The following is a 57,671-nucleotide window of genomic DNA, read 5'->3' as shown; positions in this document are numbered from 1 at the left end:
CGCGCCCTTCTGGAACAGCACGCCAAAGCGCCGTTCCACCAGGGAACGCTCATGTTCCGGCAGGCTCGGCAGGTTTTTGCCGAACACCCGCACTTCGCCTTCGCTGGGCCGGCGCAGGCCGACGATGCTGCGCAGCAGCACCGACTTGCCGCTGCCGGACCCGCCGACCACGGCGAGGATCTCGCCCTTGTACAAATCCAGGTCGAGGTTCTCGTGCACGCTCTGGCTGCCAAAGCGATTGCACAGGCCACGCACCTCAATGACCGCCTCAGTGGGCGCACGGTGTAGACGACTCACCAGCCCATCTCCATAAAGAACAGCGCCGCGACCGCATCCAGCACGATGACCACAAAGATCGATTGCACCACGCTGGAAGTGGTGTGGGCGCCCACCGACTCGGCACTGCCGCTGACCTTGAAGCCTTCCAGGCAGCCGATGGCCGCAATCAGGAACGCGAAGATCGGCGCTTTCACCATGCCCACCAGGAAGTGCTGCACGCCAATGTCCGATTGCAGCAGCGAGAGGAACATCGCCGGCGAAATATCCAGCGCCACCGCGCAGACCACGCCACCGCCGACAATCCCCGACAGCATCGCCAGGAAGGTCAGCATCGGCAGCGCCACCAGCAGCGCCAGCACGCGCGGCAATACCAGCAATTCCATCGGGTCCAGGCCCAGGGTGCGGATCGCGTCGATTTCTTCGTTGGCCTTCATCGAACCGATTTGGGCGGTAAAGGCACTGGCGGTGCGACCGGCGATCAAAATTGCCGTCAGTAACACGCCGAATTCCCGCAAGAAAGAGAACGCCACCAGGTCGACGGTGAAAATAGTCGCGCCAAAACTCTTGAGGACAGTGGCGCCGAGGAACGCCACTACCGCGCCGACCAGAAAGGTCAGCAGGGCCACGATGGGCGCGGCGTCGAGGCCGACCTGTTCCAGGTGCGCGACCATAGGGGTCAGGCGCCAGCGCTTGGGGCGCAAAATGCCACGGGCAAAGGTTTCGAGAATCAGGCCGATAAAGCCCAGCAGCTTCTTGCTGTCCTGCCAGACGGTGTCCACCGCTCGACCGATGCGGGCCAGCACCTGAATGCCGGCGGCTTCTTCCGGTGCCTTGTCCGGTACGCAAAAATCATTCAGGGAGCGGTAGACGGTCTTGAGCAGGGCGCGGTCGGCGGCAGACAAGCTGCAGTCAGTCTGCTCCGCAGATTGCTCGATGCGGGTCGGCCCCAGCAGCTCCACCAACAGCGAGGCGCCGGCAGTATCGAGGGCGCCGAGGCCGTTGAGGTCGATGCGCGCGCCGGCGTCGTATTGGCCGTCGAGCTTGTCCGACAGCCTCTTCAGGCCCGCATAGTGGGCAAGCGTCCAGTCCCCCGTAATCCTCAGTTGTGGCGGGGTGGTGGACGTATCGAGGTGGGCTGCGCCGGCCGTCGTAGGGGTGGTCATAAGCTCCGAGCTTGTTTGGCTATCCACAATTCCTACGTAATAGCACGAACCTGCCTACTTTGGGTTGTCCGTTTGTGCTGCGTCCGTCACTTTGAAGCGCAGCACACCGATCACCTGCCCGTCTTCGGTCAACACCCTGACCTGCCAGCGGCCCACAGCGTCGCCGGGGAAGTTCTGCTTGTGGGTCCAGGCGCGATAGCCCTCTTTGCGCCCGCCGTGAATATCCAGGGCGATGCGGTCGACCTCTTTGCCGTTGAATTGCCACACATGGTAGATCCGCTCATCCAGCCCGCGCGGTGCGTTAATGGCGGTGTAGGCGTACAGCCCGCCGCTGCGCAGTTGGGCGGCGGTGACTTCCTTGAGGTCGTCGCCCGGCGTGCGGTCTTGCAGTTGGGTGCTGATCGCCACTTCAGTCATCCACAGGGTGGCCGGCGGCACCCAGCTGCGCAGGAACCAGCCGGCGCAGCCAATCGCGGCCGTAACCCCAAGCAGCATCGCCCAGCCCTTGAGGCTGCGCAGCGGTAGGCTCACGGCCAGGCTTGGGATCGACAACGCCATGGCCACGCCGAGGGCCAATTTGTAACTCTCGGCGGTGGTCAGGTGCAGGATGATCGGCAGCGCGGTGAGCAGCGCGGCGAACAGTGTGAAGGTGTGCAGCGCGAGGAACAGTGAACGTTTGGGCGCCAGCCATTTGTAGTACAGCGGGTCGGTGATCGACACCAGTGCTGCCGCGCCGAGCAGGCCGGTAAAAATCGATTGGCCGCTGTTCCAGGCGGTGGTGATGAAAAAGAACGGCAGCACAAAAAACAGACTTTCCTGGTGGATCATCTGGGTTGCATAGCGCAGCAGCGGTTCGGGGATTTCGCGCTTGAAGACCTTGGTGAACAGCTGGGTGAAGCTGTTCTCCAGCATCAGCCACAGCCAGCTCACCAGCATGATCACCGCGATCCAACTGGCCATGCCCTGTTGGCGGTCCACCAGGATGAAGCTGCCCACACCCGAGATGAAGCCGCCGAGTGCAATCACCCCTGGGTAGCGCTTCATCAGCTCGAGAATGCGCTGGATTACGTGGGTCAGGTTTGGCATCTGGCGGTTCGCAGTCTTTGTAGGAAAAAATCCTAGACAGAATAACGTCTTAGCCCGTCGTCCGTTGCCTCATTACGCGATCCGTTTGCGATAAAGCCGCACGCCGATCAACACAAAGGCGATCAGCCCGAGGGCACCGGCGCCGATCCAGCTCAGCAGGTCATAACTGAGCAGCGGCTTCTCAATACGCCAGTAGCCGGGTTGCTTGAACACTTGGCGCATGGCCTGGTTGGTCTGGTCCAGACTCACGGCCTTGATGCGTTTGACCGGGTCGCTGAAGTGGCCGTTGTCGTAATCGCCGGAAGCGCTCCAGTAATAGTCGGCCAGTGCGCTGTTGCCCTGCACGGCCCAGGCCTGACGGGCGATGGCGGCGTGCTGCAAGCGGGCGAAGACCGCCGGGTCGAGACCGTCTTTGAGCAACTGCGCCCTGAGGTCCTGCAAGACCTGTTCGGCTTCGGGGAGGTTTTCCCGCTCAAGGTCGGCATTCAGGCTGAGGAAGCCAACGCCGCCGAGCACTTCGCGTTCGCTCCACGGGCCGTAGGACAAACCGTGCTTGAGGCGCAGTTGACGGTACAGCGCCCAGTCGAGGTAGTCCTTGAGCAGGTCGTAGGTTTCGTCATGCCCGTCGTCCAGTACTGGCTCAGGGAACAGCCAGTGCAGTTTGGCGTTGTCGCCGACCCAGCCGTGGATCAGTTCGCGATGGGCAGCGGCGGCGTGCTGGATTTCCGGGAGTGCCAGGTGTTCCGTAGGTTCGACCGGGTCGAGCTGGCCGTAGGTTCGTTCCAGATAGGCTGGCAGCAGTTTGTCGAGGTCACCGACGATGATCAGGGTCATGTTGTTAGGCGCGTACCAGTGTTTGCGCAGGTTTTCCAACTGCTCGCGGGTCAGGTGGTCGACCTCGGCGCGTTCGGCGCATTTGAGGCCCAGCTCGACGGCCAGTTGATTGCTGGCGGTGTGGCCCAAGTCCTGGCGGTCCAGTAGGCGTTGCAGGTGTGAGTAGTGGCCGCCGTCTTCGCGCTCCACCACCCGCTTGGCGGCGTCGATATTAGCGTCGGTCAGTTCGGTGCGGGTGATGATCGCCAGCAGCAGGTCGAGCACCTTGCGCTGGTTCTGCGCGGGCGCCTCGATCACGAAGGTGGTGTCGGCGTTGCTGGTGTAGGCGTTCCACTCGCCGCCCAGGGCTTGCATGCGGTCTTCCAGCTCACTTTCGCCGCCACCGTCGATGCCGCTGAACAGCAGGTGTTCAAGCAGGTGTGGCAACTCCTTGTCTTCGCAATGGAAGTCATCCAGGCCCACGCCCACCACCAGGCGTATCGCCACATGCCCGCGCTCAGTGCCCGGTTTAAGCAGCAATTGCAGGCCATTGGGCAAGGTGTAACCCTCGACTTGCAGGCGGTCAAAGGCGAAGACGTGGGCAGAACCCATGAGCAGGCAAGCGAACAACAGGCGACGCATAACAAGCTTCCTGGCGAGTGAGGTCAGTTTTAACTGACTTCACGGGCCATCGTACGTTCAGGGCGAATGTGTGATGTCGGCAATATCTTCGGCCGAGAGTGCGCCGGTGTCGGACGTTTCCAACACCACATAGGCACTGCTGCAAAACAACGAATTCAAGCGCTTCATGTCGGCGATCAGCTCCAGGTGCAGGGAGCTGGTCTCCAGGCTCTGCACGATTTTGCGCTGCAGTCGGCTGACGTGGGCGTGGGCCAGGCGGCGTTCCTGGGCGCGGAAGCGGCGCTTCTCGCGCAGCAATTGGCGCGCGCTTTCCGGGTCGGCGCTGAGGAACACCGACAGCCCAAGGCGCAGGTTGGCGATCAATTGGCTGTGCAGCCCCGTGAGTTCTTCCAGGCCGACTTCCGAGAACTGGCGACGCTGGGAAGTTTTCTGCTGCTGGACTTTGCGCAGCATGCGTTCGATCAGGTCGCCAGCCAGCTTGAGGTTGATCGACAGCTCGATGATTTCGGCCCAGCGCCGGCTGTCTTGCTCGCTGAGGTCTTCGCGGGGCATTTGCGCCAGGTAGAGTTTGATCGCGCTGTAGAGCGACTCGACATCGTCGCTGAGGCTGCGCATTTCCTGGGTGATGGCCGTCTGTTTGCCGCGCAGTACTTCCTGCATCGCGGTGAGCATGTTGTCGATCAGGTCGCCCAGGCGCAGGGTTTCCCGCGCGGCGTTGGCCAGTGCCAGGCTTGGCGTGGTGAGCGCGGCCAAGTCCAGGTGGCGGGGTTTGGCCTTGCCGTTGGTTTCTTCGCGCTCGGGCAGCAGCCAGGCGCACAGCCGCGCCATTGGCCCAATGGTGGGCAGCAGGATCAGGCACCGCGTGACGTTGTAAAGCAGGTGGAAGGTGATGACCATGCCTTGGGCGCTGTAGTCCAGGCCATCCATCCACAGCACCAGCGGGTCGAGTACCGGGATGATCAGCAGCAGGCCGATCAACTTGTACAGCAAGCTGCCCAGCGCAACCTGGCGACCGGCGGCGTTCTGCATGCTGGTGCTGAGGAAGGCCAGCACACCGCTGCCGATATTGGCACCGATCACCAGGCCGATGGCCACGTGCAAGCCGATCACGCCGGCGCCGGCCAGGGTGGCGGTGAGCAGGACGGCGGCCAGGCTGGAGTAGGAAATCATCGCGAACAAGGCGCCGACCAAGGCGTCGAGCAGGATGTCGCCGGTCAATGAAGCGAACAGTACCTTGACGCCCTGGGCGTGGGTGATGGGCCCGGCGGCTTCGACGATGAGTTGCAGTGCGAGGATGATCAGCCCAAGGCCGATCCCGACCCGGCCCAACTGCCCTGCCCGCGTCTGTTTGCGTGACAGGAAGAAAATCACCCCGAGAAAGATCAGCAGCGGCGACAGCCACGACAGGTCAAACGTCAGTACCCGCGCCATCAGCGCGGTACCCACGTCTGCACCGAGCATGGTTGCCAGGGCGGGCATCAGCCCCATCAGGCCCTGGCCGACAAAGGACGTCACCAGCATCGCCGTGGCGTTGCTGCTCTGCACCATGGCGGTCACCAGGATACCGGCGATAAACGCCAGCCAGCGCTTGGACATGTTCTGCCCGATGACTTGGCGCAAGTTCGAGCCGTAGACCCGCAGGATGCCGGTACGGACGATGTGCGTGCCCCAGATAAGCAGGGTCACGGCGGAAAGCAGATTGAGCAAGGTCAGCATGCTCGGCCCCCCGTGTGGGTGCGCTCCAACAGGAGCGAAGGAAAGTTGCCGCGTGCCGTTCTACGTCTTGTAGTTAAGCTGTAGTTGGCGAATGGGCTCTGCGCCAGCATCGCATAGCTAAAGTGGGGATTGAAACAAAACTGTCATGAAATCAGCTTTTTGCGGATAAAAAAAAGGGGCTTATAAAAGCCCCTTTTTGTCTGGCTCGGGTTTATTGACCCGGAATGTCTTTGCGCAGTTTCACAGGATCCTGCTGTTTTTTCTTTTTCGCGATGGCGGTGCGCATCTTGATGTTCACCGCTTCCACTGCCAGCGAGAACGCCATGGCAAAGTAGACGTAGCCTTTTGGCACGTGCACATCGAAGGATTCGGCGATCAGCACGGTACCCACTACCAGCAGGAACGACAGTGCCAGCATCTTCAGCGACGGGTGCTTGTCGATGAATTCGCTGATGGTGCCCGCCGCCAGCATCATCACCAGTACGGCCACGACAATCGCTGCGACCATCACCGGTACGTGCGAGACCATGCCCACAGCGGTGATCACCGAGTCCAGGGAGAACACGATGTCGATGATCGCGATCTGGATGATGGTGTAGATGAACTTGCCACCCGCGCCCTTCGGCTCGTCGTGGGTTTCGTCTTCGCCTTCCAGCGCGTGGTACATCTCTTGGGAGCTTTTCCACAGAAGGAACAGGCCACCGAAGAACAGGATCAGGTCGCGACCGGAAATACCCTGGCCGAAGACCACGAACAGGTCGGCGGTCAGTTGCATCACCCAGGTGATCGACAGCAGCAACAGGATGCGCGTGACCATGGCCAACGCCAGGCCGAAGATCCGGGTGCGCGCCTGCATATGCTTGGGCATGCGGCTGACCAGGATCGAAATCATGATGATGTTATCGATGCCCAGGACGATCTCGAGGGCCGTCAGGGTGAAGAAGGCAATCCAGATTTCCGGATTGGTCAGCCATTCCATGTGTATTCCTTTGAGCAAGTGTTAAACCGCGCAAGCTGCAGCGCCGCGCGGTGAGTGAGTCGGTACGATTATAGAGTGCTGAACAGCGGAAAAATCCCCATCAGCAATGCGGCGAACATTATGCACAGGCACACCAGCACTGCCCACTTAAGGGTGAAGCGCTGGTGATCACCAAATTCGATACCGGCCAGTGCCACCAACAGGTAGGTCGACGGTACCAGTGGGCTGAGCAAGTGCACAGGCTGGCCAACGATAGAGGCGCGGGCCATTTCCACGGCGGTGATGCCGTAGTGGCTGGCGGCTTCGGCGAGGACGGGCAGCACGCCGTAGTAGAACGCGTCGTTGGACATGAAGAAAGTGAACGGCATGCTCACCAGTGCGGTGATCACGGCCAGGTACGGGCCCATGGCCTCCGGGATCACTGCCAGCAGGCTCTTGGACATGGCGTCGACCATGCCGGTACCGGACAGAATGCCGGTGAAGATACCCGCAGCGAAGATCAACCCGACGACCGCCAATACGCTGCCGGCGTGGGCGGCGACGCGATCTTTCTGCTGTTGCAGGCACGGGTAGTTGACGATCATCGCGATACTGAACGCCACCATGAACAGCACCGGCAGCGGCAACAGACCGGCGATCAGTGTGCACATCAGGGCCAGGGTCAGCGCGCCGTTGAACCAGATCAGCTTCGGACGACGAGCGTCAGGGTATTGCGACACGCTGATCTCGCTGTGGTCAATTTCATCGCCTTGCAGGTGCAGTTCACCCAGGCGTGCACGTTCGCGTTTGCCATACATGTAGGCAATCACCAGGATCGCCACCACGCCGGCGGCCATCGCCGGGATCATCGGTACGAAAATATCCGAGGGGTCGACGTGCAGCGCACTGGCGGCGCGGGCAGTCGGGCCACCCCAGGGGGTCATGTTCATCACGCCACCGGCGAGGATGATCAGGCCCGCCATGATCCGTGGGCTCATGCCGATGCGCTTGTACAACGGCAGCATGGCGGCCACGCAGATCATGTAAGTGGTGGCGCCGTCACCGTCGAGGGACACGACCAGGGCCAGCACGGCGGTACCGACGGAAACCTTCAGTGGGTCGCCCTTGACCATCTTGAGGATCTTGCGCACGGCCGGGTCGAACAGGCCGGAATCAATCATCAGGGCAAAGTAGAGAATGGCGAACATCAACATCACGCCGGTCGGCGCGAGTTTGGTGATGCCTTCGAGCATCATCGGGCCGATCTTCGGTGCGAAACCGCCGAACAGCGCGAACAGGATCGGCACGATGATCAGAGCGATCAGCGCGGACAGGCGCTTGGTCATGATCAGGAACATGAACGTGATGACCATGGCAAAGCCAAGGAAAGTCAGCATAGGAATACTCCAGGCGTAGCGCGGCTAGGGAATGGCGGACCGGGTTGGGGTCAGCGCAAAACGAACGGCACGAGGCGTACGGGTGGAGTTGGGGCGAACAGGCGGGTAGGAGCGGACATCGGGAATCACCATTGTTGTTGTTAACAGCCGGTCTATTGCCGGCAGTGGTGGCGATCCTAGACGGGTAAGCTTTCAGCCAGCTTTCGCTGCGCAAACAGCTGATGGAGGGCAGGCATACGGTCTTCAGGTTTGCACAGACCAAATGTGTGTGGCTTGCCTGCGATTGCATCACCTCGGTTCAACTGAACGACGGAGGTGTCTGCATCGCCGGCAAGCCGGCTCCTACAGATTCTGCGGCGAGGTTTCAGGGCAGTTCCAGGCCGCCTGCCGCCTTGTGCAAGGCCCGCAAATGCTCGCCCACCAGCTTCAGGTTGGCTTCACAGGCGGCAATTTCGGCGGAACGGGAAGGCTCCAGCAGCGCCCTCACCTCTTTGTCCAGTTCGCCGGTAAGCGACTGCAGTTGCTTCTGGCGTTCGGCGCTTTCCGATTCCAGGCGTGTGGCCTCTGAAGGTTGCGGCAGGCCATAACCGCCACTGCCCAGCAGTTCCGCCGGGCGGCTGAGGAAGCCGCTGTTGGCGAGGATTTGTTGCAGCGTGGCGTTGGCTTTCTCCATGCCACCGTTTTTCAGCTCGCGGGCGCCGAGGTAGCGTTGTTTAACTTCGTCCTGGGCCAGCATCAACTGTTTGCGAAAGCTTGCCTGCTCCAGCAGCAACAATGCGGCACTGGTGCGCAGGTCGGCCTGGCCGAACCACTGTCGGCGTTCCTCGGCACTGAGAGACAACCAGTCTTCGACCTGGGTCTGTTTGATCGGCAGGTGCTTGCGCAGTACATCGAACATCGCCTGGTAGCGTTCGCGGAAGGAGTCGAAGTGATACCCCAGGCGCAACGCCCTGCGTTTGTCATCCAGCACGCTGGTATCGGCCAAGCGGCGGGCGCTCAGGACTTCGAGCAAACCGTTGGGGGTGATGTTGTCCAGGCCGGTCAGTTGCGGGTTGGCGCTGCCGCTGCGTAGCAGTTTCAGGCTCTCCACCGCGCAGTTGTTGGAGATGAAGAAGTAGTTGCCGTCGTAGCTCCAATGCATTTCGGCGGCATGTTCGACGGTGTCGTTGATTTCCTGGCGGGTCAGTTTCAGCGGTACAGAGGCCAGGCCACGCAGTTCGGTCTTGGTGTATTCGTCGATCACTTGCGCCAGCGGCAATACAAACAAGCGCGATGGGTACTTGCCGACCAGGCCGTCCCAGCTCGACAGCTGTACGTCACCGACAAACGCGCGGTAGGACAAGACCAGATGCTGGTCCAGGTCCAGCCGGCAATCCGGCCCACGCGGGCGGCCCGGCGCACAGATCACCAGGCGCAACATGCTGTGGCCCCAGCGGCTGACCAGGTTCTGGTTGGCTTCGGCCAGCAGGTAGTCGATTTCGTAGACGCGTTCCGGGTCCACATGACCCAGCGGCGTCTTGGCGAAATCATTACCGGCGTTCAGGAAGGCGTAGGTGCTGGCGCAGGTGTCCTGCTCCGGCGGGGCCCAGCCAAAGTGCTCCTGGTAATAGCGGAACAATGCCGGGCGCCGGCAGGCGTAGCTTGGGTCTAACAGGAAGTACTCCATATTGACCGCCACGAACTCCAGCGGGCTGGTGGTTTCGTAGATGTCCGGGCTGCGCGCAACTTGATGGTTGTGCTGCTCGCGCTCGCCGCGACGGCCTACGTACTGCGGCCAGCCGGCAAGGTCCAGCAGGCGTGGGTCATCGCTGAGGGTAAAGCGTCGGCCATTCTGGCCGCGGCATTGATCAGGCAGGCCGATCAGGCCGGTGAGGTTGTTCTGCCGGCTGCAACGATTGATCAGCGCGCGATCGTCCTTGGACCACAGGCGTGCACGGTCATAGATGTGGGTCAGTTCATGCAGCACCGTGGCGAGCATTTCGCGGCGCACAGTGCCGTGGGGGCGATTGGTTTTCTGGGTGGCGGCGCTGCCGTCGGTCAGGCTGGCCAGCAGATTGCGGTTGAGGTCCAGCTCGGACACCAGGGAGGCTTGCCCGTAGGCGTTCTCGGGCATCTTGTCGGTCCAGCCGACATCGATGCGCCGGTCCAACTGTTCGATGAAGCGCGGCGGTAAAGAGCGCATGGCTTCGTCGAGCAGCGCCTGGCTGGCCTGCTGTTCAGCCGGGCTCAGACCCTCGGTCTTGAGCCGCAGTTGCAGGCTGGCCTGGGCTGCGCTGGCACACAGCAGCACAGTCCCGGCCAGGAGCCAGGCGGCAATGCGCCTCACAGTGCGAGGATGGCTTCGGCGAGGGTCTGGTCACTGGCGTCGCGGGCTTCCGGCAGACGTGTACGCAGGGTGTCGAAGGCCGCTTCCAAGTGCGCGCCACGGATTTCACCGTTGGTTGCGACGAAGCTGGCGGCGTCGTCGTGGGCTTCGCGTACCACTTTGGAGTCGCGGATCGAGGTGGTGGTGTCCGAGGTGAAATCAATGGTGCGGCCAGAGGCGCGAACAATGATGTTACTGGTGGCCACCAGGGTATGCGCCTGGGCAACGTCGGCCAATAACAGCAGGCCAAGGGTGGCGGCGATCAGCGGGCTACGCATGGGATAACTCCAATACAAATAAGGAATACAAAGATGATTATTGGACGAGAATTGCTTGCGCCAGTTCAAGGTCGCTGGCGTTAAGTTTTGGCTGGCTGCGGCGCAGATAATCCAGCGCTGACTCCAGCCATGCCCCCCGCCATTGGCCGTCAGTGGCGATAAACGCGGCAGCGTCATCCTGGGCGGCCATTATCACTTTTCTGTCGAAGGGCGCGGAGGTCACTTTGCTGGTGGCGTACGCGCTCACGACGGTGCTCTGGGTGGTGAGGTCAAAGGCCGAAGCCAATGGGGACCAGCCGCAGGAAAACAATACAGGGACTACTAAAAGGCGGTATGAAAAAGCCATGGGATTCGACAACTGAAAACGAGCGCCAAGGCTAGCGTAATGCCCGGGCGAGAGCCAGCGCCCAGGCATCACGGCTGTCTTCAGATGGCCAGGATGGCCTGGGCCAGTTGCGCGTCAGTCGCGGTGTTCAGTTGCGGCGCTTGCTGGCGGATCTGTGCCAGGGCGCTTTCCAGTTTCACACCACGGATGGCGCCTTCACTGGCGACAAAACTGGCGGCGTCGTCACGCGCGGCGCGCACGACCTTATTGTCGCGCAGGGACGAGGTGGCATCGGAGCTGGCGTCGGAGGTGGCTTTTAGTGCGCCGACAATGGAGTCGGTGGTGACAATGAAACTGGTCGCATTGGCGTTGGCTGCCAGGACCAACAGGGCGGCAGCACTCAGCAGGCGAAGACGGGACATGGGGTGACTCCTGTAGATGAACGGATAAAGTGGCGCAGGGCAGCCATTGGGGATCAGACGCCTGTACCAGGCGGCTCGCCACGTGGTGACTGGATATTAAGCTGCCGTTTATCCGTTCGGGAAGCGCCTTGACTGCCTAGTCACGCCAGAACGGTTTGGACATCTCGGCCATGCGGTCGCCATGGCTGATGCCCAGGTCGGACAGTTCCCGCGTATCAAGCTTCGACAGTTGGCGTCGTTCGTAGGCGTGGCGCAGCCATTTGGCCAGGGTGGCGGCCATACGCAGCAACAGCCGCTTATATAACGAAGAAGGCGTGTCCATGGGGAGTCCCTTTCATGAGGTCTTGGAACACCATGTTGGGTTAGGCAGTGGAACCGATACAGATACACCAGGGTTAAATTGTACTGCTTAACTGTAGTATTTTTTAAACTGTACCTGTTGTCGGGAAGCGCTTCTGTTTTCCCGTTGAAAACCTGAATCCCAGAAACAACAAAGCCCGCCTCCGGTTACCCGGGGCGGGCTGTGTTTTGACAAATCAGGTTGCTGGCAGTGGACCCGTCAGGTCAGGGCCAGCGAGCGCTAAATCAGCGCCAGAACGGCTTGCTCAGCTCTTCGTAGCGTTGAGCTTCGCTGATGCCTGCGTCAGCCAGCAGACGCGAATCCAGGCGAGCCAGTTGGTGGCGGCTGGAGATGCGGCGCTGCCACAACATCAGGTTGGCGATAACGCGCAGAGGCAGGGAGGCCTGGGTGTTTACAGCTTTTTCTTCGAAGAACAGTTCGGAACTGAGTGTACGTTCCATGATGACATCCTTCCGCTTGTGGCGGGATTAGGTAGTGGTTTAACTGATGCCAATGATCCTCTTCCGGCGCAACACTCTCTAGATACAGTTCACCTGTATTGTGAGGGGCCAGTTAACTGTTTATAGGCGCTGTACTGTACAGAAATGGGGCAACTGTACCTGTCTGCACTTAAATAGTGCGAAATAGGTGTTTTTGGTCTGGCTCGTAGGATATTTCAGTAGGAAATGACCGGTACAGCAGTACAGTTTTTTCAATAAGTGAGGCTGGCGCAGCCGAGCTGATGAAACTGTATTTGCATCAGCTCGAATCTGTACCAATCATGCCTTGAGCATGTGCCCGGTTTCTTCCAAGTTGATGTGCCAGCTCAGTGCTTCGCGCAGGATGTGTGGGGTGTGCCCACCGATTGCGCAGGCGGTATTGAAGTAACTGTTCAGCGCATCGCGGTAAGCCGGGTGCACACAGTTGTCGATGATCACTCGGGCCCGTTCCCGCGGCGCCAGCCCACGCAGGTCGGCCAGCCCGACTTCGGTCACCAGGATGTCGACGTCATGCTCGGTATGGTCCACATGGCTGACCATGGGCACGACACTGGAAATAGCCCCGCCCTTGGCAATCGACTTGGTGACGAAGATGGCCAGGTGCGCATTGCGCGCAAAGTCCCCGGAGCCGCCAATGCCATTCATCATCCGCGTGCCGCAGACGTGGGTGGAGTTGACGTTGCCGTAGATGTCGAACTCCAGCGCGGTGTTGATACCGATAATGCCCAGGCGACGTACCACTTCAGGGTGGTTGGAGATCTCCTGCGGGCGCAGGACCAGCTTGTCCTTATAGTGTTCCAGGTTGCCGAACACGTCGGCATTGCGCCGCTCTGACAAGGTGATCGAGCTGCCCGAAGCAAAGCTGAGCTTGCCTGCGTCGATCAGGTCGAAGGTTGAATCCTGCAACACTTCCGAATACATGGTCAGGTCTTCGAACGGTGACTCGATCAACCCGCACATCACGGCGTTGGCGATATTGCCGATCCCGGCCTGCAGCGGGCCGAGCTTGTTGGTCATGCGGCCTGCGTCGACTTCCTGCTTGAGGAAGTTGATGAGGTGGTTGGCGATGCCCTGTGTGTCGCTGTCGGGCGGCGTCACGGTCGAGGCAGAGTCGGCCTGGTTGGTGATGACGATGGCGACGATTTTTTCCGGCGGGATCGGAATGGCAGTGCTGCCGATACGGTCGTCGACTTTCACCAGAGGAATTGGCGTGCGCGTCGGCCGGTAGGTCGGGATATAGATGTCGTGCAACCCTTCCAGATTTGGATTGTGTGCCAGGTTGATCTCGACGATCACCTGCTTGGCGAAAATCGCGAAGCTGGCGGAGTTGCCTACGGACGTGGTGGGAACGATGTGGCCTTGTTCAGTGATCGCGACTGCTTCAATCACCGCGATGTCCGGCAGCTTGAGCTGGTTGTTGCGCAGTTGCTCGACGGTTTCCGACAGGTGTTGGTCGATAAACATCACCTCGCCGGCGTTGATCGCCTTGCGCAGCGTGCTGTCGACTTGAAACGGCATGCGCCGCGACAGCACGCCGGCTTCGGTCAGTTGCTTGTCCAGGTCATTGCCCAGGCTGGCGCCGGTCATCAGGGTGATTTTCAGCGGGGAAGTCTTGGCACGTTCGGCCAGGGCGTGGGGGACGGCCTTGGCTTCACCGGCACGGGTGAAGCCGCTCATGCCAACGGTCATGCCGTCTTCGATCAGTGCGGCGGCGTCTGCCGCGCTCATGACCTTGTTCAACAACGAAGGCAAGCGGATGCGATCACGGTACATGGATTCTTATCTCAGGCTACGGAAGCAAGGTGCGCAGTTTAGTGATTTCAAAAAATTTCGGCCCGCTACCATGGTCGAATGCCAGGCAGCGATTTAGAGCCTTTGGTCGGGTTTCATGCGGTAATAAAAAACCCCAGCCTACTGGAGGCCGGGGTTTCGAGTATTGCGCTGAAGCAGGGTTACTCGACGGCTTTGACCATGTCTTCGATGACCTTCTTGGCATCACCGAAGACCATCATGGTCTTGTCCAGGTAGAACAACTCGTTATCCAGGCCGGCATAGCCGCTGGCCATTGAACGTTTGTTGACGATGATGGTTTTGGCCTTGAACGCCTCGAGGATCGGCATGCCGGCAATCGGCGAGTTCGGGTCGTTCTTCGCAGCCGGGTTGACCACGTCGTTCGCGCCCAGCACCAGCACCACGTCGGCTTGGCCGAACTCGGAGTTGATGTCCTCCATCTCGAACACCTGGTCATAAGGCACTTCGGCCTCGGCGAGCAATACGTTCATGTGCCCAGGCATACGGCCTGCCACCGGGTGGATCGCGTATTTCACCGTGACGCCATGATGGGTCAGCTTTTCGGTCAGTTCCTTGAGCGCATGTTGCGCCCGCGCCACCGCCAGGCCGTAGCCCGGGACGATGATCACGGTGTCGGCGTTGGTCAGCAGGAAGGTCGCATCGTCGGCGGAGCCGGATTTGACCGGGCGTGCTTCTTTAGAACCCGCCGCTGCACCCGCATCCGGCGCGTTGCCGAAGCCGCCGAGCAGTACATTAAAGAAGGAACGGTTCATCGCCTTGCACATGATGTAGGACAGGATCGCGCCGCTGGAGCCCACCAAGGAGCCGGCGATGATCAGCATCGAGTTGTTCAGCGAGAAACCGATACCTGCCGCTGCCCAGCCGGAGTAGCTGTTGAGCATCGACACGACCACTGGCATATCAGCGCCGCCAATCGGGATGATGATCAGCACGCCCAGCACGAAGGCCAAGGCCAGCATCAGGGCGAAGGCAGTCAGGTTGCCGGTAAACATAAACGCCAGGCCGAGGCCGAGGGTCAGCAGGCCGAGCACCAGGTTCAGTTTGTGTTGGCCGCCGAACTGTACCGGTGCGCCCTGGAACAGGCGGAACTTGTACTTGCCCGATAGCTTGCCGAACGCAATCACCGAACCGGAGAAGGTAATCGCACCGATGGCCGCACCGAGGAACAGCTCCAGTCGGTTACCCGCAGGGATCGCGTCGCCCAGGTGTTTGACGATGCCTAGGGATTGCGGCTCGACCACGGCGGCAATGGCGATGAACACCGCAGCCAGGCCGATCATGCTGTGCATGAACGCCACCAGCTCCGGCATCTTGGTCATTTCTACACGCTTGGCCATGATCGAACCGGCAGTGCCGCCGATCAGCAGGCCGACAATCACGTAACCGATGCCGGCAGTGGCCAGCTCGGCGCCGAGCTTATAAATGAGGCCAACGGTAGTGAGCACCGCCAGCGCCATGCCGAGCATGCCAAACAAGTTGCCGCGCCGCGAAGTGGTGGGATGTGACAGGCCCTTGAGTGCCTGGATAAAGCAGATCGACGCGATCAGGTAGAGCGTCGTGACCAGATTCATGCTCATTACTTCGGCGCCTCTTCTTTTACTTTCGGGGCTTTCTTCTTGAACATCTCAAGCATGCGGCGCGTCACCAGGAAGCCACCGAACACGTTGACCGCTGCCAGGGCTACAGCCAGGGTGCCCATGGTCTTGCCCAGGGGAGTCACGGTCAGTGCGGCGGCCAGCATGGCGCCGACGATCACGATTGCCGAGATGGCGTTGGTCACCGCCATCAGCGGCGTGTGCAGCGCGGGCGTGACGTTCCAGACCACGTGGTAACCGACATAAATCGCCAGCACAAAGATGATCAGGTTGTAGATACCGGGGGAGATAAGCTCTTCCATCGTCTGAATCCCTGCTTAGGCGTTTTTGCGGATGACTTGGCCGTCACGGCACATCAGGCACGCGGCGACGATGTCGTCTTCGAGGTTGATTTCAAACTGCCCTTCCTTGGTGAAGACCAGCTTCAGGAAGTCCAGCAGGTTGCGCGCATACAAGGCTGACGCGTCGGCAGCGACGGCACCGGCCAGGTTGGTTGGGCCGCAGATGATCACGCCGTTTTCCACGACGACTTGGTCAGCGACAGTCAGCGGGCAGTTGCCGCCTTGGGCGGCTGCGAGGTCGATCACTACCGAGCCGGGCTTCATTTGCGCGACGGTGTCGGCGCTGAGCAAGGTCGGTGCTTTACGGCCGGGAATCAGGGCGGTGGTGATGACGATGTCGGCCTGCTTTGCGCGCTCGTGAACCGCCAGGGCCTGGCGCTGCATCCAGCTGGTCGGCATTGGACGGGCGTAACCACCGACGCCGACGGCGCATTCGCGTTCTTCATCGGTTTCGTAGGGCACGTCGACGAACTTGGCGCCTAGAGATTCGATCTGCTCTTTAACCGCCGGGCGTACGTCAGACGCTTCGATCACGGCACCCAGGCGTTTTGCCGTGGCAATCGCCTGCAGGCCTGCAACGCCGGCGCCGAGAATCAATACGCGTGCAGCCTTAACCGTACCGGCCGCCGTCATCAGCATCGGCATGAAGCGCGGGTAGTGATGAGCGGCGAGCAGCACGGCCTTATAGCCGGCGATGTTGGCCTGGGACGACAGCACGTCGAGGCTCTGGGCGCGCGAGGTGCGCGGCGCCGCTTCGAGGGCGAAGGCGGTGATGCCGCGCTCGGCGAGCTTGGCGATGGTTTCGTTGCTGAACGGATTGAGCATGCCCACCAACACGGTGCCGCTTTTGATCAGCGCCAGTTCGCTGTCGCTCGGGGCAACCACCTTGAGAATCAGCTCGGCGCCAAATGCATCGCCGACACTACCGATGGTTGCGCCTGCCGTTTCATAGGCACTGTCGACGATGCTGGCGTTGATGCCTGCACCGCTTTGTACAGTGACCTTATGGCCCTGGCCGATCAGCTTCTTGATGGTTTCCGGGGTGGCAGCCACCCGCGTTTCACCGGTCTGGGTTTCGAGAGGAACACCAATGTGCACGTCAAATCTCCTGCATGATCTTTTTGCTTTTGATCTTTTTGTAAAAAGGCCAGTGCACCGCGAGTGGCGCAACTGGGGCGGCCGATCAGCACGATCCCGCTGAAATGACAGCGGGGCGCGGCATTTTGCAGGCGAACTTTACGGCCATCAAGGGATTATGACGGGTGACGAAAAATTAACTACAAGTCACCCTGTGACTGATTGTCGCAATACCCTGTAATAACCGCTTCAAATACATGGGCTTAAAGGGCTGCAGACGCTTTTGCAATCTTTTGTCATCGTTGGTGTGAATAGTCGGCCATTGGCTTGTATTAGTCGCTACAAGCCAAGTAGATCATGGCCTTGAGCCTTATTTTCGACTGACAGATACAGTCTGTTTAAATGCGACATATATGTATATCTGTAGGCTTGAATGATTGCTGACTACAAAGTCAGCAAATCGAGTTTATCCTTTAAATACCTGGGCTGTAGCGCTTTGACTGGTCGACCAGCCAGTCCCGGAAGGCATGCAATGACGCGGATTCGACCTTCCTGTCAGGAATCATCAGGTAATAAGCCTTCGAGCTGCTCAGTGCTTCGGGGCTCGCGACCACCAGTTGGCCCTCCTCCAGCTCACGTTGGATAAGGAACGGGGGTATTAGGGCGATGCCCATGTCATGCATGGCGGCTTGGGACAACATCGAGAATAGCTCGTAACGCGGACCTGTCATGTCGCGGGGAATGTTCAGTTGCTGGGCGTTGAACCATTGGCGCCACGCATAGGGTCGGGTGGTCTGCTGCAGGAGCGGCAGTTCTGCGATGTCCTGGGGGCTGAACTGCGTGCGGTTACCCAATAGCCGAGGACTGCACACGGGAACGGGGTTTTCCCCCATCAGTCGATGGGACTCGGTGCCGGACCAGTCGGCATCGCCGAAGTAGATTGCGGCGTCGAATTCGGTGTCGGCAAACAGGAAAGGGCGTGTTCGGTTCGTGAGGTTGACCGTGACTTCAGGATGCTGGCGTTGGAAGTCCTTGAGGCGAGGTATCAGCCACTGAGTGCCGAATGTCGGGACCACGGCCAGCTCGATGGTGTTAGCGCCCTGCTGGCCCATGACGGACAGCGTGTCGCGCTCTACCGCATCCAGTTGTGTGGCGACGCGACGGCTATAGGACAGCCCCGCTTCCGTCAGCTTTACCCCACGCCGTGAGCGGCGAAACAGCTCGACACTCAAAAACTCCTCAAGGCTGGCGATCTGTCGACAGATGGCACCTTGAGTGATCGAAAGCTCCTGCGCCGCTTTGGTAAAGCTCTCGTGGCGGGCGGCCGCTTCAAAACTGACAAGGGCGGTGGTGCTGGGAATTTTTCTGCGCATATACCGTGTCCTCACTTACCAAGGCGCATATGCGCCATTTGCCGCTGTTCGAAGTGAGAAATTAGCACAACCCTATGCAGAAACCTCGTTTGCCCTCTGCGCTTGCTGGGCCTAGGCTGCTTCCACGACTTCTGATTCTTTTCGCGAGGACTTATTCATGGCTGGCAAGGCAAGCTTCAACTGGATCGATCCACTGCTGCTGGATCAACAGCTCACCGAAGAAGAGCGCATGGTGCGCGACAGTGCTGAGCAGTTCGCCCAGGACAAGTTGGCGCCGCGTGTGCTCGAAGCCTTCCGCCATGAAAAGACCGACCCTGCCATTTTCCGCGAGATGGGCGAGACCGGTTTGCTCGGTGCGATGATCCCCGAGCAGTACGGTGGCAGCGGCTTGAACTATGTCAGTTATGGGTTGATTGCCCGTGAGGTGGAGCGTGTCGACTCCGGCTATCGCTCGATGATGAGTGTGCAGTCGTCACTGGTCATGGTGCCGATTAACGAGTTCGGCACCGAGACGCAGAAACAGAAGTACCTGCCGAAGCTGGCTTCTGGCGAATGGATCGGTTGCTTTGGTCTGACAGAGCCTAACCATGGTTCCGACCCAGGCGCGATGATTACCCGTGCGCGCAAGGTGGAAGGTGGTTATAGCCTGACAGGCGCAAAAATGTGGATCACCAATAGCCCGATCGCGGATGTGTTTGTGGTGTGGGGCAAGGACGATGCCGGTGATATCCGCGGCTTTGTCCTGGAGAAAGGCTGGAAGGGCCTGAGCGCTCCGGCGATTCATGGCAAGGTCGGGCTGCGCGCTTCCATCACCGGCGAGATCGTCATGGACAACGTGTTTGTCCCGGAAGAGAACATCTTCCCGGACGTGCGTGGTTTGAAGGGGCCGTTCACCTGCCTTAACTCTGCACGCTATGGCATCTCCTGGGGCGCGTTGGGCGCTGCCGAGTTCTGCTGGCATACCGCTCGCCAATACACGCTCGATCGTCATCAGTTCGGGCGTCCGTTGGCGGCTACCCAGTTGATCCAGAAAAAGCTGGCCGATATGCAGACTGAGATCACCTTGGCCTTGCAGGGCTGCCTGCGCCTGGGGCGCATGAAGGACGAAGGCACGGCTGCGGTCGAGATCACTTCGATCATGAAGCGCAACTCGTGCGGCAAGTCCCTGGATATCGCGCGCATGGCTCGGGACATGCTGGGTGGCAATGGTATTTCCGACGAATTCGGGGTGGCGCGTCATCTGGTCAACCTGGAGGTGGTCAATACCTATGAAGGTACTCATGACGTGCATGCCTTGATTCTGGGGCGTGCGCAAACCGGTCTTCAGGCGTTCTATTAATAGGAGCACGGCATGGGCGCGCTTTCGCATCTGCGGGTACTGGATTTATCGCGAGTACTGGCGGGCCCTTGGTCCGGGCAGATCCTTGCGGACCTTGGGGCTGAGGTCATCAAGGTCGAACGGCCGGGTAGTGGCGACGACACACGCGCCTGGGGACCGCCCTTCCTTAAGGATGCCTATGGCGAGAACACTAGCGAGGCAGCGTATTACCTGTCGGCCAATCGCAATAAGGAGTCGGTGACAATCGACTTCACACGGCCTGAGGGGCAGGCGCTGGTGCGTGAGCTGGCGGCCAAGTCGGACATTTTGATCGAGAATTTCAAGGTGGGCGGCCTGGCAGCGTATGGTTTGGATTATGAGTCGCTCAAGGAGATCAACCCGGAGCTGATCTACTGCTCGATCACGGGCTTCGGTCAGACCGGGCCTTATGCGGCGCGTGCGGGCTATGACTTCATGATTCAGGGGCTGGGCGGGCTGATGAGCCTGACCGGCCGGCCCGAGGGGGAGGATGGCGCTGGGCCGGTGAAGGTGGGCGTGGCGCTGACTGACATCCTTACGGGGCTTTACTCGACCGTGGCAATACTGGCGGCACTGGCCCATCGGGACCATGACGGTGGTGGGCAGCACATCGATATGGCGTTGCTGGATGTGCAGGTGGCATGCCTGGCCAATCAGGCGATGAATTACCTGACGACGGGCGTGCCGCCAAAGCGCTTGGGGAATGCGCATCCGAATATCGTGCCTTACCAGGACTTTCCCACGGCCGACGGTGATTTCATCCTGACGGTGGGGAATGACGGGCAGTTTCGCAAGTTTGCTGAAGTGGCTGGGCAGCCACAGTGGGCAGATGATCCGCGCTTCTCTACTAATAAGGTGCGGGTGGCCAATCGGGCGGAGCTGATCCCGTTGATTCGTCAGGCGACGGTATTCAAGACGACGGCTGAGTGGGTGTCACAGTTGGAGCGGGTTGGAGTGCCGTGTGGGCCTATCAATGATTTGGCGCAGGTGTTTGCCGATCCCCAGGTGAAGGCGCGTGGGCTGGCGATGGCGTTACCTCATGCCTTGGCAGGGATGGTGCCTCAGGTTGCCAATCCGATACGGCTGTCCAAGACGCCTGTGGAGTACCGTAGTGCGCCTCCCCTGCTGGGGGAGCACACGGCCAAGGTGCTTCAAGAGGTGTTGGGATTGGGTGTGGCGAATGTGGTCGCATTGAAGGCGGCGGGTGTTATCTGATCCCATCTTCTATATAGAGGGCATAAGCGGCTTTATATTGATGGTTTTTTAATCAACTCTAACTAATTGATAGAAAAGTAAAATTAAGGGTTGACGGCAGATTCTGGAAGTCTATAATTCGCCCCACTTCCGGCGCAGTCGAAACGGAAAACTCCTTGGTAAACAAAGAGTTACGCAGAATTCGACAGCGACTTGCTTCAGTTCATCGAAGCCCAGAAGGAGTTGGTAGAGCAGTGTTGTTTGGCTCTATTAACGTTTCGATCTTCTCGGTCGAAAGCGGAGAAAAAGAGGTGTTGACAGCAGCGTGTAACGCTGTAGAATTCGCCTCCCGCTAACGAGAGATCGGAAGCGCAAGTGGTTGAAGTTGTTGAAGAAATCTTCGAAAACTTCTGAAAATAATCACTTGACAGCAAATGAGGCTGCTGTAGAATGCGCGCCTCGGTTGAGACGAAAGATCTTAACCAACCGCTCTTTAACAACTGAATCAAGCAATTCGTGTGGGTGCTTGTGGAGTCAGACTGATAGTCAACAAGATTATCAGCATCACAAGTTACTCCGCGAGAAATCAAAGATGTAACCAACGATTGCTGAGCCAAGTTTAGGGTTTCTTAAAAACCCAAAGATGTTTGAACTGAAGAGTTTGATCATGGCTCAGATTGAACGCTGGCGGCAGGCCTAACACATGCAAGTCGAGCGGTAGAGAGAAGCTTGCTTCTCTTGAGAGCGGCGGACGGGTGAGTAATGCCTAGGAATCTGCCTGGTAGTGGGGGATAACGTTCGGAAACGGACGCTAATACCGCATACGTCCTACGGGAGAAAGCAGGGGACCTTCGGGCCTTGCGCTATCAGATGAGCCTAGGTCGGATTAGCTAGTTGGTGGGGTAATGGCTCACCAAGGCGACGATCCGTAACTGGTCTGAGAGGATGATCAGTCACACTGGAACTGAGACACGGTCCAGACTCCTACGGGAGGCAGCAGTGGGGAATATTGGACAATGGGCGAAAGCCTGATCCAGCCATGCCGCGTGTGTGAAGAAGGTCTTCGGATTGTAAAGCACTTTAAGTTGGGAGGAAGGGTTGTAGATTAATACTCTGCAATTTTGACGTTACCGACAGAATAAGCACCGGCTAACTCTGTGCCAGCAGCCGCGGTAATACAGAGGGTGCAAGCGTTAATCGGAATTACTGGGCGTAAAGCGCGCGTAGGTGGTTTGTTAAGTTGGATGTGAAATCCCCGGGCTCAACCTGGGAACTGCATTCAAAACTGACTGACTAGAGTATGGTAGAGGGTGGTGGAATTTCCTGTGTAGCGGTGAAATGCGTAGATATAGGAAGGAACACCAGTGGCGAAGGCGACCACCTGGACTAATACTGACACTGAGGTGCGAAAGCGTGGGGAGCAAACAGGATTAGATACCCTGGTAGTCCACGCCGTAAACGATGTCAACTAGCCGTTGGAAGCCTTGAGCTTTTAGTGGCGCAGCTAACGCATTAAGTTGACCGCCTGGGGAGTACGGCCGCAAGGTTAAAACTCAAATGAATTGACGGGGGCCCGCACAAGCGGTGGAGCATGTGGTTTAATTCGAAGCAACGCGAAGAACCTTACCAGGCCTTGACATCCAATGAACTTTCTAGAGATAGATTGGTGCCTTCGGGAACATTGAGACAGGTGCTGCATGGCTGTCGTCAGCTCGTGTCGTGAGATGTTGGGTTAAGTCCCGTAACGAGCGCAACCCTTGTCCTTAGTTACCAGCACGTAATGGTGGGCACTCTAAGGAGACTGCCGGTGACAAACCGGAGGAAGGTGGGGATGACGTCAAGTCATCATGGCCCTTACGGCCTGGGCTACACACGTGCTACAATGGTCGGTACAGAGGGTTGCCAAGCCGCGAGGTGGAGCTAATCCCATAAAACCGATCGTAGTCCGGATCGCAGTCTGCAACTCGACTGCGTGAAGTCGGAATCGCTAGTAATCGCGAATCAGAATGTCGCGGTGAATACGTTCCCGGGCCTTGTACACACCGCCCGTCACACCATGGGAGTGGGTTGCACCAGAAGTAGCTAGTCTAACCTTCGGGAGGACGGTTACCACGGTGTGATTCATGACTGGGGTGAAGTCGTAACAAGGTAGCCGTAGGGGAACCTGCGGCTGGATCACCTCCTTAATCGACGACATCAGCTGCTCCATAAGTTCCTACACGAATTGCTTGATTCATTGAAGAAGACGATAAGAAGCAGCCCGAAATTGGGTCTGTAGCTCAGTTGGTTAGAGCGCACCCCTGATAAGGGTGAGGTCGGCAGTTCGAATCTGCCCAGACCCACCAATTTTGTGTGGGAAACGCCTGTAGAAATACGGGGCCATAGCTCAGCTGGGAGAGCGCCTGCCTTGCACGCAGGAGGTCAACGGTTCGATCCCGTTTGGCTCCACCACTACTGCTTCTGAAAGTTATGAAAGCTTAGAAATGAGCATTCCATCAGGTTGATGGTGAATGTTGATTTCTAGTCTTTGATTAGATCGTTCTTTAAAAATTTGGGTATGTGATAGAAAGATAGACTGAACGTTACTTTCACTGGTAACGGATCAGGCTAAGGTAAAATTTGTGAGTTCTCTTAATTGAGAAATTCGAATTTTCGGCGAATGTCGTCTTCACAGTATAACCAGATTGCTTGGGGTTATATGGTCAAGTGAAGAAGCGCATACGGTGGATGCCTTGGCAGTCAGAGGCGATGAAAGACGTGGTAGCCTGCGAAAAGCTTCGGGGAGTCGGCAAACAGACTTTGATCCGGAGATGTCTGAATGGGGGAACCCAGCCATCATAAGATGGTTATCTTGTACTGAATACATAGGTGCAAGAGGCGAACCAGGGGAACTGAAACATCTAAGTACCCTGAGGAAAAGAAATCAACCGAGATTCCCTTAGTAGTGGCGAGCGAACGGGGACTAGCCCTTAAGTGGCTTTGAGATTAGCGGAACGCTCTGGAAAGTGCGGCCATAGTGGGTGATAGCCCTGTACGCGAAAATCTCTTAGTCATGAAATCGAGTAGGACGGAGCACGAGAAACTTTGTCTGAATATGGGGGGACCATCCTCCAAGGCTAAATACTACTGACTGACCGATAGTGAACTAGTACCGTGAGGGAAAGGCGAAAAGAACCCCGGAGAGGGGAGTGAAATAGATCCTGAAACCGTATGCGTACAAGCAGTGGGAGCAGACTTTGTTCTGTGACTGCGTACCTTTTGTATAATGGGTCAGCGACTTATTTTCAGTGGCGAGCTTAACCGAATAGGGGAGGCGTAGCGAAAGCGAGTCTTAATAGGGCGTCTAGTCGCTGGGAATAGACCCGAAACCGGGCGATCTATCCATGGGCAGGTTGAAGGTTGGGTAACACTAACTGGAGGACCGAACCGACTACCGTTGAAAAGTTAGCGGATGACCTGTGGATCGGAGTGAAAGGCTAATCAAGCTCGGAGATAGCTGGTTCTCCTCGAAAGCTATTTAGGTAGCGCCTCATGTATCACTGTAGGGGGTAGAGCACTGTTTCGGCTAGGGGGTCATCCCGACTTACCAAACCGATGCAAACTCCGAATACCTACAAGTGCCGAGCATGGGAGACACACGGCGGGTGCTAACGTCCGTCGTGAAAAGGGAAACAACCCAGACCGTCAGCTAAGGTCCCAAAGTTATGGTTAAGTGGGAAACGATGTGGGAAGGCTTAGACAGCTAGGAGGTTGGCTTAGAAGCAGCCACCCTTTAAAGAAAGCGTAATAGCTCACTAGTCGAGTCGGCCTGCGCGGAAGATGTAACGGGGCTCAAACCATACACCGAAGCTACGGGTATCACGTAAGTGATGCGGTAGAGGAGCGTTCTGTAAGCCTGTGAAGGTGAGTTGAGAAGCTTGCTGGAGGTATCAGAAGTGCGAATGCTGACATGAGTAACGACAATGGGTGTGAAAAACACCCACGCCGAAAGACCAAGGTTTCCTGCGCAACGTTAATCGACGCAGGGTTAGTCGGTCCCTAAGGCGAGGCTGAAAAGCGTAGTCGATGGAAAACAGGTTAATATTCCTGTACTTCTGGTTATTGCGATGGAGGGACGGAGAAGGCTAGGCCAGCTTGGCGTTGGTTGTCCAAGTTTAAGGTGGTAGGCTGAGATCTTAGGTAAATCCGGGATCTTAAGGCCGAGAGCTGATGACGAGCTAACTTTTAGTTAGCGAAGTGGTTGATGCCATGCTTCCAAGAAAAGCTTCTAAGCTTCAGGTAACCAGGAACCGTACCCCAAACCGACACAGGTGGTTGGGTAGAGAATACCAAGGCGCTTGAGAGAACTCGGGTGAAGGAACTAGGCAAAATGGCACCGTAACTTCGGGAGAAGGTGCGCCGGTGAGGGTGAAGGACTTGCTCCGTAAGCTCATGCCGGTCGAAGATACCAGGCCGCTGCGACTGTTTATTAAAAACACAGCACTCTGCAAACACGAAAGTGGACGTATAGGGTGTGACGCCTGCCCGGTGCCGGAAGGTTAATTGATGGGGTTAGCTAACGCGAAGCTCTTGATCGAAGCCCCGGTAAACGGCGGCCGTAACTATAACGGTCCTAAGGTAGCGAAATTCCTTGTCGGGTAAGTTCCGACCTGCACGAATGGCGTAACGATGGCGGCGCTGTCTCCACCCGAGACTCAGTGAAATTGAAATCGCTGTGAAGATGCAGTGTATCCGCGGCTAGACGGAAAGACCCCGTGAACCTTTACTATAGCTTTGCACTGGACTTTGAATTTGCTTGTGTAGGATAGGTGGGAGGCTTTGAAGCGTGGACGCCAGTTCGCGTGGAGCCATCCTTGAAATACCACCCTGGCAACTTTGAGGTTCTAACTCAGGTCCGTTATCCGGATCGAGGACAGTGTATGGTGGGTAGTTTGACTGGGGCGGTCTCCTCCTAAAGAGTAACGGAGGAGTACGAAGGTGCGCTCAGACCGGTCGGAAATCGGTCGTAGAGTATAAAGGCAAAAGCGCGCTTGACTGCGAGACAGACACGTCGAGCAGGTACGAAAGTAGGTCTTAGTGATCCGGTGGTTCTGTATGGAAGGGCCATCGCTCAACGGATAAAAGGTACTCCGGGGATAACAGGCTGATACCGCCCAAGAGTTCATATCGACGGCGGTGTTTGGCACCTCGATGTCGGCTCATCACATCCTGGGGCTGAAGCCGGTCCCAAGGGTATGGCTGTTCGCCATTTAAAGTGGTACGCGAGCTGGGTTTAGAACGTCGTGAGACAGTTCGGTCCCTATCTGCCGTGGACGTTTGAGATTTGAGAGGGGCTGCTCCTAGTACGAGAGGACCGGAGTGGACGAACCTCTGGTGTTCCGGTTGTCACGCCAGTGGCATTGCCGGGTAGCTATGTTCGGAATAGATAACCGCTGAAAGCATCTAAGCGGGAAACTAGCCTCAAGATGAGATCTCACTGGAACCTTGAGTTCCCTGAAGGGCCGTCGAAGACTACGACGTTGATAGGTTGGGTGTGTAAGCGCTGTGAGGCGTTGAGCTAACCAATACTAATTGCCCGTGAGGCTTGACCATATAACACCCAAGCAATTTGACTACTCTAACGAGCATCAGATTGCGGTGTGTGAAGACGAAATGAACCGAAAGTTCGACGTTCACAAAACACCGAAAGCTATCACATACCCAATTTGCTGAAGCGAGACCAACTGGTCACGACTCAGTACCCGAATTTCTTGACGACCATAGAGCATTGGAACCACCTGATCCCATCCCGAACTCAGCAGTGAAACGATGCATCGCCGATGGTAGTGTGGGGTTTCCCCATGTGAGAGTAGGTCATCGTCAAGATTAAATTCCAGAACCCCTGTTTGCTAACGCAAACAGGGGTTTTGTTTATGTAGAAGTCCATGAATTTCACCGGCACGTTGCTAGCGCAACGGTCTGGTACACAGAATTTCTTGACGACCATAGAGCATTGGAACCACCTGATCCCATCCCGAACTCAGCAGTGAAACGATGCATCGCCGATGGTAGTGTGGGGTTTCCCCATGTGAGAGTAGGTCATCGTCAAGATTGAATTCCGAAACCCCTGTCTGCTAACGCAGACAGGGGTTTTGTCGTTTAGGGGCCTGGCGATCCAGTTTCTCGCCCTTCTGCGGTGACGCGAGCCACTCTTCGCGTGGTAAACCGAGGAGAAGCCGCAGTTAGAAACAAAAAAGCCAGCGCCTGACATCAGGCGCTGGCTTGGGTGAAACACGGGCGAATCAGAACTGGTAACTCACCGTCGCGCTGACGTTTCGCTCTTCCCCCAAATAACAGAAGTTCAGGCTGGCACAGGAAGCCACGTAAGTCTCGTTGGTAAGGTTGTTGGCATTGAGTCTTACATCGACACCCTTCAGTCCAACCTTACCCAGGTCATACCCCACAGAGGCATCAAACAAGGTGTAAGAAGGTACCTTCATTGTGTTTTCCGCATCCGCCCAGCTATAGCCCACATAGCGCAATCCGCCTCCAAGCCTCAACCCATCCAAGGCACCCTGATTAAATTTATAGTCAGCCCACACGGACGCCATGTGACGCGGGGCTTGAGTCGGAGAGTTGCCCTGGTTCTCAATCAGATTGCCAGCTGTGCTCAGGGTGCTCACCATCGACTTGGAGTATTCGATGTCAGTAAAGGTATAGCTACCCAACAGCTTCAAGTTCTCGGTCAGCTGCACATGGGCCTCCAACTCCAACCCCTGCGATCGCACAGCCCCTACAGCACGATAAAAGTTTTCCTGGGGCAGCTTGGTCGCAAGGTTTTCCTGGTCGATACGGAACCACGACGCGGTAAAAAAATTGTCCGTGCCTGGCGGCTGGTATTTCAGCCCCACTTCCCACTGCGTCCCATCAGTCGGTGCCAACGGGTTGCCGGCGCTGTCTGAATAGGAGTTGGGATTAAAGGATTCGGAATAACTGACGTAGGGCGCCAGGCCGTTATCAAACAGATACAAGGCCCCCGCACGCCCAGTGAGCTTGGTGCGTTTGTCGCTTATTTCCGTGCCAACCGGCCGGCTCGTCTCGGCGATCCGGTTTTCGTCGGAGGTCTCTACCCAGTCCTGCCGTAGCCCCAGGGAAAACCGCCACTTATCCATTTCAATCAGGTCTTGCAGATAGACGCCAGTCTGCTCCAGCCGGCGCAGATAACTGGTTGGGTTGTAATAGCTGATAGAGGAATTGCCATACACAGGATTGAATGCGTTGATTGGCTGCAGTGATCCGCTCGTCCAGTCCACTACTGTTTTACGCCGCTGATAGTCGGCACCCATCAATACCGTGTGTTTAGTCGCCCCTGTGAAAAACTCGGCCTGCAGCATGTTATCGATGATGAACGCATGCAGCTTCTCATCACCCCCTGAATAGTAGCGGTTCAGCTCATTGCTGGTCGGTGTGGTCCACCCATAGCCATACACCTGATCCAACTTCACCTTGGAGTCCAGGTAACGGAAGTTCTGTCGCGCAGTGAAGACATCATTGAAGCGATGCTCAAACTGATAGCCAAACGACTGCTGGTCGCGCTTGTAGCCATCGACCCCCGGTTCACCCTCAAAGAAGTGACTGGAGATCCTCTGGCCGTTGCGTTGATGCAGCGCACCATCGGCCGGCATACCGCCGTGATAACCACCCTCTGGGTCGTGCTGCAGATAAGCCTGGAGCGTCAGCGAGGTGTCATCGGTAAAGTCGATGCTCAATGTCGGCGCCAGTGCGTAGCGCTTTTCCTTGGCGTGGTCGAATTGCGTGTCGGATTTATCCGCTAAGCCAGTCAGACGATAGGCGACGCGCTTGTCGTCATCTACCGGACCGCTGAAGTCAAAACCCATACCGCGTTGACCATTGCTGCCGACTGTCGCCTGAACCTGATGATAAGGCTCGAACAGGGGCTTCTTGCTGGTAAGCGCCACTAAGCCGCCAGGTGAACTACGCCCATACAACACGGAGGAAGGCCCCTTGAGAATATCTACACGTTCCAGGAAATACGGGTCAACCTGCATGGTGCTGTAGGTGCCGCTATCCCCCATGGACTTCAAACCATCGAGGTAGATGTTATCCACCGATCCATCATTGAAGCCACGCATCGCCACATAGTCATACCGGTGCGTCGCGCCGTAGGGGTTGGTCAACACACCAGGCGTGTAGCGCATGGCTTGAGCGACTGTCTGCGAGCCTTGGTCATCCATCTGCTCGCGCGTGACCACCGAGACGGTTTGCGAGGTCTCCAGCAAGGCCGTACTGGTCTTGGTTGCGATCTGGCTGTGAGTCGCGTTGTAGCCATCCATGCTTCCCAACGCATTGCCCAATGCAAAGCCCTTGATATCAGTGGTTGGCAACGTCAGGGCACTACTTTCCTGCACGGCCTGCAATACAAAACTCACACCGTCTTCAGAAACGGCCTGCAGCCCTGAGCCATTGAGCAGCTGATTCAACCCCTGTCCGGCGGAATATTCCCCCAACAGCCCTGCTGACTGGCGACCTTGGGTTTGCGCGGGCGTGCTGGAAAGGGTAATGCCTGCCTGCCGCGCGAATTGGTTGAGCACCTCACCCAGTGGGCCTGCGGGTATCTCGTAGCGTTGATTGGCCTGCGTGATACCGGCCTGTGCAGCCATACCGGTGATCGGTGTCATGCTGATGCCCAACGCCGTGGACATTAATGCCACGCGTATGGCTTTTCCCAATAACGGGTAGGAAGCGTTGTGGTGGAAATACACAGTCATGATCAGATTCCGTAGAGGCCGGTGAGGGCAGATTGATAGGCTTACTGTCTAAGCCGGACTCATGGAAAAAAGCCGCCAAAAAAAACGATCAGGCCAACCGTTCCAGGCTCACCCACCAACGCGTGCGGTAACGCACTTGAACCGGCAACGTTCGCGCCAGGATCGCCAGCAATTGATCGGTGTTCTCCAGGCGGTAGACGCCCGAAAGCCGTAAATCCGCAACCTCTGCCGCGCAACCCAGGTAACCCGGTCGATAGCGCCCAACCTCTGATAGAAAATCCGCAAGACGCATAGTCCGCGTCACGATCAGTCCATCGGCCCAGGCGCCAATGTCCATGGCCAGGGGTGGAGCAAGGAGGGCCTGGGTCTGACGCACGAGGTAGTTGTCTCCTGCGTGGGCCTGGGTCGACAACCCATTCGGCTGGTGGGGTGAATGGATGGTTACGTTGCCGCTGACCACACTTAACCGCGTGCAGTCACTGGTTTGGTGGACTGCGAAACGTCCGTCGATACCTTCGAACAAGCCGTGACGTGTTTGAACCAACAAGGGTGCCGACGCAGCGGCACCGCACGTCACCAGGATTTCACCGCGCACCAGGTTTATCAGGCGCTGCTGAGGGTTGAAGGCAAGGTCTACGGCACTGTCAGTATTGAGTTGCAGGCGCGTGCCATCGGACAACTGGATGCTACGACGCTCGCCGGTGGCGGTTGCGAAGTCGGAGGTCCAGCGCTGCCAGCCAGTCAGATCCCGGCTTGCCCAGGCCGCTGAGCCAGCCACCAGCACGCCGGTCAATAGCTTCAACGCCTGTCGACGGCCCAACCCCTGCGCACTGTTTTCCAGCGCCACGCGCGCGCCCGGAATCGCTGCCAGAGTGCCGCTCAACTCCTGTTGCAGCGCCTGTACCCGTTGCCAGGCCACTTCGTGGTCGTGGTGAGCTTCGCGCCACTGCTCACACTGCTCGCGCAGACGGACATTGGCACGGTTGTTACGCAGGCGCAGCGCCCAACTGATGGCCTGTTTGATCACTCGGGGATCAGGCCCGCAAACCGCGGAATTATCCATGGGTGTCATGTTTCATATCGCAGGACATAGCAATGGTAGAGCGCCTCGGCCACATAACGCTCCACCGAGCGCAGCGACACGCCCATGTGCATCGCGATTTGCTTGTGTGTCAGCCCATCGCACTGAGCCAGCAGAAATGCCTGACGCACCTTAGGCTTCAGCCCCTCCAGAAGACGGGAGATGTCTTCCAGTAATTCCAACACCAGCGCCCGCGCTTCCGCGCTCGGTGCCAATGCCTCGGGCAAATGGGCGATAGATTCGAGGTAAGCCCGTTCGATCTCTTCGCGGCGCCAGTGATCAATCACCAACCCTCGTGCAATGGTGCGCAAAAAGGCCCGGGGAGCCTTGAGTTCAAAGCGTTCGGTTTTCTGTAGCAGGCGCACAAAGGTGTCTTGTGCCAGGTCGGCAGCATCCGCCGCGTTACCCAGACGGCTACGCAGCCAGGTGTTCAGCCAACTGTGATGGGTGCAATACAGCGCCTGAACAGCGCTTTCACACGGGAGGTACTCAGCAGACAGCATTCAAGCGAGCTCAGCCAAACGTCACAAATGATAATTAGTCGCATTGTTCGGGAGGGAGGAAAATTTTGCAACATCGATCCTCGTCGAGTAACCACTTGTCGGTTTCCTACGTTAAAAGAGGATCTATCTCACAATTTTCTAAGCTTTGTCGCGGCCTTGCCGAAAGCCTGATGAGCCATGCGTGCACCGAAATAGAGCGGCCCGAGAGTCCGCCTATCGCGTTACATGGAATGTTCCACTCGGCACGCTCACCCCCCTTTGGCAAAAGAAGTCGATGAAATGAATCTCAAGTTCAGTCATAAAATTCTGTTGGCCGCGTCAGGCGTCGTGGTTCTGGCCTTCGCGTTATTCACCCTCTACAACGACTACCTGCAACGCAGCACCATCACGCAGAACCTGGAGTCGTCCATCCAACAATCCGGTGAACTCACCGCCAGCAGTGTTCAGAACTGGCTCAGTGGTCGAATACTGGTACTCGAAAGCCTCACGCAAAACGTTGCCCACCAAGGCAGTGGTGCCGACCTTCCCGGTCTGGTCGATCAAGCGGCATTCACTTCGAACTTCCAGTTCACCTACGTCGGCCAAACCAACGGCGTGTTCACCCAGCGCCCCGACGCGAAAATGCCCGATGGCTATGACCCCCGTCAGCGCCCTTGGTACAAGCAGGCAGTGGCCGCAGATAAACCCATGCTCACGCCACCCTACATGGCCGCAGTGGGTGGACAGATCGTGACTATCGCCATGCCGGTGAAAAAGAACGGTGAATTGCTCGGCGTCGTCGGCGGTGACCTGAGCTTGCAAACCTTGGTGAAGATCATCAACTCGGTGGACTTCGGCGGTATCGGCCACGCATTCCTGGTCAGCGGCGACGGCCAAGTCATCGTCAGTCCTGATCAGGACCAAGTGATGAAGAACCTCAAGGACATCTACCCTGGCACCCAGGTGCGTATCGACAAGGTCAGCCAGGACGTCGTCCTCAATGGGCAGGACCGCATCCTGTCCTTCACCCCTATCAGTGGTTTGCCTGGCGCAGATTGGTATATCGGCCTGTCGATTGATAAAGACAAAGCCTACGCGCCGCTGGGCAAGTTCCGAACTTCCGCGTTGATCGCCATGCTGATCGCCGTGGTCGTGATCGCCGTGCTCCTGAGCTTGCTGATCCAAGTCTTGCTGCGACCCCTCACCACCATGGGCGTAGCGATGCAGGACATTGCCCAGGGCGAGGGTGACCTGACCCGTCGCCTGGCTGTCACCAGCAAGGACGAATTCGGCGAAGTCGGCAGTGCGTTCAATCAATTTGTAGAGCGCATCCACGCTTCGATTTCGGAAGTGTCTTCGGCAACCCGCCAGGTACACGACTTGTCCCAGCGTGTAATGGCCTCGTCCAATGCCTCTATCATCGGTTCCGATGAGCAGAGTGCACGCACCAATAGCGTGGCCGCAGCGATCAATGAACTGGGTGCCGCTACCCAGGAAATTGCGCGCAACGCCGCGGATGCTTCACAGCACGCCAGTGGTGCCAGTGAGCAAGCCGACGATGGGCGCAAAGTCGTGGAGCAAACTATTCTTGCGATGTCGGAGCTGTCGCAGAAGATCAGTTTGTCCTGCACCCAGATCGAAACCCTGAACGCCAGCACCGACAACATTGGTCACATCCTTGATGTGATCAAAGGCATCTCCCAGCAAACCAACTTGCTGGCGCTTAACGCTGCCATCGAGGCGGCGCGTGCGGGTGAGGCCGGTCGAGGTTTTGCAGTGGTCGCGGACGAAGTGCGCAACCTGGCTCATCGAACCCAGGAGTCGGCCGAGGAAATCCACAAAATGATCACCTCGCTGCAAGTGGGCTCGCGTGAAGCGGTCACTACCATGAACGCCAGCCAGACCTCCAGCGAAGAAAGCGTAGAGGTCGCGAACCAGGCCGGTGAGCGCCTGGTCAGCGTGACGCAGCGAATTGTCGAGATCGACGGAATGAACCAGTCCGTGGCTGCCGCCACCGAAGAACAAACTGCCGTGGTGGAAACCCTCAATGTGGACATCAACCAGATCAACTTGCTGAACCAGCAGGGCGTGGCCAATCTGAATGAAACCCTCAAGGATTGCGATGCCCTGTCGCAGCAGGCCAATCGGTTGAAGCAACTGGTTGATAGCTTCAAGATCTAACCCGCTGACTGAATGGCAGGAGCGACGCGCGTCGCGCCTGCCGCTTAGCCAAGCAACCGACGAACGTTTTCCAGGGCACTGTTGGCGAAGCCCTGCACAAACTGTTCAAACCCTGGGCCCACCCCCTCCGTGGGCTCAGCAATAATTGTCCATGTCACCCTGGAGCGCTCCTTTTCAAGCGTTTCCACATGGATCGCCGCCCATAACCTGGCCACGCCCAGTGTGTTGTAGATTGTGGTCCAGGTCATGTGCATGGCCTGTTCGTCCCGGCTATTGAGCTGTTCCACGACACAGTTACCATCGCGGAAAAATTTAGTCCGCAATGCGCCCACGCCTGAGCCGGTCATTTCGATATGCATCAGGTCCGGAATAAACACATCGAAGCCGGCAAACTGCCCCACCATGGCCCACAGGCGAGAGGCACAGCAGTTGACCGTGACGGACGCCATTATCGGCAGGCCGTTCGGATTGCGAATTAACGTATCGGGTTGCAGCAGTTTCATGAGGTTGTCCTGAGGCGTTCAAAGAAAGCCGATGGTCTTGAGGTAGTTGCAGCCTTTGCTCAACAACGCCGGGTCTTTTTCGGGGTAGCGTGCCCCCATCTGCTGGATACCCTGTTGTGCGTTGTCGTGGCGAATCATCGATGTGTCGCCGATGTCTTCGTCGAGGCGATCGAGGTAGAAACCGAGCACGCCAAACAGTGCGTTGTCCTGGTTTACCGTTCGCAGCGCCTGTTGCCATTGCGCGATACTCACCCGCTTGAAACGGTGCCCCGCCTGACTGAACGCATCCAGGTAGTCCATCCAGCTCAAAGGCTCGGGGTTATGCAGGTTGAACACATGCCTGTCGGCCTGAAAGCGGCCGCAGTGGAATGCAATGAAGCGCGCCAGGAAGTCCACCGGCATCAGGTCGAAGTTCAGCGTCAACCGGGGCATCAGGCCCAGCTGCAGTGACCCCTTGAGCATCAGCATCAGACGATTTTTCTGTGGTTGGCAGGCGCCATTGTGACTGTTGAAACTGATGTTGCCGGGTCGATGGATATTCACCCAGGCGCCGCGCTCCACCGCACGACCCAGTTGGCGCTCGGCAACCCATTTGGACAGGTTGTAGCCATTCTTGATGTACAGCGGCAACGTCGGTGCGGCGGGCGCTTCGAGGACATAACCCTGCGAGTCGACAGCGCTCGAAGCGGACAGTGTCGAGACAAAGTTCAGGACCTTCTTGCTGTGGGTCTCACACAGGCACAGGCATTCGAACAGGGGGGCAACATTGTCCCTGGCCAGCGATGTATAGTCCATCACGTGATTGACCCGTGCTGCGTTGTGTATCAGCACCCCGAAGTCCTGGGCGATAGCATCATACGCGTCGCTGGCCAGGCCCAACCGAGGGAGGCTGATATCGGCGGCGAATACCTGCACCCTGCCCAGGTCCAGATGTTCCAGGCGGTACTCACGCAACGCCTGAGTGAATCGCGCCATCGCCGACTGCCCTGGCGTCTCACGTACCAGGCACGCCACGGTCGTTGCACCTGCGGCCAGCAGTGCCTCGACGATATGAACACCAACAAAACTGTTGGCCCCCGTCACGATCACTTTGTGTGGGTCGCCTGCGCGGTCCTCGGGCAGCGTGTTGAAAGTCCAGTCCCGTTGAGCATCGCGAGCAGCAGCATCGCAGGAAGCATCGGGTCGTTCACCGTTCTCCAGCAGCGTTGCGAGCGTACGAATCGTCGGTACTTCAATGAAGTGACTCAGTGCGAAGCTACGACCAAACTGCTCGCGAACGCGCAGCAACAACGTCGATAGCACAATCGAGTGGCCGCCGAGATCGAAGAAGCTCTCATCGATAGGCACTTCACCCTCGGGCAGCGTCAACAGTTCGCTCCACAGGCGAGTCAACCGAACTTGAAGCGGCGTGTGTGCCGTGCCACCGTCCTCCTGCACGTTGGGCTGGAGCGGCACTGCCAGTAACGCCTCACGGTCGATCTTGCCGTTGCTGGCGCACGGCATGCGTGCCAACTCATCCCAGAAGCCGGGCCGCATGTAGTCGGGCAGCCACTGCCGCGCGTGTTGCTGCAGGGCCGCCAGGGTGGCCCCGGGTTCGGGTTGGGCGACAAAGCCACGGATCCTGCGGTCAGGGTCGATCACCACCGCCACTTGGCGATACAGCCGGCTGGTACGCAGGCACTGCTCAATCTCCTGGGGCCCGACCCGAAAACCACGAATCTTCACCTGATGATCACGCCGTCCGCCCAGCATGATTCCATCGGCGGTCCACCGGGCCAAATCGCCGCTGCGGTAGGCGCGCAAGGGCTGGCCCCCAGGCACTGCAAGCTCCACAAAGGCACTGGTCGCCTGAGGTGGGTCGTTCACATAGCCCAGGCTTACGCCAGGCCCAACGATATACACCTCACCCATCACCTCTTCATCGACCGGCTGCTGGTCGTCATCGAGGATCAACACCCGGCTGTTGGCGATCGGCCGGCCGAGATTGCGGTTGCTGTCGCCAGGTTGAAACGTACGATGGGTGATCAGTACGGTGGCCTCCGTGGGGCCGTAGAGGTTGTGAAAATGGCACTGCGCCGCCAGGCGGTCGATGACATGGGGTTCGCAGACGTCGCCCCCGGTCAACAGGTGCGTCAGGCCCAGCGGTTGATCGGGCGGCAGAATGCTCAGCAGCGAGGGGGGCAAAAAGGCATGGGTAACACGCTGACCATGGAGCAGATCGAGCAGTTGCTGAGGGTCGTGTCGTTGCTCTGCGCTGGGGACGATCAACTCAGCGCCTGCTATCAGGGCAGGGACAATATCGATCAGGGACGAGTCAAAGCTCACCGGTGAAAACTGCAGGACACGGCTCTGCTCATCCAGGTTCATGCAGGCCCTGAACCAGGCCGCGAAATGCGCCAGGTTGGCTTGGCTGAGCAACACCCCCTTGGGATGGCCGGTGGTCCCCGATGTATAGAGCGTCATGCAGGGCGAATCGAGGGCGGGCTGAGCGTGCATCAGCGGACGCAACAAGTCGGTGTCCTGCGGGTCGACCTTGCGCACATCCAGTGCAATGAAGCGCTCTCGCAAAGGGTGCTGGCCGGCGTCCAGCAACACCCGGGCCCCTGCGTTCTCGAGCAAGGCCTGATGACGTTGGGGTGGGTGGTCCGCAGCCAACGGCAGATACACCGCGCCACAGCCCATAACCGCGAGAATACTGGCGTACAACGCTACGGACTTTTCCAGGCAAACCCCAACCACCGGTGGTACCTGCGTGACGCCCAACACAGGGCTTAACTGTTGCTGGATCATGAGGGCCTGCACGTGCAACTCGCGGTAAGTCACCACGCTGCCGTCGATGCTCAGCGCCCGCCGATCAGCGAATTGGTGAAGGCTGGCCTGCAACCGTTCGATCACAGGCACCTGGGCCTCCCGCATGACAGCGAGGTCTTCGGTGCGATTGAATCGGTGAACAAATGCCAAGGCGTCAAGCGCCTCCAAACCCTGCTCGGGCCATTCATTGGCGACCGCTTTCATGGAGAAATATCCGGGGTCGCGCGAAAAACCACTGACGTGCAGCGCAACCCATTCCATCATCGCTTGGATCACTTGCTGGCGCAGGCGCTGGCCGTTCCCACTGGGCTCCGTTGCGATTTCAAGGACCGCCGCTAGTCGCCCCTCGGGCCCATAGGCGCGCAGTTGCAGTGCGGGTAACCCGCAGTCGGTCACTGGGCCAACCCCCAGGCGCAGGCCCAACACTGAGGTTAGGTGTGACGGGTTCGGCAACGACTGGCTGCCGTCATCGATCCACAGGTCCGAGCCGGCATCACTCAAGACGAACCCATACTGCTCCAGCTCCTGCCTGATAGCGGCTAACGCGCTGCTGGTGCCGGAAAATCCGATGGTCAGGCGCCTCATGCCACCCTCCCGGCCACGTGCAAGTAGTCGGCCAGCCCTTGGGCCACACTGGGTGTCTGCAGCAAGCCGCTGTGTTGCAGGAAGCCCAGGATATTGCCCATCAATGGATGCTGGCGGGTGATGGGGAAGGCCAGCGCCGCGACTTCATCGTGCAAGGCGTCGCGCAGGGGGCTGCTGATATCGAGGTGGTTGATCAACTGCAGGTCGAAGTTCTTTTGCAGGTCGTTCGTCAGGTACCGGGCCAGGAAAATCGGTAGCACCTTGGCAATGCTGTCGCGGTCGTTGGCGCTGGCAGCCTGCCAATACAGGCGTACCAATCGCGTCCAGAATTGTGCGTGGCGGCCTTCATCGGCCAGGTGGTCGGCCATCAAGCCACGGACGGAGGCTTTGACGCTGGCGTCCTTGGAGAAGGCCGCCACATCGTGGGTCACGGTGTTTTCGGCAATGGCCACGCCGATCAGCGCGACGGCATCGTGCAGGTGAGCGGGTACCTGCGCCTGCGCCGCCGGAAGCGCCCGGCTCAATTCGATTTCCTGGGGCAGCGACAGTGGTTGTATACCCGTCATGGTCACGGTTTGCTGGAGGAAATCCAGTGCCACCAACGCGTGGTAGTCCTCGTCCACAACGACGGTCATTGCATCAATACGACAGGCAAGCGGGAAGGGCACCGAGAAGCGATTCTTGGCAATGCCGCGTGCAGTCTGGTCGACAATCTCGGTCTCGAATATCACCACGTCGTTGATGAATTTATAAAAGCTCTGTGCCAAGACAAAATCGCGCCACTGCGGGCAGTGTTCGATAAAGGTTGCACAAAGCACCAGGGGCTGGCGACACAACGGGTAGATCAACTTGTCATCGTCCTCCAGCAAACGGCGAGGACGTGTGCGGATGGTTGCGCGGCGCTCCCAGTCGTCGGCGATGGTTTTGTAATCGGCAGCGGTCATGGCTTCATCCCGTGCAGCGAAGCCCGAACCCCATCCCAGAGCGCGATGCGGCTTTGGACGGCAGCCACGGCGGCAGCGTTGGCCTGTTGCGGGTAGGCCGGGTCTGCGCTGCAGAGGCGCAGAAGCAACTGCTCTGCTGCCGGCCCATGGTCCTGGGCGTCCAATTCGATGTGGCGCTTGAGGTAGGCGCACAGAGTAGGCGCCTGACGGTGGTTGAGCGCCTCGGATTGCAGGATGCGCTCGAACATGGGGGGGATGACTTGCTCGCGGCCGTGCAGGAATGTGGCGGCCACGCAGTGGGCAGGAGCATTTAGTGCAAGGTGCAGGGTGTCGCTGACAAAGCGGGCCACACCGGGAAGAATCTCGACTTCATGCAAGGCGGCAGTTGCTTCAAGGCCCTTGCGTTGCAGCGCAATGAAGTGACTGATAGCCGAGGTGCTGGCGCCTACTTCCGCCATGGCCTCCAGGTAGAGTTCGAAGTGGCTGCAATAGCCTTGCGCAGGATGTGCGTCTGATTCCTCCGCCAGCACGATCTCGTTGATCAGGCGTGCCGCCTGTGGATCAACAGGCGGCAACCAGGGTAGGCGCGTGCAGGTCAGTTCCTGTTGCAAGCGCTTGGCGAGTGTCATGAAATCCCAGACAGCGAATACATGGCTTTCCATAAAAAGTTGCAACTTTCGTAGAGAAGTTATTTCTGTAAATAACGAATGGCTGCATAACTGCAGTTTTACTGTTTCAAGTAACGGTTGATGCATGGTTGATGCCTATAAGTTATTGCGTCTGCTGTGTGGAAACAGCGATGAGTTTTTGTAATTGGCAAGGATTGAGCAGGTATTAACCAGGCGCTGGCGTGCGAGCCGCTCAATATGGGGCGTCGCGACGTCGAAATGAACTATCTGGTTTAGTAGAGAAAGATAATAAGCGGGTTAAACAATTTGGCGAGCATACAAATGTGTTAGAAGTTTTTCTAAATAATATGTGCTGTAAGGTTGCTTCTTTACGGCAGGTGGGACGTTTCTTCTGTGCGGGGCACTAATAGTGAGTTAGTGGGCCCCGGAGTGAGGAATATTCGCGACAGGAGGGCCGCGCGCCTTAGTACTTACCTTTCTTGGCGTCGGCCTCCAGGCCGTTGAGGTACGCGCTGATCACTTCCATGCCTCGCATCAAGTGATTGCGCAGCGTCAGGATGCTTTCCTGGGTTTTCTTCTGGGCGACCAGGTTCAGCAATTCGCGGTGATCTTCCTGGGACGTTTCGCCCAACCCCATGGCCTCCAGGTTATAACGCAGGAAACGCTCCTCTTCGTTCAGCCCGTGCTCCACCAGATTGAGCAGCCGCTGGTTCGGGGCCTTGCCATACAGGGCCATGTGGAACAGCCGATTGAGGCGGCCAATCTCGCTGTAGTCTTTTTCCTGCTCCAGGGCGACGATGATCGCATCCGCCTCGGCAATATCGGCCTCGGTGAGCAACGGAATCGACAAGCGCAATGCTTCAGACTCCAGCAACATCCGCAGTTCATAGGTTTCCGCCGAGTTATCCTCGATCAGCGGTGCAACCACGGCACCCTTGTGCGTCACCACATGCAACAGTGACTGGGCTTCCAACTGGCGCAGGGCTTCGCGCACGGGCATTCGGCTGACCCCGAACAGGCTGGCCAATTCCTGTTGGCGCATGGCGGTACCGCACGGCAAGCGTCCATCGAGGATGGCGTTGCGCAAGGTTTCTTCAATCACGGAACGAGCGAGATGGGCGGGAATAGGCCCGCTGATCTTGATGCTGTTCAAAGGGTTCGGCTTCTGCGTCACGGTTACGCTATCCTCCTTATACTAATAGGGTGGCTAATTGGATCCAATGCACACTAGAGACTGCCCATAAGCTTGTCAAACGGGCACGGTTTCGGCTTGTAAGCGCGTCAACATCACACTCCCGCCCCCCACAACCGACATTTACGGCGTCTTACACTGCCGGGTTCATCGGCCTGCTTCATGCGCCGATTGCTGCATTATCGGCGGTTTTGGAATGAACACTTTGCTGTTGCAGTTTATTCCCCCATCGTCAGGCAATATGGGTTCGGTCGGTACATTCTTGTCTATCGATATTCGCTAACGGTATTTAAATAGCTGTTCTTATATCTATAAAGTCACATTCCTGTCTGACCGGGAGTGACCTCATGTCCGCCACCTCTACTGTTCCAACAGCGACCGCTACCGCCCAAACCTTCGAGATTCGTCCATTTCCTGGCAGTGTAGGCGCCGAGGTCATTGGCCTGGATTTGTCACGCCCAGTCAACGAGCAGGATTTCGCACGCATTCACCGTGCGCACCTGGACCATCATGTCGTGGTCTTTCGTGATCAACGCATCACGCCCGAACAACAGATTGCCTTCAGCCGCCGCTTCGGCGTGCTGCAGATCCACGTACTCAAGCAGTTCCTGCTGGCCAACCATCCGGAAATCCTGATCGTCTCCAACATTATCGAAAACGGCCAATCCATCGGCCTGGGTGACGCCGGCAAATTCTGGCATTCGGACCTGTCCTATAAAGAACTGCCGAGCCTGGGCTCGATGCTGCACGCCCAGGAGCTGCCCTCGGAGGGTGGCGACACCTTGTTCGCCGATATGCACAAAGCCTGGGACCAATTGCCTGAGCATCTGCGCAACGCCGTCGAAGGCCGCAGCGCCGCCCACTCTTATACCGCGCGCTACAGCGAAACCAAATTCGAAGGCAACTGGCGCCCCGCGTTGACCCCCGAGCAGCTCGCCCAGGTGGCGGAAGTCGTGCACCCCATCGTGCGCACCCACCCGGAAAACGGCCGCAAGGCGCTGTTTGTCAGTGAGGGCTTCACCACCCGCATCGTCGGCCTGCCGGAAGATGAGAGCCGCGACTTGCTGGCCCAACTCTACGCCCACAGCGTGTTACCAGAAAACATCTACCGCCACCAATGGCAGCCCCACGATCTGGTGTTCTGGGACAACCGCTCGCTGATCCACCTGGCCGCCGGTTGCCCGAGCCATCTGCGCCGCAAGCTGTTTCGTACCACCATCCAGGGCGACGCGCCTTTCTGATCGGAGCATGACATGTCCAGGAAAATTCCATTCGCACGGCTGGCGGCGACCGTCGGCCTGGGTGTCAGCCTCTTGGCCGGCAGCCTGATTGCACCGGCGGCCGCGCAGGCCGAGGGCGAGATCCGCATCGCCGAACAATTCGGCATCGTTTACCTGTTGCTGAACGTGGTACGCGACCAGAACCTGATCGAAAAATACGGTAAACAGGAAGGCATCGACATCAAGGTCGACTGGACTCAGTTGTCTGGCGGCGCGGCAGTCAATGACGCACTGCTCTCCGGTTCCATCGACATTGCCGGGGCCGGTGTCGGCCCGCTGCTGACCATCTGGGATCGCACCCACGGCAAGCAGAACGTCAAGGCCGTGGCTTCCCTGGGTAACTTCCCGTACTACCTCGTCAGCAACAATCCCAAGGTCAAGACCATCGCCGATTTCACCGAGAAGGACCGCATTGCCGTGCCGGCGGTGGGCGTATCGGTGCAGTCACGCTTCCTGCAATACGCGGCGGCCAAGCAGTGGGGCGACAAGGAATTCAATCGCCTCGACAAGTACACCGTCGCCGTCCCTCACCCGGATGCAACCGCAGCGCTGATCGCTGGCGGCACCGAGCTGACTGGGCATTTTTCCAACCCGCCGTTTCAGGACCAGGCCCTGGCCAACCCGAACGTGCACGTGGTGCTCAACACCTACGACCTGCTGGGCCCGAACTCACCGACGGTATTGTTCGCCACCGAGAAATTCCGCAATGACAACCCAAAAACCTACAAGGCGTTCGTCGAGGCATTGACCGAAGCCGCGCAGTTCGCCCAGAACGACAAAGGCGCTGCAGCCGACACTTACATCCGCGTGACCAAGGCCAAGATCGACCGCGCCGAGCTGCTGAAAATCATCGACAACCCGCAGTTCGAATTCAGCGTCACGCCGAAAAACACCTACCCGCTGGCGGAATTCCTCTACCGCGTCGGCGCCATCAAGAACAAGCCTGAATCGTGGAAGGACTACTTCTTCCAGGACGCCAAGCCCCTGCAAGGAAGTTGAGATGAACGCGCCCTTGCAAGGCCACACGGCCAGCAACCTGCACACCACCGGCCCCTTACTCGCGGTGGATAACGTCAGCCTGGAATACCGCACCCCCGAGCGCGTGGTGCGGGCCACCCACCAGGTGAGTTTCGAGATCGACCCGGCCGACCGCTACGTGCTGCTCGGCCCTTCGGGTTGCGGTAAGTCCACCTTGCTCAAATCCATCGCCGGGTTTATCAAACCCTGCGAAGGCGAGATCCGCCTGTTGGGGCAAAAGGTCGAGCAACCGGGCCCGGACCGTATCGTGGTGTTCCAGGAATTCGATCAACTGCCGCCGTGGAAAACCGTCAAACAGAACGTGATGTTTCCACTGTTGGCCTCCAAAACCCTGAAGCGCGCCGACGCCGAAGAACGTGCACTGCACTACCTCGACAAAGTCGGCCTCAGCGCCTTTGCCGACGCCTACCCACACACCCTGTCCGGCGGTATGAAAGCCCGTGTCGCCATCGCCCGTGCCCTGGCCATGCAGCCGAAGATCCTGCTGATGGATGAACCCTTCGCCGCCCTCGATGCGCTGACCCGGCGCAAGATGCAGGAAGAGTTGCTGCTGCTCTGGGAAGAGGTGCGCTTCACCCTGTTGTTCGTCACCCATTCCATCGAAGAAGCGTTGGTGGTGGGCAATCGCATCCTGTTGCTGTCGCCCCACCCTGGGCGGGTACGCGCGGAAATCCACAGCCATCAATACGACCTGCATAGCCTCGGTGGCGTGGAGTTCCAGGCGTCGGCACGGCGCATTCATCGCCTGCTGTTCGACGAAGCGCCCGAGGCCGAACGTGAGTTGGGCTTCGCTGATATCCGCATCGCGTATTAAGGGGAACATCCATGCGCCAGGAATATGAAATCACCCTCGAACCGCTGCTCAGCGTCCCCGTTGAACGCGAACTGCCCCTGCGCCAGCGCCTGTGGCAACAAGGCTGGCTGCGCAAGGGCCTGATCCTGATCGTGCTCGCGATCCTCTGGGAAGCCGTTGCGCGTTATCAGAACAACGACCTGCTGCTGCCGAGCTTTTTGCAGACTTTTCACGCGCTTTACGATGGCCTGCTCAGTGGCGAATTGCTCAGCAAGGTCAGCATCTCGCTGGTGGTGCTGATCAAGGGCTACCTGATCGGCATCGTACTGGCGTTCGCCCTGACCACCTTGGCGGTATCGACCCAGCTGGGCCGTGATTTGCTGAGCACCCTGACCTCGATGTTCAACCCGCTGCCGGCGATTGCCTTGTTGCCGCTGGCGCTGCTGTGGTTTGGCCTGGGCCAGAACAGCCTCATCTTCGTGCTGGTGCATTCAGTATTGTGGGCGCTGGCGCTCAACACCTACTCAGGTTTCCTTGGCGTGTCCGAAACCCTGCGCATGGCCGGGCGCAACTACGGCCTCAAGGGCATGCGGTTTGTGCTGTTCATCCTGATCCCGGCGGCGCTGCCGTCGATTCTTGCGGGCCTCAAGATCGGATGGGCGTTTGCCTGGCGTACATTGATTGCCGCCGAACTGGTGTTCGGTGCAACCAGTGGCAAGGGTGGCCTGGGGTGGTACATCTTCCAGAACCGCAACGAGTTGTACACCGACAAGGTGTTTGCCGGGCTGGCGGTGGTGATCCTGATCGGGCTGCTTGTGGAAAACCTGGTGTTTGATACGTTCGAGCGCATGACCGTGAAGCGCTGGGGCATGCAGCGCTAAACAGGAATGATTGCTCTTTGTCCGCCGTGAACCCGATAATGCCGGCCAAATCTGACGTCGCCCTGGCGTCAGGTGTGCCCGGTAAAAGGATTTACGACGATGCGGTTTTTTGTTTTGGCGGCGGCTTTGTGTTTGTCGACTTCGGTTCTGGCGGAATTCGTGCCTGAAGTGGTCACCATGCCCAAGCCACTGTACCCCAGCCACCTGATAGCCACCCAGGGGCACGCACGCATCAGCCTGAACATTCATAACGACGGTACGGTCAGCGACGTCAAAGCGCTCAGCGCCACCAAGCCGGCGTTTGGTGAAGCCGCCGTGGCGGCTGCCACGCTATGGCGTTTCAAGCCCTGGACGGTAGAGGCCGATCGGCCCGCAGTGCTCGAGGCGCAAAACGATATGGTGTTCACACCCGAACCGGTGAGAAAGGAAACCACTCAACTGACCTTTACCCAGACCACCTACCAATCCTGCAGCGCGCTGACCGAAGAAGTCAGCCAGTTCCGTCGCGAACATCCCACGCGCCCCTTGATCGCAATGAAGAGCTTTGCCATTACCCGAGTCGCGGTGATGTTCCCGGCGCTGAGCGGTAAGAGCGACTACAACGAAGGCCTGACCCGCGCCGACGAACTGGAAAATGCCCTGCCGGACATCGTGCGCAAATGCCAGGCCCATCCCAAAGCCGCCTTTGCGGACTACCTGCCCCGCAACGTGAAGCGTTACCTGTAAAGCCTGCTACGATTGCGCTCAATTCACGCCCTGTTGATCACGAGTGCTTCGCATGCAACTACCGGACATGAACCTGCTGGTCGCCCTCGACGCGTTGCTCGACGAGGGCAGCGTGGTCGGCGCCGCGCGACGGATGAACCTGAGCCCGGCGGCCATGAGCCGTACCCTGACGCGTATTCGCGACGCCGTCGGCGACCCGATCCTGGTGCGTGCCGGTCGTGGCCTGGTGCCCACGCCCAAGGCGCTGCAGTTGCAAGGCCAGGTGCGCAACGTGGTGGAGCAGGCGGCGCTGTTGTTTCGCTCGGCAGACCAAGTGGACCTGAGTACGTTGCGCCGCCGCTTCAGCGTGCGCGCCAATGACTTTTTCATCGGTGTGTATGGCGGACGCCTGTTCGACACCATGGAGCGCATGGCCCCACTGTGCGAGCTGTGCTTCGTGCCCGAAGGCGACACCGACGACGAGGCCCTGCGTGAAGGACGCCTTGACTTGCGCGTGAGCAACACCATGCCGGTCAGCCCCGAAGTGAAGGTGCAGAACCTGTTCTCCACCACCTTCGTCGGCCTGGCGCGGGAAGACCATCCATTGTTCGACGAAGAAATCACCGCGGCCCGTTTTGCCAGCTACTCGCACATCAGCATCTCGCGGCGCGGCATCGCCCGAGGGCCGATCGACACGGCACTGAATGCCCAGGGGCTGGAGCGCCGCGTGGCGATGATCGCCCCGGGCTTCCACGGCGCGATGTTCATGCTGCCGGATTCCGACCTGCTGCTGCCGGTGCCCAAGGAAGCGCTGTTGAGCGCCAATCGGCTGAAACTGCCACTGCGTGCATTCGCCTTGCCGATCTCGCTGCCGACGCTGGTATTGGCCCAGTCCTGGCACCCACGATTCGACAAAGACCCCGCCCACAAATGGCTGCGCGAAACCATGCGCGAGAGTTGTCACGCCACCTGGCTCGAAGCCCAGCCCACCTGACACCCCAAGACCCCTGTAGGCGCCGGCAAGCCGGCTCCTACACGAATTTAGGATTGCGTCTGGCGCAGTTATACCCTGCCAATAAGTAACTTTTTGTCATGTGTGTGCCTGATTAAACTGCTCGGGTATTTACCATTCCGAGTTATCTGTTCATGACGTCCCTCGCTGCCCCCGCGCTCCAGGCCGCAGCCAAGCCCACTGCCATGACCCCGCCCGTCTTTGGTCCGCGCATCATCATCGGCCTGGTCGGCGTGTTGCTGGCCGTGCTGGTCTCCGGTCTCAACGAGATGGTTACCAAGGTGGCCCTCGCGGATATTCGCGGTGCGCTGTACATCGGTTTTGACGAAGGCACCTGGCTGGTCGCGGCTTATACCGCCACCTCCGTGTCGGCCATGGCGTTTGCGCCTTGGTGCTCGGTGACCTTTTCCCTGCGCCGCTTCACGCTGTGCGCCATCGGCCTATTCACCGTGCTGGGGATCCTGTGCCCGTTCGCGCCGAACTACGAAAGCCTGCTGGTGCTGCGCACTGTTCAAGGCCTGGCCGGTGGCGCGTTGCCGCCGATGCTGATGACCGTGGCGCTGCGTTTCTTGCCGGCCAACGTCAAGCTGTACGGCTTGGCCGGCTATGCACTCACCGCCACCTTCGGCCCGAGCCTCGGCACGCCGCTGGCGGCGCTGTGGACCGAGTACGTCGGCTGGCAGTGGGCGTTCTGGCAGATCGTCGCGCCGTGCCTGCTGGCCATGGTCGCCGTGGCCTATGGATTGCCCCAGGACCCGCTGCGCCTGGAGCGCTTCAAGCAGTTCAACTGGCGCGGCCTGCTGCTGGGCTTCCCGGCGATCTGCATGCTGGTCATCGGCATCCTGCAAGGCAACCGCCTGGACTGGTTCGAGTCGGGCCTGATCACCTTCCTGTTATGCGGCGGCAGTGTGTTGCTGGTGCTGTTCATGGTGAACGAGTGGTCCCAGCCCATACCGTTCTTCAAGCTGCAGATGCTCGGCCTGCGCAACCTGTCGTTCGCGCTGATCGTGCTGGCGGGCGTGCTCATGGTGCTGACCTCGGTGATCATCATCCCGTCGAGTTTTCTCGCCCAGGTCCAGGGTTATCGCCCGCTGCAAACCGCGCCAGTGATGCTGCTGATGGCGATCCCGCAGTTGATCGCGCTGCCGCTGGTGGCGGCGCTGTGCAACCTGCGTTGGGTTGATTGTCGTTGGGTGCTGGGGATCGGCCTGGGGATGCTGGTGCTGTGCTGCATGGGCAGTGCGCACCTCACTTCGGAATGGATTCGTGACGATTTCTACGGCCTGTACCTGCTGCAAATATTCGGGCAACCGATGGCCGTGTTGCCGCTGCTGATGCTCTCCACCGGCAGCATCCAGCCCATGGACGGCCCATTCGCCTCTGCCTGGTTCAACACCATCAAGGGGCTGGCCGCGGTGATCGCCACCGGTGTGCTCGATACCTTGACCACCCAGCGCCTGCATTTTCACTCGACCATGTTGGTCGACCGCCTGGGTAACTCACCGCTGGCCGACGGCGACGCGCCGGGCCTGGCGCACCGCCTGCACGAGCAGGCCGTGGTGCTGACTTCTTCGGATCTGTATTACGTCATGGCCGCAGTCGCGGTGGCGTTGATCCTGCTGATTTTCTGGATGCCCACGCGGATTTTCCCGCCTCGCGCACCGACTTGATTGAAAGGATTGTTCATGAAACGTAAAGACAAAATTGCCGTCTCCGTTATCGCTGTGTTCGCCGTCGGCGTGCTGGTGTATCTGGTCGCGCCGGGTGTGCTGGGCAGCAAGCGCCAGACCACCAACGACGCCTTCGTCGCCGCGGACTTCACCCTGGTGGCGCCACGTGTGGCCGGCTTCATCAAGGAGGTATTGGTGGAAGACAACCAGCGCGTCAAGGCCGGCCAACTGCTGGCGCTGATCGACGACCGCGACTTCCGCGCTTCCGCCCAGGCTGCCGACGCCGATGCGTTGGTGGCCCAGGCCCAACTGAAAAACGCCACCGCCACCCTCGAGCGCCAAAGCTCAGTGATCGCCCAGGCCCAGGCCACCGTCGCGGCGGATCGCGCCGAAATGGCCTTTGCCGAACACGAACTGAATCGCTACAACCACCTCGCCGGTGTCGGCGCCGGCACCGTGCAGAATGCCCAGCAAGCCAAGACCCGCATCGACCAGGCCACCGCGCGCCTGGCGAATGCCACGGCGGTGCTGGCGGCGGAACGCAAGCAAGTGGAAATCCTCACCGCCCAGCGCGATGCCGCCGAGGGTGGGCTCAAACGCGCCCAAGCCGCGTTGGAACTGGCCAGTTTTCAACTGTCGTACACGCGCATTGTCGCGCCGGTGGATGGCATGGTCGGCGAGCGTGCAGTGCGGGTGGGCGCCTACGTGACGCCGGGCAGCAAGATCCTCGCGGTCGTGCCGCTGGAAGAAGCGTACGTGGTGGCCAACTTCCAGGAAACCCAGCTCTCGCATATGCACGCCGGCCAGGCCGTACAGGTGCGCGTCGACAGCCTCGACGGTGAGTTGCTCAACGGCCACCTGGAAAGCCTCGCACCTGCCACCGGCGTGACCTTTGCCTCGGTCAAGCCCGACAACGCCACTGGCAACTTCACCAAGGTGGTGCAGCGCATTCCGGTGAAAATCGTCCTCGAACCCAACCAGGCGCACACCGAGCGCCTGCGGGTCGGCATGTCTGTGGAAGCCAGCGTCGACACCTCGCCGGCCGCGCAGCAGCGTGAGGTGGCCCAGCAATGAAGCGAGTTGCCTGGCTCACCTTGAGCCTCATCAGCCTGAGCGCCTGCACGGTCGGTCCGGATTTCCAAAAGCCCCAGAGCCTGCAAGTGACGCAATGGAACGCGCCCCAGGGTCGCCAGGCGGCCAGCCGTGCCGTCAGCGATCCCTTGCAGGAGCGCTGGTGGGATGTGTTTCACGACGCGCAACTCTCGGCCCTCACCCGTCGCGCGCTCACCGATAACCTCGACCTGAAATTGGCCAGCAGTCGCCTGCAGCAAAGCCGTGCCGTGCGGCAGGTGACCACCGCCGAGCGTTATCCCAACGTCAACGCCAATGGTGATTACCTGCGCCAACGCAACAGCGGCAAAGGCCTAAGCGACCCTTCCGGCAACAACGGCCGCTCGGCGTTCAACCAGTGGGACATGGGTTTTTCCGCCTCTTGGGAGCTGGACTTCTGGGGCCGGGTAAAACGCGAAACCGAAGCCGCTGACGCCACCCTGCAAGTGGCTGAAGACGACCGCCGCGCGGTGTTGTTGTCGGTACTCGCCGAGACGGCCCAGGACTACATCCAGCTGCGCGGCGTACAGAACACCCGCGCCGTCACCGAGCAAAACCTCGACGTCGCGCGTCACAGCCTCAAGCTCTCGCAGTTGCGCCTGGCGGACGGTGTGGCGACGGACCTGGACGTAGCGGAAGCCGCCGCTCAAGTCGCGGCCATCGAGGCACGGTTGCCAGATTTGCAACAGCGCCAAGACCAATTGATCAACGCCCTCAGCCTGTTGATGGGCGAGCCGCCGCAATCCCTGCATGCGCAGTTGTCCAAGGACGCCGCTGTGCCGCAAACCCAGCGCCAGGTCGCGATTGGCTTACCGTCGGAGTTGGCCGAACGCCGCCCGGATATCCGCCAAGCCGAAGCACGCCTGCACGCCGCCACCGCCAGTATTGGCGTGGCCAAGGGCGACTTCTACCCGCGCATCACTTTATCCGGCAGCCTCGGCTCCCAGGCCATGCAGCTCTCGGATCTCGGTTCCTGGGGCTCCCGCGCCTTTGCCTTCGGCCCGCAATTCAGCTTGCCGTTGTTCAATGGCGGGCGCCTGCAAGGCATGCTGAACCTGCGCGAAGCCCAGCAACAGGAAGCGGCGCTCGCGTACCAGCAAACCGTGCTGCGAGCCTGGCATGAGATCGACGACCAACTGACTCGCTACAACGCCAGCCAACTGCGCCGCGACAGCCTCGCCGAAGCCGTGCGTCAGAACCAGATTGCCCTGAGCACCGCGCAGCAGCAGTACGTGGAAGGCGTGGTGGATTTCGTCAACGTGCTCACCGTGCAGAGCGCGTTGCTGGCCACGCAAGAGCAGTGGGTGGAGAGCTCGACCAGCGTGTCCCTGGCCATGGTGGGGCTGTACAAAGCGTTGGGTGGCGGCTGGGAATCGGTGTATCCGCTGCAAACCGCTGGGCGCTGAGCGGTAAAGAGTTTTTGTCAGTCGCGAAATAAGGTGTAATGATAATTGCTCTCAATAATGTATCTGAGCTTTTCATGGACACCGCGACTGACGGCCAGCAACAGCTTCACCTCCTGTACCGCGACCATCACGGCTGGCTGCAAGGCTGGTTGCGCAAGCGCCTGGGCGACCGTGAACACGCTGCCGATGTGGCACAGGACACCTTTCTGCGCCTGCTGGTGTCCGGGCGTTTTCCCGGCGACAAGGAAAGCCGCAGCTACTTGGCGCAGATCGCACGCAACCTGGTGATCGACCAATGGCGGCGGCTGCGCATCGAGCGCGCTTACCTGGAAAGCATCGCGCACCTGCCCGAGCCGGAATCGCCGTCCCTGGAAACCCGCGCGCTGATCCTCGAAACCCTGATGCAGATCGACGCCATGCTTGATCGCATGCCCGACAACGTGCGCCAGGCGTTTTTGCTGTCGCAGTTCGAAGGCCTGACCTACGTCCAGATCGCCGAGCGCTTGGGCGTCACGGTCAGTTCGGTGCAAAAGTACATGACCCGCGCAATTGTCGCCTGCTACCAGGTGGCCTACGAAGAATGAGACACGACGCGCCCATCGCCCCAGCGATTGTCGAGCAAGCCAGCGAGTGGCTGATGCTGCAATGGGGCGGCGACCTGCAGGGCGAACAACGCCAGGCCTTTGCACGATGGCAGGCTGCTGACCCGGAGCATCGTCGCGCCTGGCAGCGTTTGCAGCACCTGCAACAAACCTTCGGCAGCGTGCCCGCCGACAGTGCCCGCGCCGTGTTGCGCGACGCACCCGACACCCAACGGCGCGCCGCACTCAAGCTGCTCGGCTTGCTGTTGATGGCCGGCGGCAGTGGCTACCTGGTGCAACGCAGCGAACCCTGGCAAGCCACTTTCGCTGAATACCGCACCCGCACCGGCGAGATTCGCCACGTCACCCTCAGTGACGGCACGCAGCTGGACCTCAACAGCGACAGCGCCGTGGACCTGCGTTTCAGCGCCAGCGAGCGGCGTATCCGCCTGATCCGTGGCGAGATCCTGCTGAGCAGCGGCCACGATCCCATCCGCCCGTTGATCGTCGAAACCCCGGCGGGCGATGTGCAGGCGCTGGGCACGCGATTTGCCGTGCGTGAGCTGCCCGATGGCAGCCGCGTCGACCTGTACGAAGGCCGCGTGCGGGTTACTCCGCTGCATGGCACGGCGGTGCAGATGAATGCCGGCGACAGCCTGTGGTTCAACCCGCAGCAAAGCTCGGTGCTGGCAGCAGTGAGCGCCGACGCCAGCAGTTGGACCGAACACCGCCTGATCGCCGAACGCCAGCCGCTGGGCGAGTTTGTCGCGCAACTGAGTCGCTATCGTCCGGGGTTGTTGCGGTGCGACCAGGCGGTGGCGGGTTTGCTGCTCACCGGCGTGTTCCCACTGAACGATACCGACGCAATCCTCGCGGCACTGGAGCGCTCGCTGCCGGTGCAGGTACAGGCAGTCACGCGCTACTGGGTAACCATCAAGGCGCGGGTCTGAACATTTTTTCACTGGCGCTTGTCGGTTTTTGCTTCCCGCTCGGGATACCTCTTGATAGCCAATCAAGAAGCGATCTCACGGGGAGTTCAGCAATGCCGCACCACCCAATCCAACCCTTGGCCCGCGCCCTGCGCCGTGGCTTGTTTGTCAGCCTGTTGGCAACGGTGCCGCTGGTGCCGACGCTGGTTCATGCCGAACAAAGCGCGGAGGCACTGCGCAGTTACAACATTCCTGCCGGCAGCCTCGACCAGGCGTTGAACCGCTTCGCCAGTGCCTCGGGCATTTTGCTGTCGGTGGATGCCACGCTCACCGAAGGCAAGCGCAGTGCCGGCGTGCAAGGGCAGTACGGGGTTGGCGCCGGTCTGGAGCGACTGCTGGCAGGCAGTGGCCTGGTGGCGGTGCAGTCCCAGGGGGGCTGGTCGTTGCAGGCGGTGTCAAACGGTGGGCCGCTACAGCTCGGCGCTACGCAGATCAGCGGCCAGCAAGCCCAGGAAAGCGCCTGGGGCCCGGTGGATGGAATTGTCGCGACGCGCAGCGCATCGGGCAGCAAGACTGACTCATCGCTGGTAGAAATTCCCCAGACGATCAACGTGATCACCGCTGCCGAGATCAAGGCGCGGGGCGCGCAAAGCGTTACCCAGGCGTTGCTCTACACCCCCGGCATGAGTGCGGGCGGTTTCGCCGACCGGGTCAAATTGTTCGATGAACCGACCTCCCGCGGCTTCTCGCCCACCCCCCTGTACCTCGACGGCTTGCACCTGCCCTATGGCGGCGGCAGTACCGGCGGTGCGTTGCAGATCGAGCCGTATTCACTTGAGCGCATCGAAGTGCTCAAGGGGCCGGCGTCGGTGCTGTATGGGCAGAACCAGCCTGGCGGTATCGTCAATATGGTCAGCAAGCGCCCCAGCGAAACCCCGATCCACCAAGTGGTGTTGGAAGCGGGCACCTATGAGCACAAAAGCGCGGCCATCGACCTGAGCGGCCCGCTGGATGAGCAAGGGCAGTTTCTGTATCGCCTCACCGGCCTGGCCAACGACGGGCAGGACGAAATCAACTACGTCGAAAACAAACGCCAGTTCATTGCCCCCAGCCTGACCTGGCAACCCAGCGATGACACGCGCGTGACGGTGTTCGCCCAATACCAGAAAGACAAAGGCGTGCCCGAAGCTCAGGGCCTGCCGGCGTCCGGCACCCTGTGGGCCAACCCCAATGGCAAGATCAAGCGCGACCTGTTTATCGGCGAGCCTGGCGTCAATCAGTACAACCGTGAGCAGTACGCGTTGGGCTACGAGGTGTCCCATCGCCTGAATGACACCTGGACCCTCAAGCAAAACGCCCGCTACGCCGAAGTCGACGACCGCTACACCGCGCCGCTGCACGGCTACCGTTTTGTCGCCAACCCGGCCACCGGCGTGCAGGACCAACGCTACCTGCAACGCTTCGGTGTCGATTGGTCGCAGAACAACAAAGTGTTTGGCGTCGACAGCATCGCCCAGGCTGAATTCGACACGGGCGCGCTGTCGCACACGATGATCTTCGGCCTGGATTACTACCATTCCAACTCGCTGTTCCATGGCCTGTATGACCGTAACCCGCCGATCATCGACCTGTTCAAACCGGTCTACGGCCAGCGCCTGAACTTTGGCCAGCCCTACCGCTGGGATCGCACCATCACCCAGACCGGCCTGTACGTGCAGGACCAGATCAAGCTGGATAAATGGGCGTTGGTACTGGGCGGCCGCTATGACTGGGCCAATGTGGTCAACAAGGAGCCCTTGACCGACACCCGCTTCGCCAGCAAAGACCAGGCGTTCACCGGCCGTGCGGGCCTGGTGTATTTGTTCGATAACGGCGTGGCACCCTTCGTCAGTTACACGGAGTCCTTCCTGCCGCTGGCCGGCACTGACGCCAACCAAAAGCCCTTCGAGCCGTCGACGGGCAACCAATACGAAGTCGGCGTGAAGTACCAGCCGCCCGGCCAGAAGAGTTTCGTGCAGGTCTCGGTCTACCAGTTGGACCAGGAAAATGTGCTCACCACCAACCCGGTGGACACCACCTTCAGCACCCAAAGCGGTGCCATGCGTTCACGCGGCGTGGAAGTGGAAGCCAAGGCCGTTCTCAACGATGCCTGGGACATCGTCGCCTCAGCCTCGCGCAACGACATCAAATACACCAAGGACAACGACGGCCGCGAAGGCCGCCACCCCGCCGGCATTTCCCCGCTCACTGCGTCGATGTGGGTCAACTACAGCGTGCTCGGCGACACCCCGCTGGCCGGCCTCGGCGCAGGCCTGGGCGTGCGCTATGCGCGCCAAAGCCTGGGCGACTACTACGAAGGCGCCTTTAGCGTGCCGTCCTATAGAGTCTACGACGCCAGCCTGAGCTACGACCTGAGCCGCTCGCCGCTCAAACTCAAGGGCGTGAAACTGGCGATGAACGTGCAGAACCTCACCAACAAGACCTACGTCTCGCAGTGCACCAGTGACCTGGATTGCTACTACGGAGAAGGGCGCACAGTGGTGTCGAGCCTGACCTATGACTGGTAACAACCCATAACCTGTAGGAGCCGCTTGCCGGTGATGGCATCAACCGAGTTTGCCTGACATACCGAGGTGTCTGCATCGCCGGCAAGCCAGCTCCTACGGCCGGCTGCCAGGCCGCCAGCGCCTACAGATTGCGTGCATCAAGGGTTCTGCAAAAACACCACATAGCCTCGAAACCACTCACTGCCCTGCAGATACCCCGGCGCCTGCCACGCTCCACCCTGAATCAAGCCAATCTTGAACGGCAATCCCAACCGATTCATGCGCGGCAAATACGCCGCGTAATCCGGAATACTGCGGCGCCCCTGATACGTCTGCACCACCACCTCATCCACCACGCCCTTGAGTTGGGCAATGGCTGCCGGGTTGGCATTGCTGCTCCAGTCCATCAAGCCGGTGATGCTCAGGCGCAAGTCGGCAGGCAAACGCTGGCGCAGGTCGCGCAGGAACTCAGCGTATTCGTGCAGGTATTGGGTACGGGCGTCGAAGTCGATCTGGATACCCACCACCGGGTTGCCCGCGTCGCGCCAGCGTTGCACCTGACCGAGCAGTTGGGCGTAGACCTGCTCAGGCCAGTGCAGGGTGTGGGCGCGGTAGACAATCCAGATGTCGCCCTGGGTGAGGCGCGGCACGCTGATGCCTTGGGCGATCATCTGCACGCCACGGCCCGGCGCGCGGCGGGTGGCGTTGATCTGGCCCTGGAGGATGTACAGGGTTTTCGCCTGCTTGAGCACCGGCTGTGGCGTGACGCCGCTCCACAGCCAGAAGGCGTCATAGTCGCGTGCGTCCACGGCGCCGAAGGCCGGGCTTGCCAGTAACAGCAAACCCAGCCACAGGTGCTTCACCAGTAGTACTGCAGCGATTTGCCCCACTGGGTGTCGGCGTAGCTGCTCTTGAGCTGGCGGAACCAAGCCTTGCGCACGGCCGGCTCCACGTCGACGCCACCGCAACTGTTGTAGCCCGACGGCCCGTAACAGTTGATGGCGCGGAACAGCGCATAGGCCTTGTCGTTTTTCGGCGCCTTGGCGTTGCCGATCACCTGTTTGTAACCGTCCAGGCGCGAGAAGGTTTCCCCCTTGAACTCCGAGGCGGTGCTGCCCAGGCTGCCGGCGGCGCGTGCCTGTTCCAGTGGCATGCCGTCCAGGCCGTTGCGCAGGATGAACTCACCCAGGCAGTTCAGGCCTTGTGGGTTTTTGGCATCGCCCTGCAAGGTCGCGGCGGTTTGCGCAATGCTCGGGCAGGCGTAGCCGGATTCGGCTTTGTCGCCATTCCACTGGAACAGCTTCAAGGTCTGGCTGGTGCTGTAGACGTAGCCCAGGCTCGTGCCCAGTTTGTCATCCAAAGCCTGGGCCGGCAGTTGCTTGAGGTCCTCGGCAAAGGTCGCGAACTGGCCGCGCAGCAGGTCTTTATAGAGCAGCACGAATTGTGCGGTCTGGCGTTCCTGTGGGTCGCTGGCCTGGGCGATCTGCTGGCGCAGCAACTCGGGGCCGGCAACGTTGCGCAGCAGGATGTAGCGCACCTGCTTGGCGCTGATCGGCGAGTCGGCGGCGAATACCTTGGCCAACTGGCCGCTGCGTTCGTAGTTCATCGCCAGGGCCAATTCCAACTGGTCGCGTTGCAGCGGCAGTTTCGCCAGCGGCAGCAATTGCAGCCAGAGCGCCTCGGCGCCTTTCCAGTCTTGCTTGGCTTCCAGGGCCAGGGCGCGCAGAGCCTGTTGGCTGAAGGCGAAGTAATCCAGGCTCGACGGTACGCTTTGGGGCAGCAGCTTCAAGGCGGCATCCGGTTGATGCTCGCTGTACAGCGCATTGACCGCCAACAGGTAGTCATACAGTTGCGGCGCACTGGCGAACGCGGCTTTTTGCTTTTCCAGGTCGGCGCGGGAGAGCGCGGGCTGATCGCCGCCACGCATCACCATCAGGTCACTGACAAACTGGATCATCGCAGTGGTGACGGTTTCGCTGTTGACCATCAACAGCTTGAGGTCGACTTCCTCCACCAGTTCATCCACCGACACATTGCGCTGCGCGTCAGTGGCTTGGGTCATCGCCCAGGCGTAGGCCTCGGCGAGCTTGGCGTTGTCACCCGCAAGCCAGTAAACGCGGCGCAACAGGCCACGGGCGGACGCTACGTAATCGCCCTGTGGATAAGTTTTCAGGTAGTTGAGAAAGCCTGCCTCGGCGTCACCCAGGGCAGACTTATCCACATGCTCAAGCCGCGGCATGCCGTATTCGTCGAAGGCTTCAGCCTGGGCTTGGTTCAAGGCGGTGCGCGCGGTCATGTACAGCGCGGTTTCCTGTAGCCAAGGCAGGTGACTGCTGCTGGCGGCGGCAAAGCCGCGTTCGGCGTCACCGAAGCGACCGCTGTAGAAGTCGGCAGCGGCTTGCAGGTACGTGCGCAACAGCTGGCCTTCAGTGGACTGGATCTGCTGGGCGTCCACCACCTGGCCTTCCCACGAGCAGGCTGTCAGCAACTGCAAGCGCGCCTTCACCAGCAACTCGCGCTCGGCTGCCGGCATGTCAGCCTTGATCACCTGGCTGACAAACGCGGTGGCGCTGTCATCGTCGTTGCTGCGGCAGCGGCTGCCTTCGCCATTGAGGAACGCTTCGCCTGCGGTTTTGTACTCGTCGCGCTTGATGCCCAGGGGCTGGAGTAGCGTGTCGAGTTCGGCGGTACGTGAGTTGTCCGGCTGGTTGTCCGGTTCTTCGTTTGTGCTGCGAATGGGCGCCAGGCGATAGACCGGGAAGGGCACCGGGCCAAAGCCCTGGGACAGGTCATCTTCGCTCAAGGCGTTAGGCGTCAGCGGCGCCGCTTTTTGATCCGCCAGCAAAAGCCGTAGGTTGACGCGACTGTCATTGCCGGGACTGAGGAAAGGTTGGTTGCTGCACGAGTCGAGGCTCTCACGCGCAACCCGCCAGTCGGGGTAGCACGAGTCATCGGAACTGGCCTGGGCCTGTTGGGAAATACCAGCAAGCAGTGCCAGTGCCAGGGGTGACAGAAAACCGATGCGCATGACGTGTCCTTGATCCTGAGTCCTTGGAGGGGGGCAATAATAGCCTGTTCCTGCGGTTGCTTCGGAGACGCCCTGCACAAATTGCTGATTTGTCCGATTCCAGCAGCGGATCCGGGGCTTTTGTCCTAGAGTGGCGGTGTTTGCGCTTGGGCAATCAGGGGAATCGAGGTGCGTCGGTCTGTGGTAGAGCAAAACGAAAAGGTCGGGACGTTGCCCGCACTCAATCGCCTCACGTGGGAAGGTGCCGGCTGGATCAGCCGACTGTGGTGGGTACCGATCCTGGCGTTGGCCATGGCCCTGCGTTTTTACCAACTGACGGCGGCGGCGATCTGGGGCGATGAAGGCTCGAGCCTGCTGCTCAGCGAATACGCCGTGGGCGACCTGTGGTTCCACGCCGCGCACGACGTACACCCACCGCTGTATTTTTTCCTGCTGCGCGGCTGGATCGAGCTGTTCGGCGACAGCATCTGGTCGATTCGTGGC

General features: G+C 59.4%; 44 protein-coding genes, 2 tRNA genes and 4 rRNA genes (2 of these 50 cut by a window edge). 22 read left to right on the top strand and 28 right to left on the bottom strand.

Annotated elements, in window-relative coordinates; genetic code table 11:
* The 18 genes from AC0IYN_RS09935 to AC0IYN_RS09850 all read right to left on the bottom strand — a co-directional run.
* Positions 1-297, bottom strand: the 5' end (the start) of a protein-coding gene (locus AC0IYN_RS09935) for an ABC transporter ATP-binding protein (protein WP_177004904.1). The gene continues 507 nt to the left of window position 1, outside the view; 297 of the gene's 804 nt are visible here — the first part of the coding sequence; the start codon lies at positions 295-297; the stop codon falls past the left edge of the window.
* Positions 294-1,442 carry an ABC transporter permease gene (locus AC0IYN_RS09930; RefSeq protein WP_471841251.1) on the bottom strand — a complete coding sequence of 383 codons (1,149 nt, stop codon included), beginning with the start codon at positions 1,440-1,442 and terminating at the stop codon, positions 294-296. Before AC0IYN_RS09930 ends, AC0IYN_RS09935 begins: the two co-directional genes overlap by 4 nt.
* 54 nt (positions 1,443-1,496) lie before the next feature.
* A complete protein-coding gene (locus AC0IYN_RS09925; RefSeq protein WP_406596138.1) occupies positions 1,497-2,528 on the bottom strand; it encodes a DUF5924 family protein in 1,032 nt (343 codons plus the stop codon).
* 72 nt (positions 2,529-2,600) lie between these two features.
* Positions 2,601-3,983, bottom strand: coding sequence for a M16 family metallopeptidase (locus AC0IYN_RS09920; RefSeq protein WP_471841248.1), 1,383 nt, complete (start codon positions 3,981-3,983; stop codon positions 2,601-2,603).
* Positions 3,984-4,040: 57 nt separating this feature from the next.
* Positions 4,041-5,699 (bottom strand): Na/Pi cotransporter family protein, encoded by a 1,659-nt coding sequence (locus AC0IYN_RS09915; protein WP_099493325.1) that lies wholly within the window; start codon positions 5,697-5,699, stop codon positions 4,041-4,043.
* Positions 5,700-5,910: 211 nt separating this feature from the next.
* On the bottom strand, positions 5,911-6,678 hold the full coding sequence (locus tag AC0IYN_RS09910) for a TerC family protein (protein WP_014716354.1): 768 nt from the start codon (positions 6,676-6,678) through the stop codon (positions 5,911-5,913).
* A 68-nt stretch (positions 6,679-6,746) separates the two neighbouring features.
* Positions 6,747-8,054, bottom strand: coding sequence for a CitMHS family transporter (locus AC0IYN_RS09905; RefSeq protein WP_078046268.1), 1,308 nt, complete (start codon positions 8,052-8,054; stop codon positions 6,747-6,749).
* Between the two features lie 364 nt (positions 8,055-8,418).
* Positions 8,419-10,380 carry a DUF7844 domain-containing protein gene (locus AC0IYN_RS09900; RefSeq protein WP_471841245.1) on the bottom strand — a complete coding sequence of 654 codons (1,962 nt, stop codon included), beginning with the start codon at positions 10,378-10,380 and terminating at the stop codon, positions 8,419-8,421.
* Positions 10,377-10,697, bottom strand: a complete 321-nt coding sequence (locus AC0IYN_RS09895; RefSeq protein WP_012721546.1) for a DUF2388 domain-containing protein — start codon at positions 10,695-10,697, stop codon at positions 10,377-10,379. The genes AC0IYN_RS09900 and AC0IYN_RS09895 overlap by 4 nt, the downstream gene beginning before the upstream one ends.
* Before the next feature lie 37 nt (positions 10,698-10,734).
* Positions 10,735-11,043, bottom strand: coding sequence for a DUF2388 domain-containing protein (locus AC0IYN_RS09890; protein ID WP_471844765.1), 309 nt, complete (start codon positions 11,041-11,043; stop codon positions 10,735-10,737).
* Between the two features lie 80 nt (positions 11,044-11,123).
* Positions 11,124-11,444, bottom strand: a complete 321-nt coding sequence (locus AC0IYN_RS09885) for a DUF2388 domain-containing protein (RefSeq protein WP_078046270.1) — start codon at positions 11,442-11,444, stop codon at positions 11,124-11,126.
* 136 nt (positions 11,445-11,580) lie between these two features.
* A complete protein-coding gene (locus tag AC0IYN_RS09880; protein WP_406596134.1) occupies positions 11,581-11,766 on the bottom strand; it encodes a DUF1127 domain-containing protein in 186 nt (61 codons plus the stop codon).
* A gap of 263 nt (positions 11,767-12,029) precedes the next feature.
* Positions 12,030-12,245 (bottom strand): DUF1127 domain-containing protein, encoded by a 216-nt coding sequence (locus tag AC0IYN_RS09875; protein ID WP_012721550.1) that lies wholly within the window; start codon positions 12,243-12,245, stop codon positions 12,030-12,032.
* Positions 12,246-12,563: 318 nt separating this feature from the next.
* Positions 12,564-14,057 (bottom strand): acetyl-CoA hydrolase/transferase family protein, encoded by a 1,494-nt coding sequence (locus AC0IYN_RS09870; protein WP_406596133.1) that lies wholly within the window; start codon positions 14,055-14,057, stop codon positions 12,564-12,566.
* 179 nt (positions 14,058-14,236) lie between these two features.
* Complete coding sequence (locus AC0IYN_RS09865; RefSeq protein WP_269132438.1) at positions 14,237-15,673, bottom strand: NAD(P)(+) transhydrogenase (Re/Si-specific) subunit beta; 1,437 nt, start codon at positions 15,671-15,673, stop codon at positions 14,237-14,239.
* Positions 15,673-15,993 carry an NAD(P) transhydrogenase subunit alpha part 2 gene (locus AC0IYN_RS09860; protein ID WP_003187417.1) on the bottom strand — a complete coding sequence of 107 codons (321 nt, stop codon included), beginning with the start codon at positions 15,991-15,993 and terminating at the stop codon, positions 15,673-15,675. Before AC0IYN_RS09860 ends, AC0IYN_RS09865 begins: the two co-directional genes overlap by 1 nt.
* Positions 15,994-16,008: 15 nt before the next feature.
* On the bottom strand, positions 16,009-17,130 hold the full coding sequence (locus tag AC0IYN_RS09855; protein WP_457238800.1) for a Re/Si-specific NAD(P)(+) transhydrogenase subunit alpha: 1,122 nt from the start codon (positions 17,128-17,130) through the stop codon (positions 16,009-16,011).
* Between the two features lie 452 nt (positions 17,131-17,582).
* The gene (locus AC0IYN_RS09850; protein WP_078046274.1) at positions 17,583-18,482 is read right to left on the bottom strand and encodes a LysR family transcriptional regulator; all 900 of its coding nucleotides are present in this window, start codon (positions 18,480-18,482) and stop codon (positions 17,583-17,585) included.
* A gap of 157 nt (positions 18,483-18,639) precedes the next feature.
* Here AC0IYN_RS09850 and AC0IYN_RS09845 point away from each other — a divergent pair, with 157 nt between their 5' ends.
* The 8 genes from AC0IYN_RS09845 to rrf (AC0IYN_RS09810) all read left to right on the top strand — a co-directional run bounded on the left by AC0IYN_RS09845 (position 18,640) and on the right by rrf (AC0IYN_RS09810) (position 27,123).
* On the top strand, positions 18,640-19,821 hold the full coding sequence (locus AC0IYN_RS09845) for an acyl-CoA dehydrogenase (protein WP_471841239.1): 1,182 nt from the start codon (positions 18,640-18,642) through the stop codon (positions 19,819-19,821).
* Between the two features lie 12 nt (positions 19,822-19,833).
* Complete coding sequence (locus tag AC0IYN_RS09840; protein ID WP_406596129.1) at positions 19,834-21,054, top strand: CaiB/BaiF CoA transferase family protein; 1,221 nt, start codon at positions 19,834-19,836, stop codon at positions 21,052-21,054.
* Between the two features lie 628 nt (positions 21,055-21,682).
* Positions 21,683-23,219 (top strand): 16S ribosomal RNA (locus AC0IYN_RS09835).
* A gap of 82 nt (positions 23,220-23,301) precedes the next feature.
* A tRNA-Ile gene (locus AC0IYN_RS09830) sits at positions 23,302-23,378 on the top strand.
* Between the two features lie 30 nt (positions 23,379-23,408).
* Positions 23,409-23,484, top strand: a tRNA-Ala gene (locus tag AC0IYN_RS09825).
* Positions 23,485-23,733: 249 nt separating this feature from the next.
* A 23S ribosomal RNA gene (locus AC0IYN_RS09820) occupies positions 23,734-26,625 on the top strand.
* Between the two features lie 157 nt (positions 26,626-26,782).
* A 5S ribosomal RNA gene (gene rrf / locus AC0IYN_RS09815) occupies positions 26,783-26,898 on the top strand.
* A gap of 109 nt (positions 26,899-27,007) precedes the next feature.
* A 5S ribosomal RNA gene (rrf, locus tag AC0IYN_RS09810) occupies positions 27,008-27,123 on the top strand.
* The 16S, 23S and 5S rRNA genes sit together here with 2 tRNA genes alongside, the layout of an rRNA operon.
* A 191-nt stretch (positions 27,124-27,314) precedes the next feature.
* On the opposite strand, the gene AC0IYN_RS09805 is transcribed toward rrf (AC0IYN_RS09810), so the two are convergent.
* The 3 genes from AC0IYN_RS09805 to AC0IYN_RS09795 all read right to left on the bottom strand — a co-directional run bounded on the left by AC0IYN_RS09805 (position 27,315) and on the right by AC0IYN_RS09795 (position 31,385).
* A complete protein-coding gene (locus AC0IYN_RS09805) occupies positions 27,315-29,801 on the bottom strand; it encodes a TonB-dependent siderophore receptor (RefSeq protein ID WP_471841237.1) in 2,487 nt (828 codons plus the stop codon).
* Between the two features lie 88 nt (positions 29,802-29,889).
* Positions 29,890-30,873 carry a FecR domain-containing protein gene (locus AC0IYN_RS09800; protein ID WP_471841235.1) on the bottom strand — a complete coding sequence of 328 codons (984 nt, stop codon included), beginning with the start codon at positions 30,871-30,873 and terminating at the stop codon, positions 29,890-29,892.
* The gene (locus tag AC0IYN_RS09795) at positions 30,870-31,385 is read right to left on the bottom strand and encodes a sigma-70 family RNA polymerase sigma factor (protein ID WP_457247911.1); all 516 of its coding nucleotides are present in this window, start codon (positions 31,383-31,385) and stop codon (positions 30,870-30,872) included. Before AC0IYN_RS09795 ends, AC0IYN_RS09800 begins: the two co-directional genes overlap by 4 nt.
* Positions 31,386-31,664: 279 nt before the next feature.
* Here AC0IYN_RS09795 and AC0IYN_RS09790 point away from each other — a divergent pair, with 279 nt between their 5' ends.
* The gene (locus AC0IYN_RS09790) at positions 31,665-33,545 is read left to right on the top strand and encodes a methyl-accepting chemotaxis protein (protein WP_406597218.1); all 1,881 of its coding nucleotides are present in this window, start codon (positions 31,665-31,667) and stop codon (positions 33,543-33,545) included.
* A 44-nt stretch (positions 33,546-33,589) separates the two neighbouring features.
* On the opposite strand, the gene AC0IYN_RS09785 is transcribed toward AC0IYN_RS09790, so the two are convergent.
* The 5 genes from AC0IYN_RS09785 to AC0IYN_RS09765 all read right to left on the bottom strand — a co-directional run bounded on the left by AC0IYN_RS09785 (position 33,590) and on the right by AC0IYN_RS09765 (position 40,191).
* On the bottom strand, positions 33,590-34,048 hold the full coding sequence (locus AC0IYN_RS09785) for an SRPBCC family protein (RefSeq protein ID WP_406597219.1): 459 nt from the start codon (positions 34,046-34,048) through the stop codon (positions 33,590-33,592).
* Positions 34,049-34,066: 18 nt separating this feature from the next.
* The gene (locus AC0IYN_RS09780) at positions 34,067-37,444 is read right to left on the bottom strand and encodes an amino acid adenylation domain-containing protein (protein WP_471841232.1); all 3,378 of its coding nucleotides are present in this window, start codon (positions 37,442-37,444) and stop codon (positions 34,067-34,069) included.
* A complete protein-coding gene (locus AC0IYN_RS09775) occupies positions 37,441-38,388 on the bottom strand; it encodes a diiron oxygenase (protein WP_406597221.1) in 948 nt (315 codons plus the stop codon). The genes AC0IYN_RS09780 and AC0IYN_RS09775 overlap by 4 nt, the downstream gene beginning before the upstream one ends.
* A complete protein-coding gene (locus tag AC0IYN_RS09770; protein WP_457266878.1) occupies positions 38,385-39,143 on the bottom strand; it encodes a DUF3050 domain-containing protein in 759 nt (252 codons plus the stop codon). The genes AC0IYN_RS09775 and AC0IYN_RS09770 overlap by 4 nt, the downstream gene beginning before the upstream one ends.
* A gap of 337 nt (positions 39,144-39,480) precedes the next feature.
* Positions 39,481-40,191: a GntR family transcriptional regulator gene (locus tag AC0IYN_RS09765; protein WP_406597223.1), complete on the bottom strand. Its 711-nt coding sequence runs from the start codon at positions 40,189-40,191 to the stop codon at positions 39,481-39,483.
* 365 nt (positions 40,192-40,556) lie between these two features.
* On the opposite strand from AC0IYN_RS09765, the gene AC0IYN_RS09760 reads away from it, so the two are divergent.
* The 12 genes from AC0IYN_RS09760 (at position 40,557) to AC0IYN_RS09705 (ending at position 54,181) form a co-directional block, all read left to right on the top strand.
* Positions 40,557-41,450, top strand: a complete 894-nt coding sequence (locus AC0IYN_RS09760) for a TauD/TfdA dioxygenase family protein (RefSeq protein WP_406597224.1) — start codon at positions 40,557-40,559, stop codon at positions 41,448-41,450.
* A 12-nt stretch (positions 41,451-41,462) separates the two neighbouring features.
* Positions 41,463-42,488: an ABC transporter substrate-binding protein gene (locus AC0IYN_RS09755; protein ID WP_406597225.1), complete on the top strand. Its 1,026-nt coding sequence runs from the start codon at positions 41,463-41,465 to the stop codon at positions 42,486-42,488.
* A gap of 1 nt (position 42,489) precedes the next feature.
* Entirely contained in the window at positions 42,490-43,341 is an 852-nt protein-coding gene (locus tag AC0IYN_RS09750; RefSeq protein ID WP_406597226.1) for an ABC transporter ATP-binding protein, read from the top strand.
* An 11-nt stretch (positions 43,342-43,352) separates the two neighbouring features.
* On the top strand, positions 43,353-44,201 hold the full coding sequence (locus AC0IYN_RS09745) for an ABC transporter permease (protein ID WP_406597227.1): 849 nt from the start codon (positions 43,353-43,355) through the stop codon (positions 44,199-44,201).
* Between the two features lie 132 nt (positions 44,202-44,333).
* Positions 44,334-44,927 (top strand): TonB family protein, encoded by a 594-nt coding sequence (locus AC0IYN_RS09740; RefSeq protein ID WP_406597228.1) that lies wholly within the window; start codon positions 44,334-44,336, stop codon positions 44,925-44,927.
* A gap of 52 nt (positions 44,928-44,979) precedes the next feature.
* Complete coding sequence (locus tag AC0IYN_RS09735; RefSeq protein ID WP_406597229.1) at positions 44,980-45,900, top strand: LysR family transcriptional regulator; 921 nt, start codon at positions 44,980-44,982, stop codon at positions 45,898-45,900.
* Between the two features lie 152 nt (positions 45,901-46,052).
* Positions 46,053-47,588, top strand: coding sequence for an MFS transporter (locus AC0IYN_RS09730; protein WP_406597230.1), 1,536 nt, complete (start codon positions 46,053-46,055; stop codon positions 47,586-47,588).
* 15 nt (positions 47,589-47,603) lie between these two features.
* Positions 47,604-48,662, top strand: coding sequence for an HlyD family secretion protein (locus AC0IYN_RS09725; protein WP_406597231.1), 1,059 nt, complete (start codon positions 47,604-47,606; stop codon positions 48,660-48,662).
* Positions 48,659-50,104 carry an efflux transporter outer membrane subunit gene (locus tag AC0IYN_RS09720; RefSeq protein WP_457238394.1) on the top strand — a complete coding sequence of 482 codons (1,446 nt, stop codon included), beginning with the start codon at positions 48,659-48,661 and terminating at the stop codon, positions 50,102-50,104. The genes AC0IYN_RS09725 and AC0IYN_RS09720 overlap by 4 nt, the downstream gene beginning before the upstream one ends.
* 74 nt (positions 50,105-50,178) lie before the next feature.
* The gene (locus tag AC0IYN_RS09715; RefSeq protein WP_406597233.1) at positions 50,179-50,688 is read left to right on the top strand and encodes a sigma-70 family RNA polymerase sigma factor; all 510 of its coding nucleotides are present in this window, start codon (positions 50,179-50,181) and stop codon (positions 50,686-50,688) included.
* Positions 50,685-51,635, top strand: coding sequence for a FecR domain-containing protein (locus AC0IYN_RS09710; protein WP_471841223.1), 951 nt, complete (start codon positions 50,685-50,687; stop codon positions 51,633-51,635). Before AC0IYN_RS09715 ends, AC0IYN_RS09710 begins: the two co-directional genes overlap by 4 nt.
* Positions 51,636-51,727: 92 nt before the next feature.
* Positions 51,728-54,181, top strand: coding sequence for a TonB-dependent siderophore receptor (locus tag AC0IYN_RS09705; RefSeq protein ID WP_471841221.1), 2,454 nt, complete (start codon positions 51,728-51,730; stop codon positions 54,179-54,181).
* A gap of 137 nt (positions 54,182-54,318) precedes the next feature.
* Here the strand turns inward: AC0IYN_RS09705 and AC0IYN_RS09700 are convergent, their stop codons facing one another.
* Together AC0IYN_RS09700 and AC0IYN_RS09695 are read right to left on the bottom strand one after the other, a co-directional pair.
* A complete protein-coding gene (locus AC0IYN_RS09700; protein ID WP_406597236.1) occupies positions 54,319-55,023 on the bottom strand; it encodes a DUF3142 domain-containing protein in 705 nt (234 codons plus the stop codon).
* Positions 55,020-57,188, bottom strand: a complete 2,169-nt coding sequence (locus tag AC0IYN_RS09695) for a PA5441 family protein (RefSeq protein ID WP_406597237.1) — start codon at positions 57,186-57,188, stop codon at positions 55,020-55,022. The genes AC0IYN_RS09700 and AC0IYN_RS09695 overlap by 4 nt, the downstream gene beginning before the upstream one ends.
* A 168-nt stretch (positions 57,189-57,356) precedes the next feature.
* Between AC0IYN_RS09695 and AC0IYN_RS09690 the strand changes: the two genes are divergently transcribed.
* Positions 57,357-57,671, top strand: partial view of a glycosyltransferase family 39 protein gene (locus tag AC0IYN_RS09690; protein WP_457266875.1) — the 5' end (the start) only. The gene runs 1,290 nt beyond the window's last position; only the first 315 of its 1,605 coding nucleotides appear in the window; it begins with the start codon at positions 57,357-57,359; its stop codon lies off the right edge, out of view.

The sequence above is a fragment of the Pseudomonas sp. AC112 genome (assembly GCF_979253545.1).
Note: the sequence above shows the minus strand (reverse complement) of the source record. Positions and strands in the feature narration are given on the sequence as shown.

What these genes read in the sequence shown, in the direction of transcription:
- AC0IYN_RS09930 (WP_471841251.1), bottom strand. Translation starts at nt 1,442, where the DNA reads ATGACCACCCCTACGACGGCCGGCGCAGCCCACCTCGATACGTCCACC.
- AC0IYN_RS09925 (WP_406596138.1), bottom strand. Translation starts at nt 2,528, where the DNA reads ATGCCAAACCTGACCCACGTAATCCAGCGCATTCTCGAGCTGATGAAG.
- AC0IYN_RS09920 (WP_471841248.1), bottom strand. Translation starts at nt 3,983, where the DNA reads ATGCGTCGCCTGTTGTTCGCTTGCCTGCTCATGGGTTCTGCCCACGTC.
- AC0IYN_RS09915 (WP_099493325.1), bottom strand. Translation starts at nt 5,699, where the DNA reads ATGCTGACCTTGCTCAATCTGCTTTCCGCCGTGACCCTGCTTATCTGG.
- AC0IYN_RS09910 (WP_014716354.1), bottom strand. Translation starts at nt 6,678, where the DNA reads ATGGAATGGCTGACCAATCCGGAAATCTGGATTGCCTTCTTCACCCTG.
- AC0IYN_RS09905 (WP_078046268.1), bottom strand. Translation starts at nt 8,054, where the DNA reads ATGCTGACTTTCCTTGGCTTTGCCATGGTCATCACGTTCATGTTCCTG.
- AC0IYN_RS09895 (WP_012721546.1), bottom strand. Translation starts at nt 10,697, where the DNA reads ATGCGTAGCCCGCTGATCGCCGCCACCCTTGGCCTGCTGTTATTGGCC.
- AC0IYN_RS09890 (WP_471844765.1), bottom strand. Translation starts at nt 11,043, where the DNA reads ATGGCTTTTTCATACCGCCTTTTAGTAGTCCCTGTATTGTTTTCCTGC.
- AC0IYN_RS09885 (WP_078046270.1), bottom strand. Translation starts at nt 11,444, where the DNA reads ATGTCCCGTCTTCGCCTGCTGAGTGCTGCCGCCCTGTTGGTCCTGGCA.
- AC0IYN_RS09880 (WP_406596134.1), bottom strand. Translation starts at nt 11,766, where the DNA reads ATGGACACGCCTTCTTCGTTATATAAGCGGCTGTTGCTGCGTATGGCC.
- AC0IYN_RS09875 (WP_012721550.1), bottom strand. Translation starts at nt 12,245, where the DNA reads ATGGAACGTACACTCAGTTCCGAACTGTTCTTCGAAGAAAAAGCTGTA.
- AC0IYN_RS09870 (WP_406596133.1), bottom strand. Translation starts at nt 14,057, where the DNA reads ATGTACCGTGATCGCATCCGCTTGCCTTCGTTGTTGAACAAGGTCATG.
- AC0IYN_RS09865 (WP_269132438.1), bottom strand. Translation starts at nt 15,673, where the DNA reads ATGAGCATGAATCTGGTCACGACGCTCTACCTGATCGCGTCGATCTGC.
- AC0IYN_RS09860 (WP_003187417.1), bottom strand. Translation starts at nt 15,993, where the DNA reads ATGGAAGAGCTTATCTCCCCCGGTATCTACAACCTGATCATCTTTGTG.
- AC0IYN_RS09850 (WP_078046274.1), bottom strand. Translation starts at nt 18,482, where the DNA reads ATGCGCAGAAAAATTCCCAGCACCACCGCCCTTGTCAGTTTTGAAGCG.
- AC0IYN_RS09845 (WP_471841239.1), top strand. Translation starts at nt 18,640, where the DNA reads ATGGCTGGCAAGGCAAGCTTCAACTGGATCGATCCACTGCTGCTGGAT.
- AC0IYN_RS09840 (WP_406596129.1), top strand. Translation starts at nt 19,834, where the DNA reads ATGGGCGCGCTTTCGCATCTGCGGGTACTGGATTTATCGCGAGTACTG.
- AC0IYN_RS09805 (WP_471841237.1), bottom strand. Translation starts at nt 29,801, where the DNA reads ATGACTGTGTATTTCCACCACAACGCTTCCTACCCGTTATTGGGAAAA.
- AC0IYN_RS09800 (WP_471841235.1), bottom strand. Translation starts at nt 30,873, where the DNA reads ATGACACCCATGGATAATTCCGCGGTTTGCGGGCCTGATCCCCGAGTG.
- AC0IYN_RS09795 (WP_457247911.1), bottom strand. Translation starts at nt 31,385, where the DNA reads ATGCTGTCTGCTGAGTACCTCCCGTGTGAAAGCGCTGTTCAGGCGCTG.
- AC0IYN_RS09790 (WP_406597218.1), top strand. Translation starts at nt 31,665, where the DNA reads ATGAATCTCAAGTTCAGTCATAAAATTCTGTTGGCCGCGTCAGGCGTC.
- AC0IYN_RS09785 (WP_406597219.1), bottom strand. Translation starts at nt 34,048, where the DNA reads ATGAAACTGCTGCAACCCGATACGTTAATTCGCAATCCGAACGGCCTG.
- AC0IYN_RS09780 (WP_471841232.1), bottom strand. Translation starts at nt 37,444, where the DNA reads ATGAGGCGCCTGACCATCGGATTTTCCGGCACCAGCAGCGCGTTAGCC.
- AC0IYN_RS09775 (WP_406597221.1), bottom strand. Translation starts at nt 38,388, where the DNA reads ATGACCGCTGCCGATTACAAAACCATCGCCGACGACTGGGAGCGCCGC.
- AC0IYN_RS09770 (WP_457266878.1), bottom strand. Translation starts at nt 39,143, where the DNA reads ATGCATCAACCGTTACTTGAAACAGTAAAACTGCAGTTATGCAGCCAT.
- AC0IYN_RS09760 (WP_406597224.1), top strand. Translation starts at nt 40,557, where the DNA reads ATGTCCGCCACCTCTACTGTTCCAACAGCGACCGCTACCGCCCAAACC.
- AC0IYN_RS09755 (WP_406597225.1), top strand. Translation starts at nt 41,463, where the DNA reads ATGTCCAGGAAAATTCCATTCGCACGGCTGGCGGCGACCGTCGGCCTG.
- AC0IYN_RS09750 (WP_406597226.1), top strand. Translation starts at nt 42,490, where the DNA reads ATGAACGCGCCCTTGCAAGGCCACACGGCCAGCAACCTGCACACCACC.
- AC0IYN_RS09745 (WP_406597227.1), top strand. Translation starts at nt 43,353, where the DNA reads ATGCGCCAGGAATATGAAATCACCCTCGAACCGCTGCTCAGCGTCCCC.
- AC0IYN_RS09735 (WP_406597229.1), top strand. Translation starts at nt 44,980, where the DNA reads ATGCAACTACCGGACATGAACCTGCTGGTCGCCCTCGACGCGTTGCTC.
- AC0IYN_RS09730 (WP_406597230.1), top strand. Translation starts at nt 46,053, where the DNA reads ATGACGTCCCTCGCTGCCCCCGCGCTCCAGGCCGCAGCCAAGCCCACT.
- AC0IYN_RS09725 (WP_406597231.1), top strand. Translation starts at nt 47,604, where the DNA reads ATGAAACGTAAAGACAAAATTGCCGTCTCCGTTATCGCTGTGTTCGCC.
- AC0IYN_RS09720 (WP_457238394.1), top strand. Translation starts at nt 48,659, where the DNA reads ATGAAGCGAGTTGCCTGGCTCACCTTGAGCCTCATCAGCCTGAGCGCC.
- AC0IYN_RS09715 (WP_406597233.1), top strand. Translation starts at nt 50,179, where the DNA reads ATGGACACCGCGACTGACGGCCAGCAACAGCTTCACCTCCTGTACCGC.
- AC0IYN_RS09710 (WP_471841223.1), top strand. Translation starts at nt 50,685, where the DNA reads ATGAGACACGACGCGCCCATCGCCCCAGCGATTGTCGAGCAAGCCAGC.
- AC0IYN_RS09705 (WP_471841221.1), top strand. Translation starts at nt 51,728, where the DNA reads ATGCCGCACCACCCAATCCAACCCTTGGCCCGCGCCCTGCGCCGTGGC.
- AC0IYN_RS09695 (WP_406597237.1), bottom strand. Translation starts at nt 57,188, where the DNA reads ATGCGCATCGGTTTTCTGTCACCCCTGGCACTGGCACTGCTTGCTGGT.